The organism is Pseudarthrobacter sulfonivorans (assembly GCF_014712225.1).
GTDB lineage: Bacteria > Actinomycetota > Actinomycetes > Actinomycetales > Micrococcaceae > Arthrobacter > Arthrobacter sulfonivorans.
In genome coordinates this window covers 173,015-230,685 of sequence record NZ_JACXBW010000007.1, presented here as the reverse complement: position 1 = coordinate 230,685, position 57,671 = coordinate 173,015, and the positions used below count along the sequence as shown (strand labels likewise).

Genomic DNA, 57,671 nt, shown 5'->3' with positions numbered 1-57,671 from the left:
ACAACCACCTTCAAGCCGAGCTCGGTGGCGGCCTGTTCTGCGATTGTCAGGCCGAAAAAGCCAGACCCTACGATGACGAGGTCAGCGGTCACAAAATCTCCTGGTTCGAAAGCGGGCAGCGCAACGTTCGGCATTGCCTGCTGAACCAGCCTACCCGAGACCCCATCGTGACCTACTAATCCGGTGGGTCAGCTCCCTCACCCAGCGGGCACGCAACCACCGTCAATCCCCCACCTCGCGGAGCCCGCCGTCATTCTCCTCATAGCGGCTGCCCGTGTGCGGGCACACCCACGATCCGTTGTCTTCACGCAGTGGTAGTCCAGCTTTGCCCACCCAGCCGATGCGTTTGGCGGGGACGCCTGCCACCAGCGCGAAGTCGGGCACATCGCGTGTTACCACGGCGCCTGCGGCAATGGTTGCCCAGGAGCCGATGGTCACCGGAGCAATGCACACGGCGCGGGCGCCGATTGCGGCGCCCTCCTTGATGGTGACGCCCACCTTGTCCCAGTCGTCCTCCGTCTTGAGCGTCCCGTCAGCATTGATCGCGCGCGGAAACACGTCATTCGTCAACACCACTGCGGGGCCAATGAAAACTCCCTCGCCCAGGACCGCCGGCTCGTAGACCAGGGCATAGTTCTGCACTTTGCAGTTGTTGCCCAACTGCACGCCGGGACCGATGTACGCGCCGCGGCCAATAATGCAGTTCTCCCCCAGCACGGCTCCCTCCCGGACTTGCGCCAGGTGCCAGACTCTCGACCCCTGACCGACGTCCGAGTCTGTTGAAACATCGGCGCTTGCTTCCACTGAAATCATGGGGATCGCTCCTTCTGCTGGGGCGGCTCGGCTGAGGCGTGAGGCGTAGTGCCACTGATCCTAACGGAGACCTGCCGACTGTGGACAGACTCCGCCGATGAGGCGTTCGCCCCCTTATCCACATGCGACAACTCACGGCGCGACACCTGCCCCTCTGATGGCTAGTTTGGAAGCAAGCTGACTGTTAGGACTTTCCATCATGCCGCTTCACTGCACACTCGTTCGGAGCCCGTTCGCAGCCCTGCAGGAACCACCCGTGGAGCTGACCATCGATGGTCCGGACGGTGCCGCCGGCACCGACCTGCAGCAGGAGTTGGCGGCCAGGTTTGCCACCGGCAGATTGTCGGTCGACGGGCAGGACGTTAGTTCACTTACTCTCGGGCAGCCTCCCTTGGTCCACGGGGCCATCCTCGTCGATGCGGCGAACGCGACTGCCCGCCGCGCCAGGGAGCGCACGCCAGAACCGGCCGCCTCACTGGCACTTGCCGTGCACAGCGGCGCCGGGGCCGGCCTCGTGGTCCCCCTCCGGCGAGGTACCTACACCATTGGCCGCGGCAACGCCGATGTCAGCATCCCCGACCCCGGCCTTTCGCGGTCACACGCGCAACTGGTGGTAACGGAAACCGCCATCACGCTGGCTGACCTGGACAGCGCCAACGGAACTGAAGTGGACGGCGAGCGCCGGCGGAACGCCGTCGTCACGACCAACTCAACGATCCGGTGCGGCAACTCGACCATGTCATTGGTCTTCCTGGAGGAGCCCGACAACCAACTGGATCAAGCAGGCACTGATGTCCATGAGCCGCTGGTCGTCAGGCGGCGCGACGATACCTCGAACCGCGCGGCGCTTCTCCTGACCGCCGTTCTCCCGTTGGTCATCGGCGTGGGCCTTGCCGTCATCACTGGAATGTGGATGTTTCTGGCCTTCACCGCAGTGTCAGCGATCTCCATCCTTGTGCCCATCATCGGCGGGCGTCGGCAGCGGCGCGAACTGGCTGCGGGGGTGCGGGACGCCGTCGCCAGGGATAAGGAACGACGACGACGGGCCGCCCCGCCGCTGTCCACGCTTACGCTGAGCGGTACCTCAGAAAGGGAGACGACTGCGCGCGCCGACGGGAAGGGCATCTGGCTGCGGATGGGACAGGCAATCCGGCCGGCAAACCTCCAGTTCGAGCCGCCCGATCCGGGCCGGGCAGTGCCCTCAGCCGGCATGCTGCCGGTGACACTCGATCCCGCACGGCCTCTCACCACAGTTCGCGGGCCGTGTGACGCGATGGAGGGAATGGTGCGTTCTTTCCTGATGCAATTCGCCGGTTACCCGCGAGGCCGGGGAAGCGTTGTGGTGGTCCACGGAAAAGCAGACCGACTACCTCTCGCCGCCCGTTTTCTGGAAGACGTCACCCTGTCCAGCCGTCCGGGCGCGGTCCACCACCTGCTGAAGCGCGGCTTCCGGCCCTCACACGGACATGGCGTGCTGATCCTTTTGGCCGGCAACGAGAACACGCCGATCATCGAAAGGGCCCTGGAACATGATTGGCAGGTCATTCACTTCTCCAACGAAGGCGAAGCCCCGCACGCTGCGGACGTCGAACTCGATGAACGCAGCTCCGTGTTCTGTACAGGAACCGACAGCATCCGCTTCCTTCCGGATCTGGCGCCCGAATGCGTCTTCGACGGGTTTTGCCGCCGTCTGGCCAGGAATGCCTGCAAGCCAGATGCGGCCAACGGAAGCATGCCCCTGTCTTGCCGGCTCATGGATCTTCTCCCTGCCTCCACATCTGACATAGCCAGACGGTGGAAAGCAAGCAGCAGCCGGCCCGGATTGGCCGTTCCCGTGGGGTTAAGTGCGGACGGCACGCAGACGCTGGACCTCCAGGCCGACGGGCCGCATCTATTGGTTGCCGGGACTACGGGCTCGGGAAAGTCTGAACTCCTCCGCAGCCTGACCATTGCTTTGGCGTGCAGCTACCCGCCGGACCGCATCAACTTCCTTTTTGTGGATTTCAAAGGAGGCTCGGGTTTGGGTCCCCTGACGGGGGTTCCGCACTGTGTAGGGATGCTCACCGACCTGGGCAGCCACGAACTGGAGAGGTACCTGCAGTCCCTCCGCGCCGAAATCAGATTCCGCGAAGAAGCCCTGGCAGCCGTGCAGGCACCCGACCTGACGTCCTACCGGGCGACTCCGGCGGGCCTCGCGTCACCGCTCCCCCACCTCGTGATCGTCATCGACGAATTCCGCATGCTCGTGGAGGACGCCCCGGAAACGCTCCGTGAACTCATGAGGATCGCCGCCATCGGCCGTGCGCTCGGGATACACCTCATCATGGCCACGCAAAGGCCCCAGGGTGCTCTGACGGCGGACATCCGCGCAAACGTGACCACCAGCATCGCGCTGCGGGTCCAATCCGAAATGGAGTCAACGGACATCATCAATTCGAAAGCCGCCGCCGGGATCAGCATAGAGACGCCGGGCCGCGCCTACCTGGTGCGTGGCACTGAAGCTCCGGTGGAATTCCAAGCCGGTTCACTGACTGGCGGGGCTGTGACGTCCAAACCGACCAGGCTCTCCGTACACCTCGCGTCGGACTACATCGACGCCCCTCCGGCCACAGGTGAACCCACGTTGGGAGGCCCTGAACTGACGCCGGCACAAGCAACCACACCGTTGATCGCTTCCCTGTCCGAGTTGTGGGAGGCCATGGACTGCGTTCCCCTCCGGAGGCCGGTTGCTCCCCCGCTTCCTTGCGTCCTGCCCGAACCATCCGCCAGGCCGGCCCGCTGTCCCGACAAAACATCTGCTGGCATGAAGGATGACCCGAAGGGTGACCAGAAGGTGACGGTGAGCGACTGTGCGGTGCCGGACGGTGACAGTTGGTCCGTCAGGCTCGGGCTCATGGACCTGCCCTCGGAACAGAGGACGGCACCGCTCATCTGGGAACCTGCGGCGCACGGACACGTGGGGTTTGTGGGCGGACCGGAATCCGGCGCAGGTGACGGGATGCGGCTAGCAGTCCTGCGTCTCGCCTCCCACAGGCACGAATCGCACTTGTACATCCTGGATCCGGACAGCTCGTTGGTGGGGTTCTCCTCGCACGGGCGGGTGGGTGCCAGGGCCGGGCTGCACGAGCTTCGGCGGGCAGCCCGCATTCTGGAGCGGCTGGCACAGGAGCAAGCGCGCCGGCTGGCCGATCCCGTGGCCGGTGCCACGCCGCTCACGCTCGTGGTCGCCGGTTGGGGTTCCTGGGCGTCGGCCTTCCGTTCCGGGCCGCTCGCCTGGGCGGAGGACCTGGTCCACGACCTGATCCGCGATGGTGGCAGGGCCGGTATCACGGTGATCATCTCCGGCCAGCGGGAACTCGTCACTGCCAGGTTCTTCGCCGCCATTCCCAACCGTGTGTACTTCCCCAGGGGGTCCAGCGAGGAGAGCCGGATTGCCTGGCCGAAACTGCCTCCGACCGCATCGGTGGTCGGTCGGGGCGTGGCCATTGGCGCACTATCGGCCGGGAAAACAACGGTCTGCCAGTTCTATGCTGCCAGACCGGAAACAGATGGGAGGTTGTCCAGCCAGGCGCAGAGAACTGCCCCGGCCAAGCGGCCGTTCCGCGTTGAGCCGCTGCCTTCGATGATCATGGCGTCCGATATGCCCGATATGCCCGATAAGACGTATGCACCACGCCCACACAGCACGGCCGGCCGTGTACCGGACGGGGCAGCCGCCAAGGCTGGGCAAAGGCCCGGCCTCTTCCTGGTAGGCGTGGGCGGCGACGAACTCGACCCGGTCTCCGTCCGCGTACCAAGAGGTGCAGTGCTTGCTGTGTTGGGCGGCCCGTCGTCGGGGAAATCATCTTTTCTCCGGCTGCTGACGCGCCTCAAACCCGATGCTGGACCCTGGCTCAAGCCCGAACCGGAGACCGAGCCCCCGGCCTACTGGTCGGAAGTGCTCAACCGGGCATCAGCCGGCGGCCTCGTCGAGGGATCCGTGGCCCTGGTGGACGATGCAGACCTCCTGCCGTACGAAGTAAACCGCCAACTCGTCGAGCTCAATGCTCTCGGGACCACCGTTGTCATGACTGCCGGCTTCAGTCCGGCGCTCTCCCAGCGGGTTCCGCTCGCGCTCCACGCGCGCAATCTGGGAACCGGGGTACTGATCGCGCCCCGGACGTTCTTGGACGGCGATCTTTTCGGGGTGCGGTTTGAGGCCGAACAGAGTCCTCCGCCGGGGCGGAGTGTCGTCATCCGGAACGGCCGCGCCATGGCCGTCCAGCTGGGCTGGGTACCACCGGACGATTCACTGAAAGGGCTGGCCGCCTAGCTGGTCCCCCATCACGCGGGCAAGGCACACAGCCCAAGACTGGCCACCGTGAAATGGGCGTCCAACTTTAGAGGGCCGGGGGCAGCCCGCCGGTCTGGGAGGCGTAGCTGATAACGCGCTTATCAAAGAGAAGCACTATCGCTGCCAAAGCTGGCAGCACCATAGCCAGACCCGCCGGCACCACACCCGCCGTGAGTGTGGGAAATCCGATGGTCAGGACGAACAGCTGGGCAACCAGCGCGGCAGCCCTGGTCCACCGGCGCCCCCGGAAGAGGAAGTGCCCTACTGAATAGAGCCAGGCAGAGAAGGCCAGCAACAGCCCCAAGGTGAAAACAGCGCCCCAGAACGAAAGCACAGGCGCGCCGGTCACCAGCTCGTAGCCGTACCAGCCTGCGGCAACCAAAAGGGCTGTGGCCTCTGCCGCGACAATGAGCGCGATGACCAGGATTCCGCGCGGTCGTTCCAGAGCTTCCGGAGCAGGTTCGGGCAGCGGATCCGAGGGGTTTTGGGGGGCTCTTGACACACTGGCACCATACCGGAGATAGTCGGACAGTGGTGGGGGTCGGCAACACGGATGTGATGTATCGCTCAGGAATCCGGGGATTTCAAGCTGTATTACCCCTTGTTTACACAGCGTTAACATGACAATCTTGATGAAGATGACCGATGGGGCCCCGCAGGGCCCTTTTCCTTTGTAGCCCCTAGTGAATAATTTCACAAACGGCTTTTCCCAGAATTGGAGCAACTGATCAGCATGGATTGGCGTAACCGCGCGGCGTGCCTCGACAAGGACCCGGAACTGTTTTTCCCTGTTGGAAATACAGGGCCAGCCCTCCTCCAGATCGAGGAAGCAAAAAGCGTTTGCCGCCGCTGCCCGGTTGTTGACACCTGCCTCCAGTGGGCCCTCGAGTCCGGCCAGGACGCCGGCGTCTGGGGCGGGATGAGCGAAGACGAACGCCGCGCCCTCAAGCGCCGCGCCGCCCGGGCCCGCCGCGCCTCCTAAGCACAAACCCCACCGGCGCCTTTACATCGGCGCCTGCACAAAAACCGCACCAAACGGCTTGCACAAAGCGATGGCCGCGGCCCCATCGGGGTCGCGGCCATCGCCTTTAAGCCACAGCTTTACCTCGCGGCCAGGCTCAGGCGGATCTGGACGGCCGTCCCGCCGCCCTCGCGGGGCTGCCACTGGATGCTACCGCCCAGCTCACTGGTGACAAGCGTCCGGACAATCTGCAGCCCAAGCCCCTCAACGTGCGGCGTATCCGGCAGCCCCACGCCGTCGTCGGCAATGGTCACAGTCAGCAGCTCCTCACCGTCTTCCTCCTCGGAACGGTCCGCGATGAGCCACACAGTTCCGGTGCGCCCCTCCAGACCATGCTCGACGGCGTTGGTCACCAGCTCGTTGATCACCAGTGCCAGCGGGGTGGCGAAGTCACTTGGCAGTTCGCCGAAGAGCCCGGAACGCTCGGTCCTGACCTGCTGCGAGGGTGACGCGACTTCAGCGGACAACCTGAACTGGCGGCCAATAAGTTCGTCAAAGTCCACGCTCTGCGCCAGACCCTGGGACAGGGTCTCATGAACCAGTGCGATGGTGGCCACCCGCCGCATCGCCTGCTCCAGCCCCTGTTTGGCCTCGTCACTGACCATCCGCCGGGACTGCATCCGCAGCAGGGCAGCGACGGTCTGCAGGTTGTTCTTCACCCGGTGGTGGATCTCGCGGATGGTGGCGTCCTTGGTCACGAGCTCCATCTCCCGGCGCCGCAGTTCCGAAACGTCCCGGCACAGCACCAGCGCACCAAAGCGCTGCTGCTCATCACGCAGCGGAATGGCGCGCAGGGACAAGCTAACGCCGCGGGATTCGATCTCACTTCGCCACGGCATCCGCCCGGTGACCACCAGGGGCAGCGTCTCGTCCACCATGCGCCGGTCCTTCAGCAGGCTGGCCGTCACTTCAGCCAGCGACCTTCCTTCCAGCGACTCGCCGTCGCCGAGGCGTCGGAAGGCCGATACGCCGTTGGGGCTCGCGTACTGCACAATCCCCTCGGCATCAAGCCTGATGAGTCCGTCCCCCACACGCGGAGCACCGCGGCGCGAGCCGGTGGGTGACGCAAAGTCCGGCCACAGCCCCAGCGTTCCCATACGGAGAAGATCGTAGGCGCACTGCCGGTACGTGAGCTCCAGCCGGGAGGGCATCCGGGAACTGGACAGGTCCATGTGCGTGGTCACCACAGCCAGGGTCCGGCCGTTGCGGACCATCGGCACAGCCTCCACCCGCAATGCCATGTCCGAGCTCCAGTTGGTCTCGCTGGACCGCTCGATGGCCCGGCTCGCCCAGGCCTTGTCCACCAGCGGCTGGAGGTCCGCCCGGATGGGCTCCCCGACAAAGTCACCGTGGAAGACCGTGTGCGTGGTTGAGGGCCGCACATGGGCCAGCGCAACATAGCCGTGGTCCGGGTGCGGGAACCACAATGCCAGGTCCGCGAACGCCAGGTCCGCAACCATCTGCCAGTCACCCACCAGGAGGTGCAGCCATTCGGCATCGCCCGGCCCGAAATCAGCATGTTCCCTGATAGGGTCCGTAAAGATTGCCACTGCACCTCCAGTTGCGACGCCAGGATCCCTAGCGTCGGACGATTGACCTCAAGAGCCTCAATGCTACCGACAGTGAGGCCATGTCGTCGGCCTCAAGCGCGTTGACCTCATCGAACATGCTCTTCGCCCTGCCCAGCTGCTCGGCATTCTGGCCTTCCCAATCCTTCAGCCGGTTCTCAGCGGAGTCCCCGGACCCTGTCGACTCAAGCACCGCCGTCGTCATGTCCGTAACGGTGGAATACAGGTCATCGCGCAGCGCGGCCCGCGCCAGCGCCTGCCAGCGGTCCTGGCGCGGCAGCTTGGTGATCCGTTCCAGGAGCGCATCGGCGTGGAACCGGTTGAACACGGTGTAATAAACCGACGCGATCTCCTCCACCGGTTCCTTGCGGGCGTGCACGATCTTGGCGATGTCCAGCAGGACGAAGCTCTCGAACAGCTCAGCCCACCGCAGCGCAAGGTCTTCCGGAAGTTCCCACCCGCGCGCCTTCTCCAGCCAGCCGGCCACCCGCTCGCGGTCATCCCCGCGCAGGTACTCCAGCAGCCGGCCCCGCATCGGATCCAGGAGCGGCTTGAACTCGGCGACGGTCTCCGCAATGGGACGCGAGCTGCCGCCTTGGGCCAGCAGCCACCGGACGGCCCGGTCCAGGATGCGGCGGATGTCCAGGTGGACGGCGCTCCAGTGTTCGGTGGGGAACGACGCCGGGAGGCTGTTCAGCTGGTCCACCATGAGGTTCAGTTCGAAAACTTCACGGAGGGCCACGAACGCCTTGGCCACGGCAACTTCCGTGGCCGAGGTTTCCTCCATGGTGCGGAACGCGAACGTGATGCCGCCCATGTTGATCATGTCGTTGGCCACCACCGTGGCGATGATCTCGCGCCGCAGCGGATGGGTGTCCAGCTCAGCGTCGAACCGTTCCCGCAGTTGCGCCGGGAAGTAGGCGCGCAGCGTGGCCCGGAACCACGGGTCATCCGCCAGGTTGCTGTCACGCAGCGCCGAAGCCAGCTCGATCTTCGCGTAGGCCGCCAGCACCGAAAGCTCCGGCGATGTCAGGCCCTGGCCCTGGCTGAGCCGCTCGCGCAGGGTTTCCGTAGTCGGCAGGGCTTCGAGGTCACGTTTCAGCTCCGCGGACTTCTCCAGCCAGTCCATCAGGCGCTCATAACTGGGGCTCCAGTCGGCCACCCGCTGCCGGTCGTTCAGGAGCAGGATGTTCTGGTCCACATTGTCCTCAAGGACCAGCCGGCCCACCTCATCGGTCATGGACGCGAGGAAGCCTGCGCGTTCCTCCGCGGACAGCTTGCCCGCCGCCACCATCCGGTCCACGAAGATCTTGATGTTGACCTCGTGGTCCGAGCAGTCCACGCCGGCCGAGTTGTCGATCGCATCTGTGTTCAGGATGACACCCTGCAGTGCCGCCTCGATGCGGCCGCGCTGCGTCATGCCCAGGTTGCCGCCCTCGCCCACCACCTTGACCCGCAGGTCCTTGCCGTCCACACGGATGGCGTCATTGGCTTTGTCGCCCACCGATGCGTTGGTCTCGGTGCTTGCCTTCACGTAGGTGCCGATCCCGCCGTTGTACAGCAGGTCCGCGGGTGCCAGCAGGATGGCGCGCAGGAGTTCCGGCGGGCTCATTTCGGTGGTCCCCTCGGGCAATCCGAGCGCCGCCCGTACCTGCGGCGAAACCGGAACGGATTTTACCTGCCGGGCGTACACGCCGCCGCCTTCGCTGATCAGGGACTTGTTGTAGTCGTCCCACGAGGACCGCGGCAGCTCAAAAAGCCGTTGCCGTTCCACAAAGGAGGCTTCAGCGTCCGGCGCCGGGTCCAGGAAAATGTGCCGGTGGTCGAACGCTGCGAGCAGCCGGATGTGCCGGGACAGCAGCATGCCGTTGCCGAACACGTCACCTGACATGTCGCCCACGCCCACCACCGTGAAATCCTGGGTCTGGGTGTCCACGTCCAGCTCGCTGAAGTGGCGCTTGACCGACTCCCACGCCCCGCGGGCCGTGATGCCCATGGCCTTGTGGTCGTAGCCCACCGAACCGCCGGAGGCGAACGCGTCGCCGAGCCAGAAGCCGTACTCCGCGGCCAGCCCGTTGGCGATGTCCGAGAACGTGGCCGTCCCCTTGTCCGCCGCCACCACAAGGTAGGAATCGTCGTCGTCGTGCCTGACGACGTCCGACGGCGGCACTACAATTTCCGCCCCGCCCTCGGCCACGAGGTTGTCCGTGAGATCCAGCAGGCCGCGGATGAACGTCTTGTAGCTTTCCATCCCCTCGGCCAGCCAGGCTGCCCGGTCCGCCGTGGGGTCCGGGAGCCGCTTGGCAAAGAAGCCGCCCTTGGCGCCCGTAGGGACAATCACCGCGTTCTTCACGGTCTGCGCCTTAACCAGGCCGAGGATTTCCGTGCGGAAGTCCTCACGGCGGTCGGACCAGCGCAGGCCGCCGCGGGCCACCTTGCCGAAGCGCAGGTGCACGCCTTCAACCCGCGGGGAGTAGACCCAGATTTCAAACATCGGCCGCGGGAACGGCAGCCCGTCAATCTTGGCGGGGTCAAGCTTGAAGCTCAGGTGCGGCTTGTACTGGTAATAATTCGTGCGGAGCGTGGCCTCGATCAGGTTGGCGAATGTGCGCAGGACACGGTCGGCGTCGAGCGTTGCCACCTCCTCGATGGCGGCCGAAAGTTCCGCACGGACCTTCCCCTGGGCGGCGGGCCGTTCAGCACTGGACAAAGCCGGATCGAACCGCGCTTCAAACAACGCCGTCAGGGCCCTGGTGACGTCAGGATTGGCGAGCAGGGTGTCCGCCACAAAGCCGGTCGAGTTGGTGTTCCCCATTTGCCGCAAGTACCGCGCGTAAGACCTCAGCACCGTGATCTGGCGCCACTGGATCCCCTCACGAAGCACCAGCCGGTCCAGACTGTCCGACTCGACCGCTCCGGAGACGGCAGCCCCGAACGAATCCGAGAGCAGTCCGCCGGTGGCGATCGGATCGACTCCTGCGGGGTACTTCAGTCCGAGGTCGTACAGGAAGAAGTCGCGACCGTCAGCTGTCTCGATTTCGAAAGGCCGCTCGTCAAGCACCTCGAGTCCCAGGTTATGGAAGTAGGGCAGGATCTGGCTCAGGCTCTTGGGCTCGAGCATGTACAGCTTGACGCGGGCGTCCTCCTCCAGGTCTTCCCCGGCCCCCTTGGGCAGGTAGACGTGGACGCCGGGGCGTTCCTGCCGGGCGCCGGCGACGCGCTCTGCTTCGGCGCCGTACTTTTCGAACCTGGCGATGTCCTCCAGCGCATCCTCTACCTCGTAGTCCACGCGGTAACCGGCGGGGAAGGCCTCGGACCAGATGCCGGCGAGCTCCTTTGACTGCTGGCCGGCCGCGCCGCTGCGCAGGACTTCGGCAACGCCTTCGCTCCAGGAGCGTGCCGCGCGGACCAGCCGCTTTTCAAGTTCCTCGGTGTTGACGTGGCTGAGTTCGGCATTCTTGGGCAGGCGGATCCGGAAGAAGAGCCGGGCGAGGGCGGATTCGGTCATCCTGGCCTCGAAGTCGATGGATTCAGCCTGGAAGGTGGACCGGAGTTCCTCCTCGATGCGGAGCCGGACGTTGGTGGTGTACCGGTCACGAGGCAGGTAGACCAACGCGGACATGAAGCGGCCGTATATATCCGGGCGGAGGAAAAGCCGCGTCCGCCGCCGCTCCTGCAGCCTCTGGATGCCTGTCGCCGTAGCCGCCAGGTCCTCGACTTCGATCTGGAACAGCTCATCGCGCGGGTATGTCTCCAGGATGCCGAGTAGATCTTTGCCGGAATGCGAATCCGGCGGGAACCCGGCGCTGCCCAGCACCGCGTCCACCTTCTCCCGCACGATGGGGATGTCCCGCACCGACCCCGCATAGGCGCTGGTGGCAAACAGGCCGATGAAGCGGCGCTCGCCGTTGACGTTGCCCGCGGCGTCAAAACTCTTGACGCCAATGTAGTCCAGGTACGCGGGACGGTGGACAGTGGACCTCGAGTTCGCCTTGGTGATGACCAGCGCGCGCTTTTCGCGCGCTTTCTTCCGGCCGGCATCGGTCAGGTGCTGCAGATGCGGGGCCCCTGCCTTTTCACGAAGCAGGCCCAGCCCGCTGTCCTCACGCAGCTCCAGTAGGTCCTCGCCGTCGACGTTGAGGAGGTCGTACTCGCGGTATCCCAGGAATGTGAAGTTGCCGTCGTCGAGCCAGCGCAGCAGGTCCTTCGCCTGCCGCAGCTCGGCGATCTGCGCCGGATTTGCTACCTGGTCCAGGCTCGCCGCAATCTGCATGGCCTTGTTCCGCATCTTTGGCCAGTCTTCGACGGCGGCGCGTACGTCTGCCAGGACGCGGTCCAGGCCCTCGAGCAACGAGGCGTGGGTTTCGTCCGAAACGCGGTTGATCTCAACTGCGATCCATGACTCCATGTGCGACGCATTTTCGCCTTGGGCGATGAGGTGGGACATCAGGGGCATGGCGGCGGTGTCACCGCTGGAGATCCCGATGTGGGAGGGCACCCGGTCCACCTTGACCAGCTCGCCCGTTTCCCTGTTCCGGGTGACAACAAAGAGGGGGTGCAGCACGAGGCGGATGGCTGCCCTCTGGCGGACGAGTTCGGCGTTGACCGAGTCCACGAGGAAGGGCATGTCGTCCGTGACAACGTAAACGACGCTGCTGTCTTCCTCATTGACGATGGCAACGTTCGCCTGGCCAGGCCGTCGGACGGCAGCTACGTTCCGATGGGTGTCCGCGCGGCTGGCCAGCACGTCCCGGGAGTAGCTCCGGGCATCCTCGTCAGCCAGATGTTGGTAGTAGTCCCCCAGGAATCCCTCCTGGTCTCCAATGGCTACGGACTGATCCTCCACGCTGGATCCAGACGACATTGACAAACGCCTCCATCACAAAGATTGACGCTGCACCGTTGCAGCTCCTACGGCGAGCCTAACCCTTTACCCGGCGCAGTGCGGTGGCAGATAATACAGAGGATCGGTTGGATCGCTGGACAGGTGCACAAACCAATTCCGCGATTGCCCGCCTGAGCTTGGACTCGGGGGCTGTTTCGAGCAATAACGACCCCGCCAGGAGCGCGGCGTCCGCCGCGGCGTTGTCCGCAGGCAGGAAGGCATTGAGTCCCGACGACGGCCCGTACCGCTGCCACGCATCCCGCAACTGACGCTCCGGCGACCTGCCCACGGCCGCGGCCCGCACCTTGTTCAGCACCACTACGGGCGAGAGCTGCGGCACTGCCAGTTCGAGCTCTGCCAATCCGCGGACCAGCCGGGGCACGCCCACAGGATCGGCGGCCCCGACGGCGAAAACAGTGTCCGCCAGTTCCAGGCTGCGGAGTGTGGCAGCGTTCCGGCGCGGGGCCATCGTGTCGAAGCTGAGTTCCTCGTCAGCCTCGAGGCAGAAGCCGGTGTCCACCACCACGACGTCGGCGATCTCCTTGGCGCGCTCCAGAACCAGGGACAGGGCTGCTGCCCGCAGTTCAGTCCACCTGTCGGCCCTGGTGATCCCGGTCAGGACGCGGAAGGTTCCGAGCTTGGTAGTGACCGGTGTGGCCACCTTCAGCAGTGCCTCGGCGTCCAGCAGCCCTTGGTCCGCCAGCCGGCAGGCCTGCGCGAGGCCGGCGGCTTCATCCAGCAGGCCCAGGACCGCTGCAATGCTGGCGCCGTAGCTGTCCGCGTCAACCAGCAGCACGGACTTCCCTTCCGCGGAAAGCTCCCCTGCGATGTTGGCGGCAACGAAAGTACGCCCGGGTGAGCCCGCCGGTCCCCAGACGGCGATGATCCGTCCGGTCCCGGAGGCGGGCGGTACGTCAGCCACGTCGGCGGGCAGCTGGCGCAGCGCGGCACTCGTGTCCCCCAGGGCGCTTCCTGACGTGGCACCCTGCGGAGTTCCGGTCAGCTGGGCAACAGCTTCCGCGATCCTGCCTGCCAGAGCGGCCGATTCAACACCGGTCAGTGCGGACGCCACACCGATTCCCCGCAGCCTTGCTGCTTCCTCGGCGTTGTCCGTCAGGGCGATGATCGCCACGCCCACTGCCCCGAGCCGGTCAACCAAGGATGCGGTGATGCCCTCGGAGCCGTCGGCCACCACGGCCGCCCTTGCCAGCCCGCTTTGGCAGGCAGCCAATAATTCAGTGAGTTCGGCGCAGCGGCGGACCACGGTGACGGGTCCGTGGAGCCGCTCCAGACCGCCCACCACATCCTCCCGGGCCTGCCCAACGGTCACCACGGGGATGCTCACGACCGGCCACCGCCCGGGTTCCAGACGACCGAGATCTTGGCCTGATTGGCCTGCGCTCCGAGCAGGGCAGGCATCTGGCTGTCAGCGACCAGCACCATCAGCACCGTGCTGCGGGACGAGCCGAGGGTGGTGGACGCCGCAGTCACTTGCGCAATTTCCGCGCCGGGCAACAGCAGCTTTGGCTCGCTGAAGCCGTTCCGGGCATCGGGCAAGGCCACCCAGACGTCCACCCGGGTACCGGCCACCGCCTGCGGAGGCAGGGGTTCGCCAATGGTTACCGCCACGGGCTTGCGGTCCAGGGAATCCACGGTTGCCAGGCTTTCCTTGGGCACCAACTGGCTCTTGCCGATTCTTTGCACGGCAACCAGCCCCTCGGGGAGTCCCGCTTCCACGGTGACGTAGTGCGCTTCGGTATCCCCGAGGCGGACCTTGGCCCGGACCACGTTGTCCGTTGTCAGTTTTTCTCCTACGGCGATGGAGTCCTTGGCCGCATAGACCTCGATGGTTTGGTCCGCACCGCCCACGAGCGAGATGACGCCCACGACGGATGCCAGGACCAGCAGCACTCCCACCAGCAGGCGCGGATCCTTCCACGACGGAGGCTTTAGCCTGCCAGCACCTGTGGTTCCTGCATCGTGGTTCATGCTTTCCCCCTAGCTCCGAGCCAGGCGGCGCCGCGCCCGGACACCTCATTGTTGCGGCCCGCGCCCCGGAACAAAAGGGTCATAAGACCAAACAGCGGCAAACTGTGGATAACCACACCAAGTGAGGCCTTAAGTGGCAAACTGGTTGCATGCCCAGATTCCTCACCCTCGCCGATGTTGCGGAGCAGCTCCAGATCAACTCACCGGCGGCCTATGCACTGGTTCGCAGCGGTGAACTCAAAGCCATCCAGGTGGGTGGAAGGGGCCAGTGGCGCGTTGAGGAGAAAATGCTGGAGCAGTACATCGAGGAGCGTTACGCCGAGGCCAGCCGCATGATCCGGGAAGCCAAGGCCAAGCAGGGCTAAGCCTGTTGATCCGGGCGGCGGTTGCCGCTACCACCGTCTGCTGAGTTCTTGTCCAGATAGTGACCTCAAGCGGGCCGGAAAACTGAGTTATCTGCACGAGGCTCTGACCCGCGCCTACAGCTCACCGGCATGCCACGAACGGACCGCACCCACCGATGCAAAGGGAATGGTGACAACCCGCCGGACCTCTGAGGCGCGCCGGGCCTCCCCGGGACCGACCAATGCCAGGTCCACGAAATCCGCGCCCACCCGGTCGATCACACCGGTCAGCCCGCTGCCATCGGCCGGGCCGTGCCGCAGGATAACCGCAAGGCCGGCCCGGTCCCGCGCCAGGCCGCGCAAGGCGTGCGCCAGTCCGATCCGCCGCCTGACCTGCGACGGCTCCTCCAGGGAAATGCGCCCCAGGCCGGCATAGTGCGCAACTGCACCATAGGGAATCAGGACCTGATGGCGCACCTCATCCAGGAGCAGGGCATCTGCCCCTGCATGACTGAGGACTCCCTCGAAGATCCGCCCGCCGAAAAGATGAACAGCCAGCCGGCTACCCAGGCCACCACGCAGCCTGTCCGCAAGGACAACGGAGGCGGCTTCCACCCTGGCACGTTCGGAGATCTCGGCTTCGACTGCCAGCTTCGCGCCCTCGGAAAACTGTGCCTCCATGTCACCGAACAGTGCATCCCATCGCATGGGCCCAAGCGTAGGGGCGGCTTTACCGGCGGTCAATTCACTCCATTCCCTAGACAAACCTTGCAGACTCAGGTCAAAATAAGCGTATCTATATCAAACAGCATCAAACGACATCAAACAGGCGGGAGCATCATGACCGTTCACCCAGCACGCATTCTTCGCGCAGACGCCGTGATGGCCGTGTCCATCCTTCTGCTGGGGTCCTTTTTATGTTTCACCGGCATGGGCCTGGTGAACCGTTGGCACCTGTCCGCAGCCCGGCGGCAAGCGCCCGGCGTCGATGACCTGCTGGGGGTGGTCGCGGTGGCCGCAGGGCTGGCAATCGTGGCGTGGTGGATTTTCGCCGTACTGGCGGCCTTGGCGGGTGCAGTTCTTGCCCGCTGCGGCAGACGGCGGGCCGCAGACCGGGCAGGCCGGTTTTGCCCGGCTTATATGCGGCGGCTCGCCGTGGCAGCGTTGTCCGCCCAGCTGCTCGCTGCTCCCATGGCCCAGGCGGCTGTACCGCCTGCCGGGCCGGCCTGGGCCCCGACCCAGGAAGCGGCGCTCCAGGCCCAATGGGCCCCCACCGGCAAGGCACAGCCGGCCCCGGAGAACCACGGCGTGCCATCAGAGCTGCTCTCCACCCCGGTGGCTCCGGACCCCCACTTTCCAGTGCCGGCAGCAGTCCGGCCCGACTGGCGGCCTAGCCCACCGGCCACCGACCCCGGTCTGCTGGCGGCCCAACCCATCCGCGCCGCGCAGGGCACACCTCCAGCCGGGCTTGAGGTCACGGTCCTGGCCGGGGACACGTTGTGGGACATTGCCTCGCAGCAGTTGGGACCGGCTGCCTCGGATGTCGACGTCGCCTTGCACTGGCCGCGCTGGTACGAGGCCAATAAGGCCCAGATCGGCGAAAACCCGCATGTCCTGCTGCCCGGGCAGATCCTGCGGGCACCCTCCGCGGGATAACCGATCTTCCGACATTCACCAGCACATAATCCCAGGGGAATCACATGAAGGCAGTTACGCCCATCCGATCCGCACGGGCCAACGGAGCCCCGGCGGCAGCAATCCACCAGGCCCACCTCCAGCCGGCCCACGCACCGGTCCAGCCATTGCGGGCAGCGGACAACGATGCCGAGGTCCTCGCCATTGCACGCAGTACGGTGCAGGCCGCCATGGAGGTCCTCGCCGGGATCCGGCCCATCCACCAGCTGGCCAGGCGCCTGGATCCGCGCTGCCTCGCCGTGCTCCAGCACCGCGCCACCCTGATCCGGCGGGAGCTGGCGCGCTCCGCGTCACCTACCCTGGCCCGGCTGCACAAGAATTCCGTGGTCCGGTCAGTCCGCGCGTGCGAGGTCGCACCAGGCATTTACGAGGCAAGTGCTGTGGTGGTTGACGACGTCCGCGCCCGTGCTGTGGCGGTCCGCCTGGAACGGGGGAAACAGGCATGGCGTGTGACGGAACTCGTGGTCGGCTGAGGCGTATGCGGGCAAAAGTGGAAGTGCCCGGAGCTAACGCTCCGGGCACTTCCTGTTTTTACGCCGCGGTCAGCGGCGCTTCTTCTTTGCCTGCCGCTTTGCAGCATCCTGCGATGCTGCCTTGGCGGGGTTGCCGGACCGTGACGACGCGCGGCCTTCAACGCGGGTCTGGGTGGCTCCGTCCTCGCCAGGGGCGGTGTACTGCAGCTGCGCCGGCTTCTCCGGCGCTTCCAGGCCAGCGGCGCGGATCTGGGGTTCGACATGCTCCGTATGGCCACCGGCGGCGTCGGCCACGACAACGTCCTGCGCCGGGGTAACATCAACCTCGAGGTTGTACAGGAAGCCGACGCTCTCTTCGCGGATGGCCTCCATCATGGCCTGGAACATGGTGAAGCCCTCGCGCTGGTACTCCACCAACGGGTCGCGCTGGGCCATGGCCCGCAGGCCGATGCCTTCCTTGAGGTAGTCCATCTCGTAGAGATGTTCCTGCCATTTGCGGCCGATTACAGAAAGCACCACCCGGCGTTCCAGCTCACGCATGCTCTCGGAGCCGATGGTCTCTTCCCGTGCCTGGTAGACCAGGCGGGCGTCGGAGAGCAGCTCCTCCTTGAGGAATTCAACGGTGAGCCGGGACTTGCCGCCGGCTTCCTCGAGGATCTCCTCCGGGGTGACGCTGACGGGGTACAGCGTCTTCAGGTTGGTCCACAGCTGGGTGAAGTCCCAATCGTCACCGTTGCCTTCGGCCGTTGCCGAGTCAATCAGGGCGGTGATGGTGTCCTCAATGAAGAACTGGACCTTCTCGTGCAGGTCGTCGCCTTCCAGGATCCGGCGCCGATCACCGTAGATGGCTTCGCGCTGGCGGTTCAGGACGTCGTCGTACTTCAGCACGTTCTTGCGCTGCTCTGCGTTGCGGCCCTCCACCTGGCCCTGCGCCGACGCGATGGCGCGGGAGACAAGTTTGGATTCCAACGCGACGTCGTCCGGGACGGAGCTGTTCATCAGGCGTTCGGCGGCACCTGAGTTGAAGAGCCGCATCAGGTCATCGGTCAGCGAAAGGTAGAAGCGTGACTCGCCGGGATCGCCCTGGCGGCCGGAGCGGCCGCGAAGCTGGTTGTCGATGCGCCGGGATTCGTGACGTTCCGTACCCAGGACGTAAAGGCCGCCGGTGTTCAGCACTTCTTCGTGTTCGTCCTTGACGGCCTGCTTGGCCGCTTCCAGGGCGGCAGGCCAGGCGGCCTCATACTCGTCGGAGTTTTCCTCTGGATCCAGCCCGCGCTTGGCCAGTTCGGCCACCGCCGTGAACTCGGCGTTGCCGCCCAGCATGATGTCAGTGCCGCGGCCTGCCATGTTGGTGGCCACCGTGACAGCACCCTTGCGCCCGGCCTGCGCCACGATGGCGGCTTCACGGGCGTGGTTCTTGGCGTTCAGGACCTCGTGCCGGATGCCTTCCTTGGCGAGCAACCGGGACAGGTATTCGCTCTTTTCAACGCTGGTGGTGCCCACCAGGACCGGCTGCCCCTGTTCATGGCGTTCGGCGATGTCCTGCACCACGGCGTCGAACTTGACGGTCTCGTTCTTGTAGACGAGGTCCGACTGGTCAATGCGCTGCATGTCCCGGTTGGTGGGGATGGCCACAACGCCCAGCTTGTAGGTGCTCATGAACTCGGCGGCCTCGGTCTCGGCCGTGCCGGTCATACCGGAGAGTTTGGAATACATGCGGAAATAGTTCTGGAGCGTCACCGTGGCGAGGGTCTGGTTTTCGGCCTTGATCTCCACGGCCTCCTTCGCCTCAATGGCCTGGTGCATGCCCTCGTTGTAGCGGCGGCCGGCGAGAATACGTCCGGTGTGCTCGTCAACAATGAGCACTTCGCCGTCGAGGATGACGTAGTCCTTGTCGCGCTTGAAAAGTTCCTTGGCCTTGATGGCGTTGTTCAGGAAGCCGATCAGCGGGGTGTTCGCGGACTCGTAGAGGTTCTGGATGCCCAGGTAGTCCTCCACCTTTTCGATGCCGCTCTCCAGGACGCCGACCGTGCGCTTCTTCTCATCGGCCTCGTAGTCTTCGCCCAATTTCAGGCGCTGGACCACCTTGGCGAATTCGCTGTACCAGCGGTTGGTATCGCCCTGGGCGGGGCCGGAAATAATCAGCGGCGTGCGCGCTTCGTCGATCAGGATGGAGTCAACCTCATCGACGATGGCGAAGTTGTGGCCGCGCTGCACCAGTTCTGACTTGTCCCACGCCATGTTGTCGCGCAGGTAGTCGAAGCCGAATTCGTTGTTGGTGCCATACGTGATGTCCGCGGCGTACATCTGCCGCCGCACCGCGGGATCCTGGTTGGAGAGGATGCAGCCGCTGGTGAGGCCGAGGAATCGGTAGACCCTGCCCATCAGGTCCGACTGGTATTCGGCGAGGTAATCGTTCACGGTGATCACGTGGACGCCGTTGCCGGTGAGGGCGTTGAGGTAAGCCGGCGCGGTCGCCACGAGGGTCTTGCCTTCACCGGTCTTCATTTCGGCGATGTTGCCCAGGTGGAGGGCAGCGCCACCCATCAACTGGACGTCGAAGTGGCGCATGCCCAACGTGCGCGATGATGCCTCACGCACGGCAGCGAAGGCCTCCGGCAGCAGATCGTCCAGCTGCTCACCGTCCTGGTGGCGGGCGCGGAGGCGGTCGGTTTCCTCGCGGAGTTCCGCGTCCGTGAAGGTTTGGAACGATTCTTCGAGAGCATTGATGGAGTCGGCATAGTTCCGAAGTTGCCGCAGGGTTTTTTTGTCACCCGTACGGAGAAGTTTTTCGATAAGTGATGCCACGTGAAGATACTCCCAGTCTGATGCTGCCGAATTCTGGCGTTTTTAGTCTACGGGAGAGACGCTGGCCACGTTGCCGCTGTTCCCTGAGAGCGGATCGGCCCACCACGGCGGCGGAGGGCCGCCGTAAGTGGCCCGGCCAGGCCCCCCACCGGGCTGACCGCAATGTCCCCCAATCCGAGCCATTCGGCCATGAGCTCCAGCTCTTCGGAGAGTTCGACGGCGGTCCCCGGCGGCGCGTCCTGCTCCCCGTGCGCTGACCTGACCAGGAGCTTCCCGGCCGCACGGTCCGCCTTCAGGTCCACGCGCGCCACGATCCTGTCCCCGAGTAGGAACGGCAGAACGTAGTACCCGTAGCGCCGTAAATGCTCGGGTGTGTAAATTTCGATCCGGTAGTGAAAGCCAAACAACTCCTCAAGCCTGCGCCGCTCGAACACCAGCGAATCGAAAGGGCTCAACAACGCCCGTCCCTCAGCCCGCCGCGGCAGCCTGGCATCCGCGTGCAGGAAGACCTTCCGGTCCCACCCCGCCACGGTGACAGGTTCCAGCCTTCCGGTACTGACGAGATGGTCGACGGCGGCGGCCGCAGCCTTGACCGGAGTGCGGAAGTAGTCAGCGAAGCAGCGCACGGTGCCAATACCGTGCGCCTGCGCGGCTGCGTCGAGGAGGCGGCGCAGGGCGTCCACGGGGTCCCGCTGACTCTCCGCCAACGCCGAACGGTCGGGCAGGACCCGTTCGGTGAGTGCATATCTGCGCTCGAACTGCTCGCTCCTGGACGCCGCAGAGATCAGGCCGTCCTCGAAGAGGTGCTCGAGAACCCGTTTGACGGCATTCCAGTTCCATCCCCAGTTCTCGGTCCGACGGTCCTCGACATGCCCGATTTTCGCGGTCAGTTCCGCTGCCGTCAGGGGCTTTCCGGCGGCCAGGACATCAAGGATTTTCCCGGTCACCCCTTCGCGTAGCGCCGGGTCCAGCGCTGCGGCACCCACCCACGGGCGTTTCTGCCACAGGACGAGGTCCTGAAAGAGTTCCGGCCGGATGAAGCTGGCCTCGTGCGCCCAGTACTCCATCATGCGCCGGGGGTGCGTTCCGGACATCCGCTGCAGGATGGTGCGGTCGTAGTTTCCCAGTCTCGAAAAGAAGGGAAGGAAGTGACTTCGGGACAGCACATTGACGGAGTCGATCTGGACCAGTTGGAGCCGGGCAAAGGTACGGCCCACCGCCCGTGAGGTCACGGGGCCGGCGGGCCGTCCTTTCTCGAGTCCCTGTGCTGCCAGTGCGATCCGCCGGGCCTGGTCAAGGCTCAGCGTTGCTGGCACATCAGTCCCTTCATTGGCGGGTGGGAACCACCCTAGACTTTCGCAGCCTGATCGTCGGAACGGTAAGCAAGAATCTTCTCTTCGACAACGGTGTCCCCAGGTTCGCATTCGTGGTCGAGGGTGATGACCCCGTACGTCCAGCCGCGGCGGCGGTAGACCACGGAGGGTGTGTTGGTGGCTTTGTCGACAAACAGGTAGAAATCGTGGCCCACGAGCTCCATATTGTCTACGGCGTCGTCGAGGCTAAGGGAGGCAGCGGGGAAAACCTTGCGCCGGATCAGCACCGGGGAGTCCCCTGCAGGAATGTCGTTTTCGAGGTCATAAGGCGATGATTCGGCAGGCGCTGCCTGCGGTTCATTTCGATGGCTTGCCTCGACATAAAGCGGTTCACTGGTGCTGGCGGGCTCCAATGAAGCAGTTGCTTCGCGTACTGCCTTGGGGGTGTGGCGGCCGTGGTGGACCTTCTTGCGGTCCTTGGCCCGGCGGAGGCGCTCAAGCAGTTTGGTGTAGGCGAGATCAAATGCCGCGAATTTGTCTGCGGCGCTGGCTTCCGCGCGGATCACAGGTCCGCGGCCCAGAACAGTTACCTCAACGGTGAGTTGGTCGCCGGTCTGGCGTGCGTTCGTCTCTTTGGACACCTTCGCATCCACCCGCTGGACCTTGTCGCCCAGTGACTCGATCTTCGCGATCTTCTCACCGGCGTATTCGCGGAATCGGTCTGAGACCGTCAGATTGCGTCCGCTGATCATAAACTCCATGGTGCCCTCCAAATGACTTCGGTGACACGACGACGGCACTTCCCGGAGGCCGATCTGATTGACAGTCGAGCCCCTTTCCGAGCCGCCATCGAAAGGTACAACTTGTTCTTGGTACCCATCAACGACGTTAGTTCATCGCCATCGCTTATTCATCCTTTATTCGTTTATTTTTTTCTAAGACGGGCGGCTACCCGCCGTCCCCCGGGGCACCGGCTCCGCTCCCAGCTGAATCAGGCGGGCGTGTCGCCGCGAGTACCACGGCACCGGCAACAACGGCTCCGCTGAGGTGCAGAGCGTGGGCCGCTTCGGCAAGCGTGGCGCCTGTGGTGAGGACGTCGTCCACGATGATGCACCGGCGTCCCGAGACCTGCCTGCGCTTGTGTCCCGGGACCTTCATGGACCCCCTGACTCTAGCGGCCCTGGCTCCCCTTCCAAGGCCCTTCTGGCCGCCGGGAAGCTGCTGCAAAGCCGCTCGGCGCCGTGATTTCCTGAGTACGTCCACTATCTGCGCTCCGGTGCGGGTGCGGCCCTGGTGCTGGAGGTGCAGCCATGCGGACAGCAGCAGGTGGATAGGGCTGAAGCCCCGCTTGATGAACGCGCCGGCGCTGCTGGGCACCGGAACCAGGCAGACGTCGTCGAGCCCGGCCGCTGCTGCGGCAATGCCGTGGCCCAGGCCCTTGGCAAAGACTGCCCCGAGTTGGTGCTGGCCGTGGCGCTTGAACGACAGCAGGCCCTGGGCTAACTCCTCGCGATACACCCCGGCGGCGACTACCGGAAGGATGATGCCGCCGTCGACGTTCATCAGGGCCGGCGCCTGCTGCTCGGCCCTGAACGGGTGCCTGGTCAGGAGCCGCACCTGCCGCTCACAGGCCACGCACAGTGCCAGGTCCTCTGCACCGCAGCAGACACAGTCCACCGGGACCGCAAGCGCCAGGAGCCCGGCCGCGGCGCCGGCAACGTGGTCCGCGGCCCGCAACCACGTACGGGGCTGCCCGCCGCGGTGCTTGGCGGACGGCAGGGGCGGCAGGAGGTCCGGATCCGGGGCAGCCGCCGCTTTGGCGGGACTGCCCGCCGGATGCCGGATCGAGTGTTCATGTCGCACGCCTCCATGCTCACCCGGTCGCGGCAGCAAAGGTATCTGCCAAGCGCCTTATGTGGAGAACTGCTACCCCGGGAAGGATGGATCGATGGGACCCTTGAGCTGGGGCGACCAGCCGTTCCCCAGCCGCTGGAAGATTCCCTCGGCAGACTGTCCGTAGACTTCCTCGGGACCGTTGCCCGCGCTGAGCCACACCAGGCCGGGCCATGGAGCCAACTGCTGGGGTTGCCCGGAAGTGAGGGACAGCAGTTCCGGGGTGACGTTCGCGCTGGCGGACCCCTTCATCACGGCAACGGTTGTGTCGCTGACCCAGACCCCCTGCTCCGGGTTGCTTGCCGTCACGAGGGTGATGGGGGTGGTCAATTCCCGGGGCGTCCCGTCAGCATTGCGGATGATTCCCGTTACCTGGACCTTGGTCTGGCCGCTCTGTTCCGATATCACCAGGGCACGGACGCCCTCGCGGGAGATCCTGAAATCCTTGACGGTCCTGCCGGCCAGCCACGCCGGCGTCATCGTGACAGTGGGAACGGTCGCTCCCTCAGACACTCCGGCCGGCCTGTAAGCCACCACCTCAGTGCCGCCGGTCGCGCCGGGGCCCGCAGCCCACACCCAATCGTGAAGGCTGAATGAGGGATGCGTGAGGGTGCTTCGGGTTGTCAGGGCGCGTGCCGGCTGGCCGGGCACCATGCTGTAAAGCGTCGTCCGGCTTTCATTGAGGAAGGCGACCGTCTGGGACACCGGTGACTCGGCAGGGTAGCGGGGGCCCAGCGAGGACACGGGCTGCATGTCCGGGAGCGGGGAAACCCTGTTGTTCTCGTAACGCACCAGCTCGTTGCCGCTGATGGCAATCTCCCGTGCGGGCACGTTCTTGTCCCGCACAGGGGGCAGCACGGAGCCGTTGTCTTCCACCCGCACCAGGTCTTGGTTGGCACGCAGCTCAACATTGACGACGTCGGGCTGGCTGCGGAAGGTGAGCGCCAGCTGAGTCTGCATCCGGAGCCGGTCCTCCGTGGACGCCTCGGTGAGCTCCTTGGCGGAGAGGTCCACCTGGGCTGCCCCGGACACCACCGGGACGGACTCGCGCGCCAGCTTCATGCCGGACGGGAACGCGCTCACCACGGCTCCGCGCAGATACGGCGCGGGGCCGGCCAGCAGGGCGCTGGTCATGGCCTTGACGGTCTTGTTCTTGATGAACCAGCGGACGTCCGGAACTGCATACGTAAAGCTGGGGTCGTAGAAGTAGATGGGGTAGGCACCGTAGATGACCTTGAACGTCTCCTCCGGGATGGCCGTCCCGTTGGGGATGGCCGAAATCCGCCACTCACCGTCCACTTGGGTGAGCGTCACCGGAATGTTCTCGATGGTTCCTTCCGGAGACTGCGTGGCAATGCCGTCGACATCCACGGTGTAGGCCACGTCCAGCTGGTAGTTGTAGACGTTTTCGACGCCGGTCTCCACCACGGTCGCTGAGCGGTACACCAGGGCCCGCTGGTCGGGTTTCCACGATACGGATGCGGCCTGGGTCAAGTACTCACGGGCAACCGCATAGTCCCCCTCATACCCGGTGCCTGCACGGTAGAAATAATCGATGATGTTCTCCGGAGTTGCACCGGCCTGCGGAGCGGCCGGCAGGAACACCGGGGCATTCACATTGCCTGCACTGCCTTCCTCGCTCTTTCCCACAGGTCCCGAGGTGGGGATACGGGCACACGAGGCAAGGAGGAACATCACCACGAGGAGAATCAAGGCTCTGAGCAGCCCGCGCTTCGCGGGACCGGTCATGTCTGTTCGTGTCATGAATGGTCCTTCGTCGAGGTGGCCCCGGCCGCGGCGCCGGCGTTGGCGGCGCCTGGCGCTGTCCTGCCGCCTGGGCTGCTGGCTTCCGCGACACTCTCGTCCGTCCCGGAAGCGGGACCAGGACCAGGTCCGGGTCCGGGTCCAGATCCAGGTCCAAGAACCAAAATGTTCTTATCGTGCTGTCCGTCCGGCAGGACGATGTCCCCCGGTTCAAGCTGGACCGGCGAACGGTCGATCTCCTCGCCCTGGCGCAAGGGGACGGTCAGCCGGAAATTGGACCCGCTGCCCTTGTTGCCCCACGCCTGCAGCCAGCCGTTGTGGAGCTTGGTGTCCTCCATGGCGATGGACAAGCCCAGGCCGCTGCCTCCGGTGGTCCGGGCGCGGGCAGGATCCGCCCGCCAGAACCGGTCAAACACACGGGCAGCTTCGGCCGGCGTCATGCCGATCCCCTGGTCCCGGACAGCCACCCCCACGGCCGTCTGGTTGGCCGCGACAGTAACAATGACCGGCCTGCCCTCCCCGTGCTCCACCGCATTCAGGATGAGGTTCCGCAGGATCCTGTCAATCCGCCTGGCGTCCATCTCCGCCACGATGCCGCCGGCGGGTGCACGCAGGATGATTTCCGAGCCGTATTCCGCTGCCACAGGAGTTGCTCCCTCAATGACATGCGCGATGACCTGCACGATGTCCTCGGGCTCGGCGTCGAGCATGGCCACGCCGGCGTCGAAACGGGAAATCTCAAGGAGGTCCGCCAGCAGGGATTGGAACCGCTCCACCTGGTTGTAGAGAAGTTCCGCTGAGCGCTTGTTGATGGGGTCGAAGTCGTGGCGGGCGTCGTAAAGCACCTCGGCGGCCATCCGCACGGTGGTCAGCGGGGTCCGCAGTTCGTGAGAAACATCGGAGACAAACCGCTGCTGCATCTGGGACAGCGTGGCCAGCTGCGTGATCTGTTCCTGGAGGCTGGCGGCCATGTGGTTGAACGACGCACCGAGGCGGGCCACTTCGTCCTCACCTTTGACCACCATGCGCTCCTGTAGCTGCCCGGCCGCGAGCTTCTCGGACACCAGGGCCGCGTGGCTGACCGGGCTGACCACGTTGCGGGTGACGTACCAAGCAATGGCCCCGATCATCAGCACCAGCACGGCTCCGCCGGCCAGGAGGACGCCCTGGATTTCGTCAAGTGTCTGCTGCGCGGTGTTGAGGTCGTAAATCAGGTACAGCTCGTACACGGTCCCATTGAAGGTCACCAGGTTGCCCACGGCGATGCCTGGCCTGTCCTCGGTACCCACGGGAATCACGGTGGATGCCCAGTACTGGTCCTTGCCGGAATCCTGGACGGCCTTGCGCAGGTCGGGCGGGATGACGCTGACGGTCAGCTGGTCTGATGCCCGCGACTCCACCCATCGGTTCCTGGGTTTGGTCTGCTCAGGCTTGGCTTCGAAGACGTAGCGCCGCTGGATGACGGAGCCGCGGCCCTCCACGGCGTTCAGGGTGTCGTACACCAGCGTGATGACGCTGGACTGGTCGGTGACCTGGGCGCCGTCGAACGTCTCCTGCACCTGCTTGACGTTGTAGCGGGTCTCGGATTCAGCCTGGGTCAGCCGCTCCTGGAACAGGTTATTGGCGATCTGGTTGGAAAGGTAGGCACCCACGGCGCCGAAGGATGTCACGGCCAGCAGGAGGGTGGTGAGGACTGTCCGGAACTGCAGGGACCGGCGCCAGCGCTGATGCAGGGAACGTCCCAGATAGCGCAAAGCCGGGAAGAAACTGCTCAGCCCGACGCGGACGAGGCGCGCCACCCGGACTCCGACGATGATTCCACGGCGCCGCCAGATCCGCGCACGGAAAGGCAACGCCGCCAGCTCCGCGGCCAGCGCGTCAGTGTGTTCGGGCCCTTTGGCCGCGGCCTGGTCCGGGGCGTGGGCGCCTTCTGGTCCCGAGGACTCAGGAACCTGCTTTGTAGCCGACACCACGAACCGTCAATACAACTTCCGGGGCTTCCGGGTCCCGCTCAATCTTGGACCGGAGCCGCTGTACGTGGACGTTGACCAGCCGGGTGTCTGCAGCGTGGCGGTAGCCCCAGACCTGTTCCAGCAGCAACTCGCGGGTGAACACCTGCCACGGCTTCCGCGCCAGCGCCACCAGGAGGTCGAATTCCAGGGGCGTCAGCGAAATGCGTTCGTCGGCGCGCTTCACCGTGTGGCCGGCAACATCGATGGTGATGTCAGCGATCCGCAGCGTTTCGGGCGCCTTCTGGTCACCGGGACGCAGGCGGGCCCGGACACGGGCAACCAACTCAGCGGGCTTAAACGGTTTGGGCACATAATCGTCGGCCCCGGACTCGAGCCCGCGGACGACGTCGGACGTGTCGGATTTGGCGGTAAGCATCACGATGGGCACGTCCGACTCAGAACGGATCTGCCGGCAGACCTCTATGCCGTCCACTCCGGGAAGCATGAGGTCAAGCAGCACGAGGTCCGGCTTCGATGAACGGAAAACGTCAAGGGCCTGGCCGCCGTCAGCGCAGAAGACGGGATCAAAGCCGTCATTGCGCAGAACAATTCCAATCATTTCGGCCAGCGCTTCGTCATCATCAACTACCAGAATGCGTGCCTTCATAGTTATATATTCCCCTATTGAACTAGGTTTGTCCTGTTCAACGCCCTCCCGGCATGGCGCAGCCAGCAGGAGTGCGCTGCGTCCGGGCCGGTAGATTGGGAATCAACCGCGGCGCCGCCGGCGGCACCGTCCAGGAGGTCATTGATGAACGTCCCCATCTACCAGCAGGCCTTAGGCAAGGAGTTCACCCGGCTGCAACCGGAGCTGCAGGAGTACTTTTCGCTCCTGCCGGGCTCCGGACACTATGGCGTTGGCGAAGGCGTTTTCGACGTCGCCGGCTGCCGCCAGGCGTGGTTGCGGCCGCTGCTGAAGCTTACGTCCGGGGAAGAAGCGTTCTTCCCGGAATTCGGGGCAGGCATCCCGTTCCGGATCGAAAACCACGCGCACCTTGATCCGTTCGGACGCCCCAGCCTCACCGCGCGGCGCGAGATCCGTTTCCCGGGCCGCAGCAGGATTTTCCAGGACACCACCAGCCTCGTGGAATCGGACGGCGGCCCGCGGCTGGTGGACTACCTGGGCAGGTTCCGGCGCATGGTTACCGACCTGAAACTCAGCGTCACAGAGGAGGGCAGGCTGCGCGGGGTGTCCGAGGACTCACGGCTGTTCCTTGGCCATCTCCGGCTGCCGCTGCCGGCAGCCTTGGATGCCAAGGCGTACGCCGAGCAGTGGTGGGAGGAAGACGCCAACGGCATCGGACGGCACCGGATCCAGGTCAAGGTCCTCCAGCCGCAGATTGGCGAAGTGCTGGTCTACGCCGGCCACATGCAGTACCGGCTGCGCCCGTACGTTGGCGGCAGCACTGCGCAGAACTTCCTGCCCCGCTACGCCCAGCCGGACCGTTGGGAAGACCGCAGGTAACCTCAAAGCCCAACGCAACGCAGGGTCGCTTCCGGTCCGATAATCGCTGATATTGGGCGAAAAGTGACCCTCCCCACCCGCACCCTAGCCTCGCAAGCCCGGCCAGGGAACCCTGTGGGCGTGGGCCCCCGTTGCCGTTACCCGTGCGCCCGCTGGTTCAACCCGTCGGCCATTTGGGTCAGCCTGCCCAGCACGGCAGTTGCGGCCGACGGCGTGAGGCCTGCCAGTCCCGCGGCGGGCGTGACCCGGACACTGCCCAGAGACGACGCCGGCAGTCCCATCTGGTGCCACGGCCGCCAGACGGACTCGACGGCGTCTGCCACTTTCGGCAAAGTGCGTCCGTTCGGGTCCAATGCACCGGCCCAGACCCGCTTGCCCGCCTCCACGGCGGCGGCCAACTGCTCCCACTGCCTGGCTGTCAGAGCCTTCAACGGAACGGCCACGCCATCCGCGCCCGCCCTCACGATCCGTTCGATCGGGGCCTCCACCTCGGGCACTGCGACAACGATTTCGACGGCGCCGGCGGCCCTGAGCGCCTCAATGACCTGCTGCCAGGACTCGGTGACCTCCTGCCCGCCCACTGCGCGCAACGTGCGGTAACCGCTCGACGTCGGAATGGTGCCGCCCAGTACGGCGGCAATGTCAGGTTCGTCGAGCTGGACCACCAGCTTCGCGTCCGGCACGGCGCTGGCGACCCGTGACAGGTAGCTGCCGACGCCGGCCGCCAGGGAGGCGGCAATGTCCCGGCGGGCGCCGTAGTCGATCAGGGCGCGTTCGCCGTTGTGCAGATGCAGCCCGGCGGCCAGGCTGAGCGGACCCAGGAGCTGGACTTTGAGTTCGCCGGCGGGAGTGTCCTCCCCGCCTGCCACGTCCGCCAGGACGTTGATGTCCGTGGACAGCGCCGAAGCGGCCCGGCGGAAATCCTTGCCGGGCCGGTCCACGAGCCGCCAACCATACGGCTGTACATCCACAGCCAGCTCCACCAGCACTGAAGCCGTGCGGCCCAGGGCATCCGAACCGACACCGCGGTCCGGAAGTTCAGCCAGGAACGGCAGGTGCGGGCTGCCAAGTTCGCCGCGGATGATCCGCGCGGCCTCAACCGGGTCTTCCCCCGGCCAGGGCCCCAGCGCGGTGGCTGTTACTTCCACTCTGCAGCAGCCTGGTGGTCCTCGGCGATGGCTTCGTGATGGCGGATGACCTCACCGATGATGAAATTCAGGAACTTCTCGGCAAAGGCCGGGTCGAGGTGGGCATCCTCAGCCAGCCGCCGCAACCGGGCGATCTGGGCGCTTTCGCGGCCCGGATCCCCTGCCGGGAGCCGGTGCGCGGCTTTGAGGAAGCCCACCTTCTGCGTCGCTTTGAACCGTTCAGCCAGGAGATAGACCAGGGTGGCATCGATGTTGTCGATGCTGGACCGGATTGACAGCAGTTCCGCCATCACCGAGTTGTCTACCTGGCCGCCCAGCGAACTTGCGGCGGCGTCGTAGGTTTCGGCATCGGGAACATCATGGTTTTGCTGCGTCATGGTCCAAGTCTATGTGGCCAGCAACGCCCGGTGTGCCGCCCGGCGCCGTGCCTGCTCGTCCGGATCCGGGACGGGCAGGGACGCGATCAGCCGCTTGGTGTAGTCGTGCTGCGGAGCCCCCATCACCTGGCTGCCGATCCCCTGTTCCACCAGCTTGCCCTTGTACAGCACGCCCACCCACTGCGAGAGGATGTCCACCACGGCAAGGTCATGACTGATGAACAGCGCCGCAAACCCGAACTCCGCCTGGATTTCCTTGAAGAGTTCAAGCACCTTCGCCTGCACCGAAACGTCCAGCGCCGACGTCGGCTCGTCGGCGATCAGCAGCCTGGGGTTCAGGATGAGCGCACGCGCCAGCGAAGCTCGTTGGCGCTGGCCGCCGGAGAGCTCGTGCGGGTACCGGTCAGCGTACGACGCCGGCAGCTGCACTGATTCGAGCAGCTCACCGACGCGTTTGCGCGCCTGAGCCGGGCTGGGATTGGTGTGGATGAGCATGGGCTCCGCCACGCAGTCCCCGATGGTCAGCTGCGGGTTGAAGGACGCGGCCGGATCCTGGAAGACAAAGCCAATGTCCTTCCGGAGCGGTTTGAACGTGCGTTCCTTGAAGTTCAGCATTTCGTAGCCGAGCACCTTCAGGCTGCCGCCAGTGGTCCGGTTCAGACCCGCGATGGCGCGGCCGATGGTGGTTTTCCCTGAGCCGGATTCCCCCACCAGCCCAAACACCTCCCCTTCGGAGACGGTGAAGCTGACTCCGTCCACGGCTTTGAAGGCCGGCGTCCCCAGCCGGCCGGGGTACTCGATGGTCAGGTTGGTGGCGTCCACCAGCACGGGCGAGTTTTTGTGGGCGCGTTCCTTCAGGCCTTCCGACGCCGAATTCCGGCCCAGGTGCGGCACCGCTGCCAGCAGCTTCCTGGTGTAGTCCTGCTTCGGTTCCGCGAACAGCACCCGCGCAGGCGCCTCCTCCACAACGTCACCCTGGTACATCACCACCACCCGGTCCGCGAGGTCCGCCACAACTCCCATGTTGTGGGTGATCAGCACGATCGAGGTGCCGTATTTGTCCCGCAGGTCGCGCAGGAGCTCCAGGATCTCCGCCTGGACGGTGACGTCCAGGGCGGTGGTGGGCTCATCCGCCACGATGAGGCCCGGGTTGAGCGCCAGGGCCGCCGCGATCACCACGCGCTGCTTCTGGCCGCCGGAGAACTGATGCGGATAGTAGTTGACGCGATGCTCCGGGTCGGGGATCCCCACTTTGCGTAGCGCTTCGATGGCCCGGGCTTTGGCTTCCTTGGCCGTGACGCGCTTGCCGCCGGCGGCGTGGGCACGGATGCCCTCGGCGATCTGCCAGCCGACGGTGAAAACCGGGTTCAGCGCGGTGGACGGTTCCTGGAACACCATGGCCACATCGCGGCCGCGGATCTGCCTCAGCTTCGAGGCGCTCACGGTGATCACATTGTTCCCATTGATCAGGACCGCGCCGCCGATGGTGGCGGTCTCGGGCAGGAGCCCGAGGATGGTTTTCGCGGTCACTGTCTTGCCCGAGCCGGATTCGCCCACGATGGCCAGGACTTCGCCGGGACGGACGTCCAGGCTCACATCCTTGACCGCGTAAACGTCGCCCCCGTCGGTGGCGAATGTGACTTTGAGGTGGTCGATGTCCAGGACATGTCCCGTGGGCTGCCCGGCGCTGGTTTCGATAATCTCCGGACCGCTCATGCGGACACCTCCGTCTGGTTCTTCACTTCTGTGCCTTTGCGCTTGGAACCTGCCCGTCTGCGTCCACGCAGGCGCGGATCGTTCAGGTCATTCATGCTCTCCCCCACCAGGGTCAGTCCCAGGACTGTGAGGACGATCGCCGCACCCGGAAACACGCCCGTCCACCAGATACCTGACGACGCATCGGACATCGCCTTGTTCAGGTCGAAGCCCCATTCGGCAGCGGAGCTCGGTTCGATACCGAACCCGAGGAAGCCCAGCCCGGCCAGCGTGAGGATAGCCTCCGAGGCGTTCAGCGTGAAGATCAGGGGAAGCGTGCGGGTGGCGTTGGCGAAAATGTGCCTGCCGATGATCCGTGCGCTTGAGGCACCCACCACCTGGGCGGATTCCACAAACGGTTCGGCTTTGAGCCGGATGGTCTCAGCCCTGATCACCCGGAAATACTGCGGTACAAACACGGCGGTGATGGCAAAACCACACGCGAGGATTCCGCCCCAGAAGCCGGACTGTCCCTTGTTAATCGCGATTGAGACCACGATGGCCAGGAGGAGGGTCGGGAACGCGTAGATCGCGTCAGCGACCACAACCAGGATCCGGTCCAGCCAGCCGCCAAAGTAGCCGCTGACCAGGCCCAGGAAGACCCCGATGAAGATGGCCATGAGGACGGCAACCACGATCACCGTGGCCGCTGTCTGCGATCCCCAGATCACGCGGGACAAGACGTCGTAGCCACCCACAGTGGTGCCCCAGGGATGCTTGCCACCCGGTGCAGCCTGCGCAGGAAACGTTCCGGCGTCGTCGGAAATCTGGGAGTAGCCGTACGGTGCGAGCAGCGGCGCAAAAATGGCCGCCACCAGGAACACAGCGCACAATACGACGCCGATCAGCAGCATGGTGCGCTGCAGGCCAACGCTGCGCCGGATATGTGACGAGACGGGCAGCCTGTCCAGCAGGGACTTTTTGGCTGGCGTAAATGCTTCGGTGCTCATCAGTACCTCACCCGCGGATCGATAAGGGCGGCCAGGATATCCACCACAAAGTTAGTGACCGCCACAATGACGGCCAGCAGCATCACGATGCCCTGGACGGCCACAAAGTCGCGGGCCGTCAGGTACTGCGCCAGCTGGTAGCCGAGGCCCTTCCACTCGAAAGTGGTCTCCGTCAGCACAGCACCGCCAAGCAGCAGCGCGATCTGGAGGCCCATGACGGTGATGATGGGGATCAATGCAGGCTTATAGGCGTGCTTGGTCACCAGCCGGTATTCGCTCACTCCGCGGGACCGGCCGGCCTCGACGTAGTCTTTGCCGAGGGTACCAATCACGTTCGTGCGAACAAGGCGAAGGAAGACACCGGCTGTCAAAAGCCCCAGCGCGATGGCCGGCAGGACCGCGTGGTGGACGATGTCGCCGAAGGCTGCCAGATCGTTGCTCCGCAGGGCGTCCAGCCAGTAGATGCCCGTGGGCGCCGATAACCGGCTCATGGCCAGTTCGGTTGTGGTGGAAGCGCGGCCGGCAACTGGAAACCAGCCCAGGCCGACGGAAAAGGTGAGCTTCAGGAGCAGGCCCGCAAAGAAGACGGGCGTGGCGTAGCAGAGGATGGCGAAGAAGCGCAGCAAGGCGTCGGGAACCTTGTCCCGCTTGTGTGCGGCGAACATGCCGAGCGGAATGCCCACCAGCAGCGCCACAACAAGTGAGTTAATGGCCAGTTCAAGGGTGGCGGCACCAAATTTGGCGAGCATCTCAATCACGGGCCTGCCGTCAGAAATGGTGCGGCCGAAGTTTCCGGTGGCGATCTGGCCAAGATACTCGAGGTACTGAATGAAGAGCGGCCTGTCGTAGCCGGCCTGGTGAACCAACGCGTCAATTTGCTCTTGCGGAAGGCGGCCGCCCTGGGCTGCTGTAATGGGATCGCCCGTGATCCGCATGAGGAAGAACACCAGGGTGACGAGGATAAAGATCGTGGGGAAGATCAGCAGGAAGCGGACCAGGATGTACTTCCCGAGGCCACCTCCGGCGGATTTGGACTTGGGGGCCGCAACTGTTGGTGGCGGCGTATCAATCAAGGTAGTCATGCTGTCCCTGCTTGGTTTGAAACTGAATATGTGGACCCAAAACGCAGGAGGCGGGGCCGCGGGGGCCCCACCTCCTGACGCGGGTTACTTTGGGGCGTTACCGGAGCCGGCCGTTTACTTGGAAACCTGGCCGAGCCGGAACTTGAACGACGCGTCCAGAGTGGAATCCACGCCCTTCACGCCCTTCCCTGAAACAGCTACCTGGGCCCCCTGCAGCAACGGCAAGGTGGAGATGTCCTTGGCCAGCTGATTCTGGACTTCCTGGATGGTCTTCTCGCGCTCCGACTTGTCCGCCGTGACCAACTGCTTGGCGATGAGCGATTCGACCTCCGTGTTGGAGTAGTGGTTGTTGATGTAGCCGCCCTTGGGGAAGAACGGCGTCAGGTAGTTGTCCGGGTCACTGAAGTCGGGGAACCAGCCCAGCTGATAGACCGGGTAGCCGTCCTTCTTCGAGGCCGAGTTGTAGGTGACCCACTCAGTGGACTGCAGATCCACCGTGAACAGCCCGCTCTTCTCCAGCTGGTCCTTGACCATGCCGTATTCGTCGCCGGAGGACTTGCCGTAGTGGTCGGGGTTGTACTGCAGCTTGATGGTCACCGGGCCGGTGATGCCGGCATCCGACAAGACCTTCTTGGCCTTGTCAAGGCTGGGTTTGCCGGAGCCGTCGCCGTAGGCCTGCTTGAAGGACTCATTGGCGCCCAGGAAACCCGACGGGACGTTGGACCACATTGGCAGGTACGTGCCCTTGTACACCTGGTCGGAAATAGCCTGACGGTCTACGAGGTTGGCCACCGCCTGGCGGACCGCCAGGGCCTTCTGAGGATCCGCTTCCGCGGTCTTCGCTCCGAAAGGCATGGTGTCGAAGTTGAAAACGACGTAGCGCATCTCGCCGCCGGGGCCGATATTGACAGTGACGCTGGAGTCTTTCTTGAGGTCGTCGATGTCCGTCGCGCTCAGGCTGCGGTTGGCAACATCGATCTGCCCGCCCTTGACCTCCAGCTTCATGTTCGTCTGGTCGGTGTAGTACTTGATGGTCGCCCCTGCGTTGGCGGGCTTGCCCAGGACGCCTTTGTAATCCGGCCATGCCTTCAGGCTGACCAGCGTGTTCTTGCTGTAGGAGTCGATGACGTACTGACCGTAGAAAGCGTTCGCCTTAACGATCTCGTCGTCGCTGAGGAGCTTGTCTGCCGGGAAGACTTCGTCGTCAACGATCGGAGCGGCGGGGCTTTGCAGGATCTGGGCGAACGTCTGGTCGTTGGCTTGCTTAAGCGTGAACACCACGGTGGTGGCGTCGGGCGTCGCAATTGACTCGATGTTGGTCAGCAATGATGCCGGCCCATTGGGGTCATTAATCTTTGTCTGGCGGTCAAAGGAGAACTTGACGTCCTTGGAATCCAAGTCGTGCCCGTTGGCCCATTTGAGTCCGCTCTTGAGCTTGACGGTGAATTCGGTGGGCTTCGTGAACGACGACGATTCCGCCAGGTCCGGCACCGGCTCAGCGCCGCCGGGCTTCGAATTCAACAGGAAGGAGTAAACCTGGTTCATCACCATGAACGAGCCGTTGTCGTAGGAACCTGCCGGGTCCAGGGCGGTGACCTTATCGGTTGTGCCGTACGTAATGGTGCTTCCCGAGGAATCCCCTGGTGTGGCGCTGTTTCCGCCGCCGCCGGAGGGGCCCGTGCAGGCAGTCAAGGCGAAGGCGGAAACGCCTGCGAGCGCGATTGCGCTGCGCAAGGCTTTAGTGCTCTTGGTCATCTGTGAACCTTCTGTTCGATGAGTACGCGCTTGCCGCCCGCCTAGGGGTGTTTACTCGGGCGGGCAGCGCGCTGTCCTGATGCCTAGATTCAATCAGACACCGGACTCATCAACCGGCATTTTTGTGAGTTGAGACACAAAATTTACCTGAGCGGGGGCGAAGATTCTGCTCAGGCCGACCAGAGCTACCTAAAGTTCGGCGCGCTGCAACGAACGGGCGGCATCGATAGTGGCCTGGCCAAGCACGCGGGTGCCCTGGTACAGGACCACCGTCTGGCCGGGAGCCACTCCCCGCAGCGGTTCGGTCAGGGTCACCAGCAACTGTGGGGCCTCCTCGCCGGGGACGGGCACCATGCGCGCGGTTGCCGGCACGGGGTCGCCGTGCGCGCGGACCTGCGCATGGCACTCAAACTCGGCACCCGTTTCGATTTCCGCAATCGGCAGGCCCGCCCAGGAGACCTTTATGCCGCGGATCTCGTCGATGGCCAGCAGCGCCTGGGGCCCCACCACCACCTTGTTTTCCTTGGGCCGGATTTCCAGCACAAACCTTGGCTTGCCGTCCGCTGCGGGCGTGCCCAGCTTCAGGCCACGGCGCTGGCCCACAGTGAAGGCGTTTGCACCCGGATGCTCGCCCACCTTGGATCCGGTCTCATCCACGATGTCGCCGGTGGTCATCTCGATTTTTTCGGCCAGCCAGCCGGCGGTGTCACCGTCCGGGATGAAGCAGATGTCGTGGCTGTCCGGCTTGTTTGCCACGGAGAGCCCGCGGCGCTCGGCCTCTGCCCGGACTTCAGCCTTGGACGGCGTCTCGGCCAGCGGAAACATGGAATGCTTGAGCTGCTCGTGGGTCAGCACGCCCAGGACGTAGCTTTGGTCCTTGGCCCAGTCCGCTGCGCGGTGGAGCTCCGGGTTCCCGCCGGCGTCGGTGATGACCTTCGCGTAATGGCCGGTGCAGACGGCGTCGAATCCCAGGGCAATCGCTTTCTCCAGCAGGGCGGCAAACTTGATCCGCTCGTTGCAGCGCATGCAGGGATTGGGGGTACGGCCGGCAGCGTATTCGTCGATAAAATCCTGGACGACGTCTTCCTTGAAGCGCTCCGAGAAGTCCCAGACGTAATAAGGAATGCCCAGCACGTCGCAGGCGCGCCAGGCGTCGCGCGAGTCTTCGATGGTGCAGCAGCCGCGACTGCCCGTCCGCAGCGTGCCGGGCATCCTCGACAGCGCAAGGTGAACGCCGACGACGTCGTGGCCGGCTTCAACGGCACGTGCTGCGGCTACGGCGGAGTCGACTCCGCCGCTCATGGCTGCTAAGACTCGCATACTGGCTTTCTTTTGGGTTCAGGGGGGCTGCCGGCACCAGTGGCGGCCTGCGGTTCATATGGCGGCCGCACAGATAACACAATGCCTGCCGCACTATTGTATCGGCACGCCGAATCCTACCCAAAAGACCTTGACTGACACACCCCGCGATTCTAAAGTCAAGGTAAGCAGTTTTAGAATCGACGGAGCAAGGGAAGCGGGCGGACATGGCTGTTCAGGACATCGTCGTAGCAGGCGGCGGGCTGGCAGGCGCCACCGCCGCCAAGACCCTGCGGGCTGAAGGTTTCACCGGACGGGTAACCGTTGTCGGCGCCGAACACCACCACCCCTACCTGCGTCCGCCGCTGTCCAAGGAGTATTTGCTGGGCAAGGCCGCGGAGGATACCGTCCCGGTGGTGCCGCACGGCTGGTACGCAGAGAACGACGTCGGCCTCCGCCTCGGCGTCCGGGTCACCGCCATCCGGGCGGCGGAGCGGACAGTGCAGCTGGACGACGGATCGTCCCTGGCCTACGGCTCCCTGCTCCTGGCCACCGGGGCATTGCCCCGGACGCTGCGGCTGCCCGGCAGTGACCTGGCCGGAGTCTCGACGTTCCGCACCCTGGATGACAGCAGGTTGCTCCGCGGCCGCCTCGCTGCAGGCGGGAAAAATGTGGTGATGGTCGGTTCGGGCTGGATCGGGATGGAATTGGCCGCAGCCGCGGCAACGTACGGCAACAACGTCACCCTGCTGGGACTGGAGGATATTCCGCTTGCGGGCGCCATCGGCCCGGACCTCGGGCGGTTCTTCCGGGGTTTGCACGAAGCAAACGGTGTCAGCTTCCGGCTTCCCGCCTCGGCGCAGGAGATCACCGGAGAGGGCGGAGCTGTTACGGGCGTCATCACGGACACGGGTGAACTGCTCCCTGCAGACATCGTGATCATTGCCGTGGGAGTGGTACCTGACACTGCGCTTGCCCAGACGGCCGGCCTGGCGCTGGACAACGGCATCCTCACCGACGCCTCACTGCAAACCAGCGAACCCGGCATCTATGCCGCCGGCGACGTCGCCAATGCCCTGCATCCCTTCACCGGCCAACACCACCGCAGCGAGCATTGGTCCAACGCCCTGAACGGGGGCAAGGTGGCGGCCCGGGCGATGCTGGGCCAGGACGCCACGCTGAACACCGTCCCGTACTTCTATACGGACCAGTTCGACGTCAGCATGGAATACTCGGGCTTCCCCACCCTGGCCGCGGGCGCCGAACCGGTGATTAGGGGGTCGCTGGAGGATAAGCAGTTCATCGCTTTCTGGGTGCAGGACTCCCGGGTGGTGGCCGGCATGAGCGTCAACTGGCCGCGGAAAGTGCAGCCGGGGGCCCAGAAGACCATCAAAGCCCTTATCTCGGCCCGGACGCCGGTAACGGCTGAGCGCCTGGCCGACCCCGCCGCCGGCCTCGGTCAGCTCCTGCCGGAACCGGCCTGACGCGCCACAGTGCCCGCCGTCTGGATGGACGATTCATGCCCGGCCATTCCCGCCTGGCGGGCCCGCTCATAGGCGCCGGGAAGGGCCGCCAGCAGGGCATCCACATCCGCATCGGTTGAGGCGTGGCCGAGTGTAAAGCGCTGGGCGCCCCTGGCGGTTTCCTCGTCCAGGCCCATGGCCAGCAGCACGTGGGACGGCCGCGGCACGCCGGCAGTGCAGGCTGAACCAGTGGATGACTCCACGCCGGCAAGGTCCAGCAGGAACAGCAGGGAATCCCCCTCGCAGCCCGGGAAGGTGAAGTGGGCGTTGCCGGGCAGGCGCCCCTCCCCCGGAGCTCCGCGCAGCACGGCCTCAGGTACGCGTTCGAGGACACCACTGATCAACCGGTCGCGGAGAGCCCCGATGCGGGCAGTCTCCGATTCAAGCTGGGCAGCGGCGGCTTCGGCAGCCGCAGCGAACGCGGCAATGGATGCTGTGTCCAACGTCCCGGAGCGCACATCGCGCTCCTGGCCGCCGCCATGCTGCACCGGAGTCAGCTTGACCGCACGCCCCAGCAGCAGGGCCCCCACACCCACCGGCCCGCCGATCTTGTGCCCGGAAACGGACATGGCGTCCAGTCCTGAAGCCTTGAAGTCCACGGGCAGGGATCCGAACGCCTGAACAGCATCCGAATGGACCGGGACCCCGGCCGCGTGCGCCAGCTCCACAATCCGGTGCACCGGCTGAATGGTCCCCACCTCGTTGTTGGCCCACATCACCGTCACCAGGGCGATGGAGCCGGGGTCGCGTGACAGCTCGGCCGCCAACGCCTCCACGTCCACCACCCCGTCGCTGTCCACGGGCAGCCAGGTGACCTCGGCACCTTCGTGCCGTTCCAGCCATTCCACCGTGTCCAGCACAGCGTGATGTTCGACGGCGGAGCACAGGATGCGCCGCCGGGAGGGGTCTTCGCCGGAGCGGGACCAGAACAGGCCCTTGACCGCCAGGTTGTCCGACTCAGTGCCGCCGGAGGTAAAGATGACCTCCGAGGGATGGGCGCCGGCCGCCGTCGCGATGGCCTCCCTGGCGTCCTCCACAGAGCGGCGGGCGCGGCGGCCTGAGCCGTGCAGGGACGACGGGTTCCCGGTACGGGAGAGTTCCCGGGTCAGGGCTGCCAGCGCCTCCGCAGAAAGTGGTGTGGTGGCTGCATGATCGAGGTAGACGGGCACGGAACAATTCTAGCCGCGTCGGCGGTCATGGATTCAGGCCGCACTGATCCCTGCGGTGATCCTGGCGCAGCACTGGCCGTGCACACTGTTCGGCGCGATGCGGTCCTCCGGCTCCCCGCACGCCGCAGCGGCGCCCCGGAGGAAGGAACCGTTCATGGCACAGACCACGTCCGGATGCCCGTCAGAAAGGCGGTGGAACGGGCAGTTGGCCAGCACCAGGCCGCCGTCCCCGTCGGGCCGGGGCTCGTAGCCCTCCCCTGCCATGAACTCCGTTAGGCCCTCCGCTCCGGCGGCGAGTTCCTGGCCCTTGCGGTACGAGGTGAGGCGCAGCGAGTCGCCCACCGCGTCGCCGGTTGCCGTGGAGTGCTCGATGGCAGAGGCGAGGAGTTCTCCGGCCAGGTCGTAGTTCCGGTCGGGCACCGAGGCGCTCACCTCATTCGCTGCTGGCCGATACATCTTGGCGGGGCGGCCGGAGCCGGGTCCGGCTTTGCCGGCGGCCTTGTGGAATTCCACTGCCAGCAGGCCATCCTGGACCAGCTTGTCGAGGTGGAAGGAGGCCGTACTTCGCGGCAACCCGAGGGCATCGGCGGCGTCGTCGCGCCCGACGGCGCCGTCCGAGGAGGCAACCAGCTGGAAAAGCTGCCGGCGTTTTTCGTCACCGAGCGAGGCAACGGCCGCCACGCGGCGGCCCCACGGAAGTCTGCGCACTAGGAACCCTTCATTCTAAAAACAACATCCATTGCTTAATCTGTCCGTTCTTTCTAAAATTATGATACCTACTTTTAGAAAGGAGCGCACCATGAAAACCACCACAGAAAACATCCCGACCGGCCGCCTCCAAACAATGGCACCGGACCGCCAGGCGTTCTTCCTGCTCCGGACCGTCTTCACCGTGGCACCCATCCTTTTTGGGCTGGACAAATTCACCAACATCCTCACCGACTGGACCAGCTACCTGGCACCCGTTGCCACATCAGTTGTCCCCGTCACGCCGCAGACCTTTATGTACATCGTCGGCGTTGTGGAGATTATTGCCGGCATCATGGTGGCGGTCCGTCCGCGGTTCGGTTCGGTGCTGGTGGCCGTCTGGCTGCTGGGAATCATCATCAACCTGCTGGTCCTGGGCGCATACTACGACGTGGCCCTGCGGGACTTCGGCCTGCTGGTCGCCGCGCTCGCACTGAACCGGCTCTCGCCCGCCGGGTCCTGGCGCCGCCACCGCTAGTTCAGTCCGCACCGCTAGTTCGACGGCGGAACCACCACGAGGCGCGCTGCCACCTCGGCCCGGGCTGCAGCCAGGGTGGCAGCATCGGGGCAGGAAACCGAGACATACACCGACGATGCGGCCGTACCGAAGACCCTTGCCATGACCGCCGTTGATCTGGCGCCTGCCTGACCGGGTTCCTCCAGGACCAGAACCTCGACCTGCGGACCCGGCTTGTCAGGTTCACCACCCCACCGCAGCGTTGCCGTCTTCAAATAGGCGGGCAGGATGGTGGGGTCAAGGTAGGTGAACAGGCCAACAGTTGATTCCCTGTCATCCGCCAGGACAAGGGGGGACTGGTTGGCGCGCACCTTGGCCGCCACCAGGCACCCGTCGGATTTCACGTACTGGTTCTCGCCGGCCACGTTTTCCTTGACCGGCGTCCAGCCTGGCGCACTCTTGAGGCCGTCGGAGATCCCCACCGAAACGCCCTCGGCCAATGAGGCGCCGGCCGAGAACGGCATGTCCTTGGCTGCCACCGCCGCGGCATCATGGCCAGGCGTGATGGTGGGGGTTGCAAGCGCGGTGGCCGGCTGCGGGATCTTCGGGGCTTCGGGGTCCGGGACGCCAACACTGCATCCTGCGAGCGCCATCATGCCCAGGAGTGCCCCTGCCACGAGTCCAGCTGCTGCCTGTGCCTTCACATCCACCCCACTATGCTCGCCGAAAAGCCAACCTGCCGTCACCATCCAAGAGTCTAGACGGCGGGCCGGTTCCGTTTCGTAAGCCGGTGCCGGGAACCACTGCCACCCACAAAGGCGTTGTGTGGACAGGCGGCTAAACTGGGCCAGCCGGGCTGCCTGCCGTGGACTGGCCGGACGAACAAAAGGATGGGTGCGTGACCGAGAGCAGCAGCTCCTACTACGAGGTGCTCCGCGTCGCGGTGACAGCCACCGACAAGGAAATCAAGGTGGCCTACCGCCGGGCGGCGCGGACGGCCCACCCGGACCACGGCGGGGACGCCGCCGCGTTCCGGCGCGTCACGGCAGCCTACGAAACCCTGATGGACCCCACACGGCGGAAGGCCTACGACCGCTCCTATGCCGCGGGAACGGCCGGTGCCACAACGGGTGCGGCTGCCTCGGAAGCGCACTTTGATGCGCCGGCTGCGGGGAGTCATGCCTCGGCCACCGTGCACAGGCCCAGCACGCCCCGCAACACCGCCGGCGACCCCGCGCTCTACCTGCCGCCCTACGATGCCGCAGCGTTCCAGGCGGCCGGGACGGTTCCCCTCATCCCCTTCAGCCAGGCCAGTCAGCAGGTTCATGGGATGCCGCGCAAACGCGGAATTTTTGGGGCGGAGGCCCGGATCCAGCGTGAGATGCGGACGGTGCAGCTCATTAGCCGCCAGGTGCTGCCGGCGATTCCGGCCGCCCGGCTGGTCAACGGGCTGCAGTCCCCGGCGGACAACAGCCACATAGACCATGCACTGCTGTCCGGTTACAGGCTGGCGCTTATCGGTTCCATGCTCCTGCCCAAGGGGGCTTACGCCTGGGACGGACAGGCCCTCAGGCACGGCGGCCGCTCCATTGCCCCGCCGCAGCTGGCCCACGTGGTGCGCGCCATGCAGGACGTTTTCCCTGAACTGAACGTCACCGGCTGGACCGTCGTCCACAGTCCCGATGGCAACCTCCACGAGCCCGTCATCGACCGCCACCGGCGCACGGCCGGCGCCGGCGAATCGGTGCAAGTGGTCAACGGGGCAGGCCTGGTCCGTGGCCTCAAACACTTCCTCTCCGCCGGACCAGCGCCGAACACGGTCAACGTGCCCATCCTGGCCCGGCTGCTGCGCGGCATGCACACTGGCTAGGATTGGACCGTGTTCCGAATCCTCTTCCATTCCCCCGAAATCCCAGGCAATACCGGCAACGCCATCAGGCTGGCCGCGATCACCGGTGCCGAACTGCACCTGGTGGAACCCCTGGGCTTTGATTTTTCTGACGCGAAGCTCAGGCGGGCCGGCCTCGACTACCACGACCTCGCCGTCGTCACTGTCCACAAAACCATCGAAGACGCCTGGCGGGAGCTGCAGCCGGAACGCGTCTACGCTTTTACCTCCGACGGCACGGCCAGCTACGCGGACATTGCCTATAAGCCCGGCGATGTGCTGATGTTCGGCCAGGAATCCGTGGGCCTGCCCGAAGACGTCAAGCGCGACCCGCACGTCACCGCCACGGTGCGGCTTCCCATGCTGCCCTCCCTCCGTTCGCTGAACCTCGCCAATGCCGCCTCCATTGCGGTGTACGAGGCCTGGCGCCAGCAAGGATTCGCCGGCGCCCAAATCTGACCGCCGCAGCGGAGCCCATTCAGGCCCATCCGTGACGCTGCCTGCACCGAATCACTCCTGACAGCAATTCCGGGATGATGAAGGAGCGGCGGGTGAGACTGTTACAGGCCCGGCCGGGTGAGCTGCCTGCCACGTCCGCTGCCTTGCGCAGCCCCGGCGTCGATGCCCCTGATCCGCCGCCCGGAGACCTATGCTTGTTAGTGATGGAAACTCCCAACGCGCCAAACTTCGAGTCCCCGGCCGCAGTCACAGACTCTCCGGCGGCTCTCAGCCAGCGCCTGGGCCGTCTGCTCGCCCGGGTTGCGGGCGGAGACCAGGCAGCGTTTGCCGAGTTCTATCAGTTGACCTCGCGCAGGGTTTTTGGGATGGCCCGCCGGGTCCTCATCGATCCTGAGCTCAGCGAAGACACCACGCAGGAAGTTTTCCTCCAGGTTTGGCAGAATGCCGGGAAATTCAACCCCGAAGCGGGCAGTCCGCTGTCCTGGCTGATGACCATTTCCCATCGCCGGGCAGTGGACAAGGTGCGTTCCTCGCAGTCGGCCACCGACCGTGAAGCAAAATACGGCGCCAGCAGCCAGGAGGTGGACCACGACTCCGTATCGGCCGAGGTGGACAGCAAACTGGAGGCAGAGGCTGTGGTCCGGTGCCTGGCAACGCTGACCGATACACAGCAGGAATCCGTGCGGCTCGCCTATTACGGCGGCCTCACGTACCGGGAAGTCGCGGAGAAGCTCAATGCGGCGGTTCCCACCATCAAGTCCCGCATCCGCGACGGACTGATCCGTTTGAAGACATGTCTGGGGGTGAGTTGAGATGACAGAAATGAATAGTCAGGGTGGCGCCCGCCGGCCGGGGTCGTTCGGCCTGGAGATCGCTGCCGACCTGGATTCCGGGCGGGCGGTGGACCTGGCCGAGCTCTATGCCCTGGACGCGGTCACTGATGGCGAACGCGCCGCCATCGACCGTTACATCTCAGCCGCCCCGGCGGACGAGCGCAATTCCTTCCTGGAGCGTGTCCGCCAGGCGCGGGAAACCCTGGCCGTGTCGTTCACCGCACAGGAAGAACCTCCGGCAGATCTGTTTGACCGCATCGTGGCGCAGCTGCCCACGCTCGCGCAATTGCCGGCTGCCGGACCTGCTGCACCTGCTGCCGTTTCGCCTGCCGAACAACCGGAGCCGGAACCCGCCGATGAGCTTTCCGCGGCCAGGGCACGGCGGGAATCACGACGCCGGCCGGGCAGCGCCCGCCGCTGGCTCGCCGCCGCGGCAGCCGCCGCAGTCATCGCCCTCGGCGGCGTGGCCGTAGGATCCTACGTCGCCGATCAGAACGATCCGCTGAACCAGGTGGTCCGGGCCCAGGACGTCCGCGAGGCGTCAGTCCCCGTGGCTGCAGGCGGAACCGCAACGGTCCTGATCTCGTCCTCGAAGGATGCCCTGGTGGTCAAGATGAAGGACGTGCCCGCGCCGCCGGCCGGCAAGGTCTACCAGATGTGGCTGATCCCCAAGGACGGCTCGGCGCCTGTGTCGCAGGGCCTGATGGATGAAGCGGCACTGTCCAAACCTGCCATCGTGAAGGGTATCGCCAAGGCGGCATCCCTCGGCATCACTGTGGAACCCGCGGGCGGCTCCGCAGCCCCGACCTCCCCCACCGTGGCGGCCGCACCGCTGGGGGCCTGAGGGCTGGAGTCCTGATGGCTGGAGGCTGACGGCGCTTTGAGGCTGACCGCCTAGAAGCCGGCGATGGTCCCCGGGCCGTTTACGGCCACCACATGGAACGCTTCGGCGCTGCGGCCATCCGGTAGGCCGCCTCGCCGTGCGTTTGCGAGCAGTCCGTTCCGGACCACCAATTCCATGGCGGCAGCGTCGGGATGCTGGCTGACATGCACATGGATGGCCTCGAGCTTGGTTGCCACGTGGTCCGTGACGTCAACAAAATGGTTCTCGCGCTCGTCCGGCCCGGCGTAAAGCCACAGCCACGGGAGTTTGTACGCCGCCAGTCCGGCCTCCGCCAGCTCGGGGTAGGCGAAGGGATTCTCCACCGCGGGATAGACAGCCCTGGTCACGGCCTCCCCCACCGCGAGGTGGTCCGGGTGGCTCTTCTGGAGGCGGTTCCAGTTCCGTTCCGGATGCATGGCAAGCACGACGTCGGGACGGACTTCCCGGATCAGCTTCACCACACCTTTGATCACCTCGTGCGTCGGTTCCAGGTAGCCGTCGCGCTCGTGCAGGTAAAAAATCTCGGTGACGCCCACAAGTCCGGCCGCCCGGCTTTGCTCGGCGGCCCTGAGTGCAACGATCTCTGCCCGGTGCGCCGGATCAAACCCGCCGGCGTCGCCGTCGGTCATGATGCAGTAACTGACGTGGACGCCGGCGGCTGTCCAGGCGGCAATGGTGCCCGCGGCAGCGAAGTCGATGTCGTCCGGGTGGGCGGCGAAACAGAGCACCCGCCCCACCCGGTGTGTGGCCGGGTCGAACGGGCTCTGTGCCGGGGCAGCGGGTTCAGCCACAATCAGCCTTTACGCTTCTTGATTTCTTCCGTGGCCTGGGGCAGGACGTCGAAAAGGTCCCCGATGATGCCGAAGTCGGCGATCTCGAAAACCGGCGACTCGGCGTCCTTGTTGATGGCCACGATGACCTTGGCCGTCTGCATCCCGGCTTTCTGCTGGATGGCACCGGAGATGCCGGCCGAGATGTAGAGCTGCGGGGACACGGTTTTCCCGGTCTGGCCTACCTGCGCGTCGTGGCTGATCCAGCCGGCATCGGTGGCTGCGCGGGAGGCACCCACTGCAGCACCCAGCGCATCCGCAAGTTCCTCCACGGGGCCGAAGTCGCCGTCGAGGCCGCGCCCGCCGGCAACAACAATCCGCGCGTCGGTGAGGTCCGGACGGCCGCTGGCCACTTTTTGCTCGCGGGAGGTGATGCGGGCAGCCGTTGCAGTGCCGTCGTCGGGTACCTCCACGATGGAAGACTCCGGTGCAGTGGCAGCCGAGGCTGGCTCCGGGGTGATGCTGTTTGCCTTCAGCGTCAGCACGGAGACCGGCGTCGTGGCTTTGGCAGCAGTGGTGTAGGACCCGGCCAGGACCGACTTGTGCGCTGTGCCATCGGCGTCAACCCCAACAACATCGGTGATCACACCGGCGTTGAGCCTGATGCCAAGCCGGGCCGCGATTTCCTTGCCTTCGGGCGAATTGTCGAGGAGCACCGTGCTGGCGCCGGCTGCTGCGGCGGCGGCGGCGAGGTAGGCCGCCTTGGGCGCCACGAGGTAGTCATCCAGGTCGGCGGCGGAGGGCTGGAAGACAGCAGTGACGCCGTACTCGGCGAACGCGGCCGAGACTGCGGGGTGCACGTCACCGTTGACGGCGACGGCGGTTTCACCCAGGGCACGGCCCGCGGTCAGCAGTTCCAGGCTGCTCTTCTTCAGAGCATCTCCGGGGTTGTCAATGAATACAAGTACGTTAGCCATGTCTGTGATCCCTCTTAGAGCAGCTTCTGGGCGGCCAGGAAGTCGACGAGCTTGATGCCGGCGTCGCCCTCGTCGGTGATGATGGTGCCTGCGGTGCGTGGCGGACGTTCCGCGGCGGTGGTCACCGTGGTCCAGGATCCGGAGCGGCCCACCTGTGCCGGATCGACGCCGATATCGGCCAGCGAGAGGGTGGTGATGCTCTTGCGCTTGGCGGCGATGATGCCCTTGAAGTTGGGGTACCGCGGCTCGTTGATCTGGTCCGTCACGGAGACGACTGCAGGCAGCGGGGCCTCGACGGTCTCGGAGTAGGTGTCGGCGTCGCGGCGGGCGGTGAGGCGGCCGCCGTCGACCGTCAGCGAGGACGCGAAGGTGACCTGCGGAAGGCCCAGGCGTTCGGCCAGCTGGGCCGGCACCAGGGATGTTTCGCCGTCGGTGGAGGCCATGCCGGTGAGGACGAGGTCCACCCCGCCGACGTGGCGGATGGCGGCCGCCAGCGCGAGCGAGGTCGCGGCGGCGTCGGAACCCGCCAGGGCGCTGTCCGTCAGGTGCACGCCCTCGGTGGCACCCATCTGGAGCGACTTCTTGACGGCGTTGACCGCGCCGGCGGGACCCATGCTCAGTGCAATGACCTGGTTCCCTGCCTTGGCGCCGCCGCGGGCCTCGGCCAGCTGCAGGGCAGCCTCGAGCGCATATTCGTCCAGCTCCGAAAGGATGCTTTCGTCGCGGTCCGTGGTGTAGCCCTCCCCGTTGAGGTGACGGTCGAACTGGGCGTCCGGTACATGCTTGACCAGGACGATGATCTTCAATGTCTCTTCCACTGTGTTTACAGCAGCCTTCCATGCTTGTGGACAGCCAGCCGGGTGGGGTCATGGCCTCGGAACGCCCGGGGTACGGGTAGATCCTAGCTAACCATATAGTCGTGTTCCGTTGCCGTCCCGTTAACGCCTGTGTCAGAGCCCGGCGGGGCGTTTATCGGAGACAAACGACGGCGGCGATCACCGTGGTGACCGCCGCCGTCGTTTGCTTCCTGCCGTACTTCCTACTGGTCCGCTGCGGTGCCCAGCGTCACGTCAAATGTCTGCTCCTGGCCGTTGCGCAGGACGGTGATCTTGACCGTGGACCCGCCGGCCTGTTCGCGGACGGCTGCCGTCAGCTGGTTGGGCTCGCTGACCGTCAGGTCGTTGAACTTGGTGATCACATCGCCCACCTTGATGCCGGCCTTGGCGGCTGCTGAATTCGCTTCAACAGTGGCCACGTCGGCTCCCACCGAGAAGCTCGACGAACTGCCTGAGGACTTGTCCCGGACGCTGACGCCCAGCTGGCCATGGGATGCCTTGCCGGTGTCGATGAGCTCCTGCGCCACCCGCTTTGCGTGGTTGATGGGGATGCTGAAGCCGACGCCGATGTTTCCGCTGGAGGACGAAGAAGAGGAATCAGAGCCGGCGGAGGCGATGGCCACGTTGACGCCGATGATCTCACCCTTGGTGTTCACCAACGCACCACCGGAGTTGCCGGGGTTGATGGCGGCATCAGTTTGGATCACATTAATGGCAATGGAACCCTGTGCCGCTGTGCTCTGGCCCTGCCCCCCGCCCGGAGGCGCGAACTGGAAGCCCTGATCGCCGCCCTGCGAGCTGTCGCCGTTCTTGGGTGCGGCCGAGGAGGCCACGCTGATGGTCCGGTTCAGGGTGGACACGATGCCGTCCGTGACCGTGCCGGTGAGGCCCAGCGGGGAGCCGATCGCAATTGCGGTGTCGCCGACGTTGAGCTTGCCGGAGTCCCCGAGGGTGGCGGGGGTGAGCCCTGAGGTGTCGTCCACTTTGATCACTGCAAGGTCAGACAGCGGGTCCGTGCCCACCAGGGTGGCCTTGAGGACCTTGCCCGTGCTGGTGCGTACCTCCAGGGTGGCATTGGCTGTCTGGCCGTCAAGGGTTACCACGTGGGTGTTGGTGAGGATGTGCCCGTCGCCGTCCAGGACGATGCCCGAGCCGGTGCCGCCGGCATTGCCGCTGGAGGCGCTGATGGTCACCACGCTGGGGGTCGCCTTCAGTGCGGCCGCCGTGATGGCGTTGACGTCGTCCTTGTTGTTGACGATGACCGTCCCGGGCTGGCTGCCGGTGCTGCTGCTGACGGCCGAGGGTGAACCGTTGCCGAGGGCACCCGAACCGACAGTGGCCACGCCGCCGCCCACGAGGCCGGCCGCCAGGATGCTCGCCACCAGGGTCCCGACGCCGAATGAGGCCTTCCGGCGGGGAGCGTCAGCGGGGTTGGGGGTCGAGTTGTACTGACCAGGGTTGTACTGGCCCGTGTAGCCGCCGGGCAGCGCTGAATTCGCTCCATGCTGGGCCTGCTGATGCGGGACCTGCTGGTTGTGAGGCTGCTGGTGCTGGGTCTGCTGGTTGTGGGCCGGCTGGCCGTAGAACGGCTCGCGGGGAGGATAGACCGGACGGGGTGCACCGGGCAGCTGCTGCGTGGGGTTCTCAGGCGCCCCGGAGCGGTCCAGCTGCTCGGTCGGATTGGAGTGACCGCCAGCGTCGCTGCGGGCCTCCGAAGGGGTCTGGGCCGGATTCCGGCTCCAGTCCGGTTGCCGGTCATCAGGCGCTGCACCCGGGGTTGGGTTCTCAGTCATTGGACTTCCTTTCATCCTCTTCTGCATTAACTATGTACCGTCTGACTGGAACTGCGGCGAACGTTGGCTGGGAGGTTCCTGAAAGCGTGCAAGCCGCCGCCCATGAGTGCTCTCAGGGGTTTTCGCTGGTGGCATATTCCCCTCGGTGGACGCACCCAAAGGTGCACCATAGAATCAAAAGGAATTGCCACAGCGACCTGCGGCTTTACACCACGCCTGGGGGCGCTGCTGCATTCTGAGACGTTGATTCGTCCCGAATCGGTGTCAGGCGTGCTGAAGGGTTGCACATGCGGTCAAAGTTCAAACGTATCCTCGCCGTGATCGGCCTGACAGGGCTGCTCGCGGTTCCCGCCGGCGCGGCTTGGGCTGAACCACCGGTGAGCATCCCGTCGGGCACGAACATTGTGGATAACGCCAATGTCCTGGGCGGCCGCAAGGGTGAGGTGCAGAACGCCATCCAAACGCTGCTGAAGGACCACAAATACAACCTCTACGTGGTCACGGTGAACTCCTTCGACAACCCCTCGAAGCCCGAGGACTGGGGCAAAGCTGTTGCCACGCAAAAATCAATGGGCAAGGCTGATGTCCTGCTCGCCATTTCGACGGCAGGCCAGTTCTACTTCGCGACCGACGCTTCGAGTGCCATCCGGTCAAAGCAGTCCAATATCAGCCAGAACGCCGTAACAGCGAATCTGGCTGGTGGTAAGAAGGACTACGCCCAGGCTGCCATAGACACAGCGGCTGCCATTGGCGATGCAGCAGGTGGTGGCAGCGGCAACGTCCCGTCCGGCAACGGCGCCGGCGCAAGTGTCCTTGTAGGAACTGGTGTAGTTGTCGCCGGCGGTGCCGGCGCGTACCTCTACTTCCGCAACAAGCGGAAGAAGGCCGCCCAGGCATCCAGCGCCAGCTACGGACCCCAGGGCGCCGAACTCGATCCCCTGGCTTCGCTTAGCATCGAGGAACTGCGGCTCAAGAGCGGCCCCCTGATCATCGAAGCCGACGACGCGATCAAGTCCAGCGAGCAGGAGCTCGGGTTCGCCCAGGCCCAGTACGGCGATGCCGCGGTAGGCAACTTCACGAAAGCCCTGGCCGAAGCCAAGGCTCACATGTCCGAGTCCTTCAAGCTCCAGCAGCAATTGGATGACCACATCCCGGACACCGAAGAACAGCAGCGCAGCTGGTACGGCGAGATCATCCGCCGCTCAGAAGCAGCGCTCGCCTCGCTCCAGGAGCAAAAGGCCGACTTCGATTCGCTCCGCGAGCTCGAGAAGAACGCCCCGCAGGCACTGGCAGCCGTGAGCGCAGGTGCCCGGGAAGCAGACGCCAAGATCGCCACTGCGGAACAGTCACTGACAGCCTTGCGCGCCAAGTATGCGGACAGCGCCCTGGTGCAGGTCGCCGACAACATCACACAGGCCAAGGAACGCCTCGCCTTCGTGCAGAATGCCACCGCCACCGCCGAGGAGAAGCTCACAGCCGGTGAAGGCAGCCTCGCCGCCGTGGCTGTGCGGGCATCCGAAGAGAGCCTGCACCAGACCAACGTCCTGCTGGACGCCATCGCCAAGGTGTCGGCCAGCCTGGACGAGGCCCGCAACGGACTGGAGGCGGCCGTCGTCGAAACCTCCCAGGACCTTGCCCAGGCCAGGGCCATGATCCAGTCCGGTGAACACCCCGAACTGGCCGGCCCCGTAGCGGGCGTTGAAGCTGCCCTGGGCCAGGTGAAGGCGGAAATCCAGGGTGGAAAGATCGATCCCATCGCTACCCTGCAGCGCGTTGAAACCGCGCATCAGGCGCTGGACCAGTCCCTCACCGGCATCCGGAACCAGCAGGACCAGGCGCGCCGCGCCCAGGCCTCGCTGCAGCAGACCATCATGTCGGCGCAGGCGCAGATCAGCGCGACGTCCGATTACATCACCGCACGGCGCGGTGGCGTAGGCACAGAAGCTCGTACCCGGCTTGCCGAATCGCAGCGGAACCTTGACTACGCGCTCTCCATCTCGCGCAACGACCCCGTCACTGCGCTCACGTACGCCCAGCAGGCACACGCCCTCGCAGCCCAGGCAGCGCAACTTGCCCAGTCCGACGTCGACAACTTCGGTGGCTATGCCAACCAAGGGTTCGGCGGTGGCATGTTCGGCGGGCGGGGCGGTGGCGGCGGGCTCGGCGGCGCCATCCTGGGCGGCATCCTCATCAACTCCATCCTCAATGGCGGTGGAGGAGGCGGCTGGGGCGGAGGCCACAGCGACGGCGGAGGCTGGGGAGACGGCGGCGGTTTCGGCGGCGGCGACTTTGGCGGAGGAGATTTCGGCGGAGGCGACTCCGGAAGTTTCTAGTCCGAAAAGGCTAGGCGCCGTCGGGGTCACCCCCGGCGACGAACTTTAGCGGTACAACAACTGTTCACTGATTCCAGTGGCCACCATTGAGCAGGACGAAAGGTAACACCATGGTTAAGCAGTCCATTTTCGGCCGCATCGCGCAGCTTGCAAAGGCAAACATCAACTCTTTGCTGGACAACGCTGAGGATCCGCAGAAGATGCTGGACCAGATGGTCCGGGACTACACGAACAACATTGCCGAGGCTGAGTCCGCTGTTGCCCAGACCATCGGAAACCTCCGGATGCTCGAGGACGACTACCGCGAGGACGTCAAGAACGCCCAGGACTGGGGCAACAAGGCCCTGGCGGCCTCGCGCAAGGCAGACGAATACAGGTCCGGCGGCGACACCGTCGACGCCGAGAAGTTCGACAATCTTGCCAAGGTGGCCCTGCAGCGCCAGATGTCCGCCGAGAATGAGGCCAAGGGTGCAGAGCCCAGCATCGCCTCGCAGCGCGAAGTCGTGGACAAGCTCAAGACCGGCTTGGACCAGATGAAGGGCAAGCTCAACGAGCTGACCAGCAAGCGCAACGAGCTGGTGGCCCGCTCCAAGACGGCCGCAGCGCAGTCCCAGGTGCACGATGCCATCAAGAGCATCGACTTCATGGATCCCACCAGCGAGGTGGGGCGTTTCGAAGAGAAGATCCGCCGCGAAGAGGCCAAGGTCCGCGGCCAGCAGGAACTTGCAGCGTCGAGCCTGGACGCCCAGTTCAACCAGCTCGAGGACCTCGGCGAGCAGACCGAGATCGAGGCCCGCCTCGCCGCCCTGAAGTCCGGCGGAGCCAAGCCGGCTATCGGCGCCTCGGGCGCGTCGGTCCCCTCCGGGTCTACCGTCGACGAAGCTGATTTCGACAAGCTGTAGCCGGTAGCGGCCCGCCGTTCGGGCGGGTCCGGCAGGGGCCGGAGTTCATGACGAACTCCGGCCCCTGCTGTTTCACCCGCCCACGGCACCCTTAACGGCGGCCGCGCGGGGTGTGTAGCGTGGAGGCCATGGCCTCCCCCGTCGCATCCACCATTGTCTGGCTCCGTGATGACCTCCGGCTGGACGATAATCCCGCCCTTGCGTACGCCGTCGAAATCGGACTGCCACTGACAGTGGTGTACATTCTCGACGAGGAATCCGCTGGCGTCCGGCCCCTGGGCGGAGCAGCCAAATGGTGGCTGCATCACTCCCTGGCGTCCCTTCGGGCGGCCCTGACGGATGCCGGCTCCACGCTGATCCTGCGGCGGGGACCAGCGGGACCGGTGATCCGCGGGCTTGCGGCGGAAACCGGCGCCAAGCACCTGCTGTGGAATCGCCGCTACGGCGGCCCTGAGCGTGCCGTGGACGCAGAAATCAAGGCCTGGGCGGCGGAGAACGGCATCGAAGCCGCGAGCTTCCAGGCCAATCTGCTCTACGAGCCGTGGAGCATCACCACGGGCAGCGGAGGCCCGTACAAGGTCTTCACGCCGTTCTGGCGGGCCTGCACGGCGTCAGGCGAACCCCGCAAGCCTCTGGACGCACCGCCAAGACTCCCCTCCCCCGCCGGCCTGGCCACCACCGGCTCCGACACCGGCCCGCGGCAGGTGGGAAGTGACGTCCTGGCAGACTGGTCATTGCTGCCCGTGTCCCCGGACTGGAGCGGCGGCCTGGTGCGGACCTGGCAACCCGGTGAGGCCGGGGCCCACAGCCGCCTGGACGATTTCCTGGACGGACCGGTGGAGGAGTACGGCACCGGCCGGGACGTGCCCGGAGTGGAAGGCACCAGCAGGCTGTCCCCGCACCTGCGCTTTGGCGAAATCAGCCCGTTCCGGGTCTGGCACGAGATCCGCCTCCGCTTTCCCCGCGAAACAACGCCCGACGTCGGAATCTTCCGGTCCGAGCTTGGCTGGCGGGAGTTCTGCTGGCAGCTGCTCTACGTCAACCCGCAGCTGGCCACCCGCAACTACCGCCCCGAGTTTGACCACTTCGACTGGCAGGAACCCACCGCAGCGGAACTCCACGCGTGGCAGCAGGGCCGGACCGGGTATCCGCTGGTGGACGCCGGGATGCGGCAGCTGTGGCAGACAGGCTGGATGCACAACCGGGTGCGGATGGCCGCAGCGTCGTTCCTGGTCAAGAACCTCCTTGCGGACTGGCGGCTGGGCGAGGCGTGGTTCTGGGACACCCTGGTGGACGCCGATGCCGCCAGCAATCCGGCAAACTGGCAGTGGGTGGCAGGCTCAGGCGCCGACGCCTCACCCTATTTCCGGATCTTCAACCCGGTGACGCAGAGCAAGAAATTCGACGCCGAAGGCCGGTACCTTCGCGAGTTCATCCCCGAACTTGCCCCGCTGGACCGCAAGGCCATCCACGAACCGTGGAAGGAGCCCGGCCTCCAGGGCTACCCCGCCCCGGTGGTGGGACTCCCCGAGTCCCGCGAGCGTGCGCTGGCCACCTACCAGAAGCTCAAGGACAACCGGGGCTAGGGTCCACTCCGGCGGGCCGGCCTAGCGGCTGACTTTGCCCATGAGCGAGGCAAGGGGCCGGAGGAAGAGGGGACGCGCCAGGAACCAGGCTGCCACCATCACGGCAACCGACGCCACAAATACCCAGAAACCAAACCAGCTGACATCGTCACTGCCGCCGTACATGTGGTTCAGGTTGCGCAGCGCTCCGGTGGCCAGCACCAGGAAGACGTGCACCACGATGAAGGCGACAAAGTAAATCATCACCGGGAAGTGGATGGCGCGTGCCAGTTCCATGGGGTAAGCCTTGTTCAGGCCCGCCGCCTTCTTGGGCCAGGCTGATGATGTCCGGATACCGGAGATGAACGCAAGCGGCGCTGCAATGAACACAGTGGCGAAGTACGTCAGCAGCTGCAACGCGTTGTAGTTGACCCAGCCGTTGTCGGTGGGCCAATTCAACGAGGCGTACTGCAGGGCCGCCGAGAGCGCGTTTGGGAAGACATCCCAGCTGGTGGGCACAATTCGCATCCACTGGCCGGTGGCGAACAGCAGGATCACGAACACCAGGCCGTTGAGGATCCAGAGCGCGTCCAGGGTCAGGTGCAGCCACAGCTCCAAGGTGATCTTGGTGGGCGCGTTTTTGGTTTTGATCAGGCCCTTGTTGTTACGCGTCCAGTGCCCGCTGGGCCGGGTGGTGGTCCGCACCTGCCAGCCGGTCCTGATGATCAGCAGCAGGAAGAAACCGTTAAGGAAGTGCTGCCAAGCCAGCCATGCCGGGAAGCCCACAGGCGCACCGTCGGGAAGTTCCGAGTGACCCGGATAGTCAGCGAGGAATGAGGCCACCGCCGGCAGCCCTGTCATCCACTTAGCGAGCAGCACCACCAGCACCAGAGCCACAAGGACGGCTGGAACACCCCAGTAGAGCCTGGACAGCTTGCGCGTCGCAGAGGCGGGCTTCTTCGTGGGTGTGGACATCGAAAAACATTCCTCTCGAGAATGACTGACCTGTGCTCAAACGGCTCTGCCAACGAGAATACTAGGAACCACCAGTATCCGGGCAAAAAAAGACCCCGGCCGGCGTAACTCCCGGTCGGGGTCTTTCATATGGTTGCGGGGACAGGATTTGAACCTGTGACCTCTGGGTTATGAGCCCAGCGAGCTACCGAACTGCTCCACCCCGCGTCGCTTGATCAACACTACCCTAGTTTGGCGGAGGCAATTACCACTCGCCCGTGGTGGTCATCATTCAGCCGCCTCCCATTCACGGGATCCCGGCGGCAAGCGGAAAGGGCTGCTGCCCTATTACCCGCGGCATGTCCATCGCGGCCGTCGCCAAGGAACTGTCACTGCCCCGAGAAAGCATCCGCCGCCAGCCCCATCCACGCCAGTGTGGAGTTGCGGGAAAGGCGTTGTAAGGATAACCATTCGCAACTCGACCCTAGCGAGGATTGGGCTCCCCAGCCGGTCGGCGAGGCGCCCCCATCGCGCCGGAACCAATGCTGGAATGATCCTTGCTCCGGGAGCAGAATTGGTGCACGATGCCCATCCGTTGAGGACCAGCCATGGCTAAGAGCTCCGACTACGAAATGCAGACGACGTGGCGCGTCCCCGGGACCGCCGCGGACGTCAAAGAGATCCTGGGCGGCCCGAGGCTGGATTCCTGGTGGCCTGCTGTCTATCTGGATGTTCATGTCATCAGGGAAGCCGGACCGGATGGTGTCGGGCGTGCGGTTGCCCTCTACACGAAGGGCTGGCTGCCCTACACGCTGCGGTGGACCATGACCGTAAGCGAGCCGATCACGGAGAAGGGCTTCGCCCTCACTGCTGAAGGGGACCTGAACGGGACGGGGCGGTGGACATTCGAGCCGGACGGCCCCGAGGTGGTCATCACGTTCGACTGGCGGGTCAGCACCGCCAAGCCGCTGCTGCGCCGGCTCAACTGGCTGTTCAGACCCCTGTTCGCAGCCAACCACCGCTGGGCCATGGCCGCAGGAGAGGAAAGCCTGAAGCTGGAGCTGCGCCGCCGGAGGGCGGCCAGCAAGGCTGACCGGACAACGGTCCCGCCCCCGCCCGGCCCCACATTCCGCCGAAGCCGTGCGTGATCAAGAGCGCCAAACCGAACAGGGAGCCGATTGTGAAACATTCGTCAAACACGCCTGCAGAGACCAGCAGCATCTCGGCCCACGAGTCTGCCGCGGTCAACCAGTGGCAGCTGGTCCCCGCCTACTTCTACCCCGCGTGGAGTGCCCCCGTGAACTATTGGGCCCAGGTGAACACCATGAAAAGCGGGTCCATAGCCATCATGAATCCCGGCAGCGGCCCCGGAGCGTCAGCGAATCCGGACTACACCAGGGCCATCTCCCAATGCCACACCCGGCGTCACAGGGTCATAGGGTACGTCTCGACCAGTTACGGCTCCCGCCCCTTGGCCGCCGTCAAGGCGGACCTCGCTTCCTATCACCGCTGGTACCCGGCCCTGGATGGAATCTTCTTCGATGAAATGCCGAACGACCCGGCCTTGACCGGCGCCGGAGGCTTGCCGGCGCTGGCCTACTACAAGCAGCTCTACGCCGATGCCAAAGGGACCGCAGAGAACAGGATCGTGGCGGGCAATCCAGGGAACGCCGCCGCTACTGCCTGGCAGCTCGTCACACCGGTGGCTGATGTGCTGGTCACTTTCGAAGGCACTGCCACCACCTACGAAACCTGGGTCCAGCCGCCTTGGATTGCCAAGTACCCCGCGCATCGCTTCGGACACCTGATCTACGCCGCTGATGCCGCGAGCACTGCGCACGTGATCTCGCTGGCCAGGTCCCGTAAAGCGGGCTGGGTCTACGTCACCGACCAGAGCGACGGCGTGATGTGGACGCGGCTGCCGGTGCCCTGGCCGAACCCGGTCTGACGATCACACACGGAAGTAGCCCAGACGGCCCGTTTTCGTCGGTAAACCCTGCTCAGCCCGATCTGCTCAAATCAGGCAGCCATCCGTTCGAGGCAGTACGAGACGCCGCTGCCGAGGTCCGGCGCGATCTGCGGTTTGCTTCCAAATCGGAGAGTACCGGCGAAGCGGTCCAAAGTGGGAAAACAAAAGAGCCCGCCCTTTCGGGCGGACTCTCTCGCGTATTCACCAACGTGGGTCGATCACTAAGCGAATCCGAAGGGTTTTTCAACCCCAAGGTTTTAGTAACAGACTCTTGGTTGCGGGGACAGGATTTGAACCTGTGACCTCTGGGTTATGAGCCCAGCGAGCTACCGAACTGCTCCACCCCGCGTCGCAAGATCAACTCTACCGTCCGGTGAACGGGAGGCCAAATCCTGGTGGCGTGATGTGCGTCTCGCTGGGCCCGCCGTCAGTTGGTTGCTGAAGGCGAGGGCGTGGCTGACGGTGTGGCTTCCGGCGACGGCGTGGTCTCCGGGGCCGGCACCGGGATCTTCGCTTCAGCGTCGAGAGCCTTCTGCAGGGCGGCAGCCAGCTTCTTCTGCTCTTCCCCGTAGGCGGCGAAGTCCCCGGCGGCCAGGGCCGTCTGGCCTGCCTTGATGGCGGCGTTCGCTGCCTCCAGGGCGGCCTTGAGGTCAGCCTGGGCGCCTGCACTGGCCGGCGGGGTTTCGCCAGGTGTGGCAGGCGTCTGGCCGGTGTTGTCGGAGTCACCGGCAGCCGCACCGGAGTCACCGCCGAAGAGTTGCTTCAGCGCGCCGTCGAGCGTCGGCGCGAAGCCCACCTTGTCACCGAAGGCAACCAGCACCCGCTGCAGCGTCGGGTACGACGTCTCGCCGGTGGACTTGAGGTACACAGG

Annotated in this window: 48 protein-coding genes and 2 tRNA genes (2 of these 50 running past the window's edge); 17 read left to right on the top strand and 33 right to left on the bottom strand. The window is 65.2% G+C overall.

Going from position 1 to position 57,671, the window contains the following annotated elements:
* Positions 1-92 carry the 5' portion of a UDP-galactopyranose mutase gene (glf, locus tag IAQ70_RS11265; RefSeq protein WP_190989400.1) on the bottom strand. The gene continues 1,096 nt to the left of window position 1, outside the view, so only the first 92 of its 1,188 coding nucleotides appear in the window; the start codon lies at positions 90-92; its stop codon lies beyond the left edge, outside the window.
* Positions 93-222: 130 nt separating this feature from the next.
* On the bottom strand, positions 223-813 hold the full coding sequence (locus IAQ70_RS11260; protein WP_190989399.1) for an acyltransferase: 591 nt from the start codon (positions 811-813) through the stop codon (positions 223-225).
* 199 nt (positions 814-1,012) lie between these two features.
* Here IAQ70_RS11260 and IAQ70_RS11255 point away from each other — a divergent pair, with 199 nt between their 5' ends.
* On the top strand, positions 1,013-5,125 hold the full coding sequence (locus IAQ70_RS11255) for an FtsK/SpoIIIE domain-containing protein (RefSeq protein WP_190989398.1): 4,113 nt from the start codon (positions 1,013-1,015) through the stop codon (positions 5,123-5,125).
* A 67-nt stretch (positions 5,126-5,192) separates the two neighbouring features.
* Here the strand turns inward: IAQ70_RS11255 and IAQ70_RS11250 are convergent, their stop codons facing one another.
* Positions 5,193-5,648: a hypothetical protein gene (locus tag IAQ70_RS11250; protein WP_407682576.1), complete on the bottom strand. Its 456-nt coding sequence runs from the start codon at positions 5,646-5,648 to the stop codon at positions 5,193-5,195.
* Positions 5,649-5,879: 231 nt separating this feature from the next.
* Here IAQ70_RS11250 and IAQ70_RS11245 point away from each other — a divergent pair, with 231 nt between their 5' ends.
* Positions 5,880-6,128, top strand: a complete 249-nt coding sequence (locus tag IAQ70_RS11245) for a WhiB family transcriptional regulator (protein WP_003804966.1) — start codon at positions 5,880-5,882, stop codon at positions 6,126-6,128.
* 119 nt (positions 6,129-6,247) lie between these two features.
* Here the strand turns inward: IAQ70_RS11245 and IAQ70_RS11240 are convergent, their stop codons facing one another.
* The 4 genes from IAQ70_RS11240 to IAQ70_RS11225 are packed head-to-tail and all read right to left on the bottom strand — an operon-like array spanning position 6,248 to position 14,609.
* Positions 6,248-7,717, bottom strand: a complete 1,470-nt coding sequence (locus IAQ70_RS11240; protein ID WP_190989397.1) for a sensor histidine kinase — start codon at positions 7,715-7,717, stop codon at positions 6,248-6,250.
* 28 nt (positions 7,718-7,745) lie between these two features.
* The gene (locus IAQ70_RS11235) at positions 7,746-12,599 is read right to left on the bottom strand and encodes an NAD-glutamate dehydrogenase (protein ID WP_190989396.1); all 4,854 of its coding nucleotides are present in this window, start codon (positions 12,597-12,599) and stop codon (positions 7,746-7,748) included.
* Between the two features lie 58 nt (positions 12,600-12,657).
* Entirely contained in the window at positions 12,658-13,965 is a 1,308-nt protein-coding gene (locus IAQ70_RS11230; RefSeq protein WP_190989395.1) for an AAA family ATPase, read from the bottom strand.
* Entirely contained in the window at positions 13,962-14,609 is a 648-nt protein-coding gene (locus IAQ70_RS11225) for a hypothetical protein (protein ID WP_190989394.1), read from the bottom strand. The genes IAQ70_RS11230 and IAQ70_RS11225 overlap by 4 nt, the downstream gene beginning before the upstream one ends.
* A gap of 149 nt (positions 14,610-14,758) precedes the next feature.
* Between IAQ70_RS11225 and IAQ70_RS11220 the strand changes: the two genes are divergently transcribed.
* A complete protein-coding gene (locus IAQ70_RS11220) occupies positions 14,759-14,974 on the top strand; it encodes a helix-turn-helix domain-containing protein (RefSeq protein ID WP_190989393.1) in 216 nt (71 codons plus the stop codon).
* Positions 14,975-15,088: 114 nt separating this feature from the next.
* On the opposite strand, the gene IAQ70_RS11215 is transcribed toward IAQ70_RS11220, so the two are convergent.
* A complete protein-coding gene (locus tag IAQ70_RS11215) occupies positions 15,089-15,697 on the bottom strand; it encodes a hypothetical protein (RefSeq protein WP_317983634.1) in 609 nt (202 codons plus the stop codon).
* 96 nt (positions 15,698-15,793) lie between these two features.
* Here IAQ70_RS11215 and IAQ70_RS11210 point away from each other — a divergent pair, with 96 nt between their 5' ends.
* Positions 15,794-16,609: a LysM peptidoglycan-binding domain-containing protein gene (locus IAQ70_RS11210; protein WP_190989392.1), complete on the top strand. Its 816-nt coding sequence runs from the start codon at positions 15,794-15,796 to the stop codon at positions 16,607-16,609.
* A 44-nt stretch (positions 16,610-16,653) separates the two neighbouring features.
* Positions 16,654-17,121, top strand: coding sequence for an Rv3235 family protein (locus IAQ70_RS11205; RefSeq protein ID WP_190989391.1), 468 nt, complete (start codon positions 16,654-16,656; stop codon positions 17,119-17,121).
* A gap of 69 nt (positions 17,122-17,190) precedes the next feature.
* Here the strand turns inward: IAQ70_RS11205 and secA are convergent, their stop codons facing one another.
* The 7 genes from secA to mtrA form a co-directional block, all read right to left on the bottom strand.
* Positions 17,191-19,929, bottom strand: coding sequence for a preprotein translocase subunit SecA (gene secA, locus IAQ70_RS11200; protein WP_190989390.1), 2,739 nt, complete (start codon positions 19,927-19,929; stop codon positions 17,191-17,193).
* A 47-nt stretch (positions 19,930-19,976) separates the two neighbouring features.
* Positions 19,977-21,245, bottom strand: coding sequence for a winged helix-turn-helix domain-containing protein (locus IAQ70_RS11195; protein ID WP_190989389.1), 1,269 nt, complete (start codon positions 21,243-21,245; stop codon positions 19,977-19,979).
* A 32-nt stretch (positions 21,246-21,277) separates the two neighbouring features.
* On the bottom strand, positions 21,278-22,003 hold the full coding sequence (hpf, locus tag IAQ70_RS11190; protein WP_190989388.1) for a ribosome hibernation-promoting factor, HPF/YfiA family: 726 nt from the start codon (positions 22,001-22,003) through the stop codon (positions 21,278-21,280).
* A 187-nt stretch (positions 22,004-22,190) separates the two neighbouring features.
* Positions 22,191-23,105, bottom strand: a complete 915-nt coding sequence (locus IAQ70_RS11185) for a ComF family protein (protein WP_317983633.1) — start codon at positions 23,103-23,105, stop codon at positions 22,191-22,193.
* A 63-nt stretch (positions 23,106-23,168) separates the two neighbouring features.
* Positions 23,169-24,884, bottom strand: a complete 1,716-nt coding sequence (locus tag IAQ70_RS11180; RefSeq protein WP_190989431.1) for an LpqB family beta-propeller domain-containing protein — start codon at positions 24,882-24,884, stop codon at positions 23,169-23,171.
* 11 nt (positions 24,885-24,895) lie between these two features.
* A complete protein-coding gene (gene mtrB / locus IAQ70_RS11175; RefSeq protein ID WP_407682575.1) occupies positions 24,896-26,872 on the bottom strand; it encodes an MtrAB system histidine kinase MtrB in 1,977 nt (658 codons plus the stop codon).
* Positions 26,844-27,518, bottom strand: a complete 675-nt coding sequence (mtrA, locus tag IAQ70_RS11170) for an MtrAB system response regulator MtrA (protein ID WP_190989387.1) — start codon at positions 27,516-27,518, stop codon at positions 26,844-26,846. Before mtrA ends, mtrB begins: the two co-directional genes overlap by 29 nt.
* A gap of 144 nt (positions 27,519-27,662) precedes the next feature.
* On the opposite strand from mtrA, the gene IAQ70_RS11165 reads away from it, so the two are divergent.
* Positions 27,663-28,376, top strand: coding sequence for a DUF4166 domain-containing protein (locus IAQ70_RS11165; RefSeq protein ID WP_190989386.1), 714 nt, complete (start codon positions 27,663-27,665; stop codon positions 28,374-28,376).
* Between the two features lie 137 nt (positions 28,377-28,513).
* On the opposite strand, the gene IAQ70_RS11160 is transcribed toward IAQ70_RS11165, so the two are convergent.
* The 7 genes from IAQ70_RS11160 to mnmA form a co-directional block, all read right to left on the bottom strand.
* Positions 28,514-29,524 (bottom strand): uroporphyrinogen decarboxylase/cobalamine-independent methonine synthase family protein, encoded by a 1,011-nt coding sequence (locus IAQ70_RS11160; RefSeq protein WP_190989385.1) that lies wholly within the window; start codon positions 29,522-29,524, stop codon positions 28,514-28,516.
* Positions 29,515-29,901: a chorismate mutase gene (locus IAQ70_RS11155; protein WP_190989384.1), complete on the bottom strand. Its 387-nt coding sequence runs from the start codon at positions 29,899-29,901 to the stop codon at positions 29,515-29,517. The genes IAQ70_RS11160 and IAQ70_RS11155 overlap by 10 nt, the downstream gene beginning before the upstream one ends.
* 9 nt (positions 29,902-29,910) lie before the next feature.
* Positions 29,911-31,617 carry an ABC transporter ATP-binding protein gene (locus IAQ70_RS11150; protein ID WP_190989383.1) on the bottom strand — a complete coding sequence of 569 codons (1,707 nt, stop codon included), beginning with the start codon at positions 31,615-31,617 and terminating at the stop codon, positions 29,911-29,913.
* A complete protein-coding gene (locus IAQ70_RS11145) occupies positions 31,614-32,606 on the bottom strand; it encodes an ABC transporter permease (protein ID WP_190989382.1) in 993 nt (330 codons plus the stop codon). The genes IAQ70_RS11150 and IAQ70_RS11145 overlap by 4 nt, the downstream gene beginning before the upstream one ends.
* Entirely contained in the window at positions 32,606-33,688 is a 1,083-nt protein-coding gene (locus tag IAQ70_RS11140) for an ABC transporter permease (protein ID WP_190989381.1), read from the bottom strand. Before IAQ70_RS11140 ends, IAQ70_RS11145 begins: the two co-directional genes overlap by 1 nt.
* A 114-nt stretch (positions 33,689-33,802) precedes the next feature.
* Complete coding sequence (locus tag IAQ70_RS11135) at positions 33,803-35,443, bottom strand: ABC transporter substrate-binding protein (RefSeq protein WP_190989380.1); 1,641 nt, start codon at positions 35,441-35,443, stop codon at positions 33,803-33,805.
* Positions 35,444-35,632: 189 nt separating this feature from the next.
* Positions 35,633-36,763 (bottom strand): tRNA 2-thiouridine(34) synthase MnmA, encoded by a 1,131-nt coding sequence (gene mnmA, locus IAQ70_RS11130; RefSeq protein WP_190989379.1) that lies wholly within the window; start codon positions 36,761-36,763, stop codon positions 35,633-35,635.
* 206 nt (positions 36,764-36,969) lie between these two features.
* Here mnmA and IAQ70_RS11125 point away from each other — a divergent pair, with 206 nt between their 5' ends.
* Positions 36,970-38,226, top strand: a complete 1,257-nt coding sequence (locus tag IAQ70_RS11125) for an NAD(P)/FAD-dependent oxidoreductase (protein WP_190989378.1) — start codon at positions 36,970-36,972, stop codon at positions 38,224-38,226.
* Here the strand turns inward: IAQ70_RS11125 and IAQ70_RS11120 are convergent.
* A complete protein-coding gene (locus IAQ70_RS11120) occupies positions 38,202-39,434 on the bottom strand; it encodes a cysteine desulfurase family protein (RefSeq protein ID WP_190989377.1) in 1,233 nt (410 codons plus the stop codon). The genes IAQ70_RS11125 and IAQ70_RS11120 overlap by 25 nt on opposite strands.
* A 33-nt stretch (positions 39,435-39,467) precedes the next feature.
* Positions 39,468-40,142, bottom strand: a complete 675-nt coding sequence (locus IAQ70_RS11115; RefSeq protein ID WP_190989376.1) for a helix-turn-helix transcriptional regulator — start codon at positions 40,140-40,142, stop codon at positions 39,468-39,470.
* 91 nt (positions 40,143-40,233) lie between these two features.
* Between IAQ70_RS11115 and IAQ70_RS11110 the strand changes: the two genes are divergently transcribed.
* Complete coding sequence (locus IAQ70_RS11110) at positions 40,234-40,659, top strand: DoxX family membrane protein (protein ID WP_190989375.1); 426 nt, start codon at positions 40,234-40,236, stop codon at positions 40,657-40,659.
* Between the two features lie 14 nt (positions 40,660-40,673).
* Here the strand turns inward: IAQ70_RS11110 and IAQ70_RS11105 are convergent, their stop codons facing one another.
* Complete coding sequence (locus tag IAQ70_RS11105; protein ID WP_223859868.1) at positions 40,674-41,387, bottom strand: hypothetical protein; 714 nt, start codon at positions 41,385-41,387, stop codon at positions 40,674-40,676.
* Positions 41,388-41,536: 149 nt separating this feature from the next.
* On the opposite strand from IAQ70_RS11105, the gene IAQ70_RS11100 reads away from it, so the two are divergent.
* The 4 genes from IAQ70_RS11100 to IAQ70_RS11085 all read left to right on the top strand — a co-directional run bounded on the left by IAQ70_RS11100 (position 41,537) and on the right by IAQ70_RS11085 (position 44,662).
* Positions 41,537-42,508 (top strand): J domain-containing protein, encoded by a 972-nt coding sequence (locus IAQ70_RS11100; protein WP_190989374.1) that lies wholly within the window; start codon positions 41,537-41,539, stop codon positions 42,506-42,508.
* A 9-nt stretch (positions 42,509-42,517) separates the two neighbouring features.
* Positions 42,518-42,985: a tRNA (cytidine(34)-2'-O)-methyltransferase gene (locus IAQ70_RS11095; RefSeq protein ID WP_190989373.1), complete on the top strand. Its 468-nt coding sequence runs from the start codon at positions 42,518-42,520 to the stop codon at positions 42,983-42,985.
* Positions 42,986-43,188: 203 nt separating this feature from the next.
* Complete coding sequence (gene sigK, locus IAQ70_RS11090; RefSeq protein WP_190989428.1) at positions 43,189-43,797, top strand: ECF RNA polymerase sigma factor SigK; 609 nt, start codon at positions 43,189-43,191, stop codon at positions 43,795-43,797.
* A 1-nt stretch (position 43,798) separates the two neighbouring features.
* Positions 43,799-44,662, top strand: a complete 864-nt coding sequence (locus IAQ70_RS11085; protein ID WP_190989372.1) for an anti-sigma factor — start codon at positions 43,799-43,801, stop codon at positions 44,660-44,662.
* 50 nt (positions 44,663-44,712) lie between these two features.
* Here IAQ70_RS11085 and IAQ70_RS11080 read toward each other — a convergent pair whose 3' ends face one another.
* The 4 genes from IAQ70_RS11080 to IAQ70_RS11065 all read right to left on the bottom strand — a co-directional run bounded on the left by IAQ70_RS11080 (position 44,713) and on the right by IAQ70_RS11065 (position 49,077).
* On the bottom strand, positions 44,713-45,492 hold the full coding sequence (locus IAQ70_RS11080) for a PIG-L deacetylase family protein (protein WP_190989371.1): 780 nt from the start codon (positions 45,490-45,492) through the stop codon (positions 44,713-44,715).
* Between the two features lie 2 nt (positions 45,493-45,494).
* On the bottom strand, positions 45,495-46,448 hold the full coding sequence (locus IAQ70_RS11075; protein WP_190989370.1) for an electron transfer flavoprotein subunit alpha/FixB family protein: 954 nt from the start codon (positions 46,446-46,448) through the stop codon (positions 45,495-45,497).
* Positions 46,449-46,462: 14 nt separating this feature from the next.
* Complete coding sequence (locus tag IAQ70_RS11070) at positions 46,463-47,254, bottom strand: electron transfer flavoprotein subunit beta/FixA family protein (protein ID WP_190989427.1); 792 nt, start codon at positions 47,252-47,254, stop codon at positions 46,463-46,465.
* 233 nt (positions 47,255-47,487) lie between these two features.
* Positions 47,488-49,077 carry a S1C family serine protease gene (locus IAQ70_RS11065; RefSeq protein WP_190989369.1) on the bottom strand — a complete coding sequence of 530 codons (1,590 nt, stop codon included), beginning with the start codon at positions 49,075-49,077 and terminating at the stop codon, positions 47,488-47,490.
* Between the two features lie 287 nt (positions 49,078-49,364).
* Here IAQ70_RS11065 and IAQ70_RS11060 point away from each other — a divergent pair, with 287 nt between their 5' ends.
* The 3 genes from IAQ70_RS11060 to IAQ70_RS11050 all read left to right on the top strand — a co-directional run bounded on the left by IAQ70_RS11060 (position 49,365) and on the right by IAQ70_RS11050 (position 53,898).
* Complete coding sequence (locus tag IAQ70_RS11060) at positions 49,365-51,410, top strand: TPM domain-containing protein (protein WP_190989368.1); 2,046 nt, start codon at positions 49,365-49,367, stop codon at positions 51,408-51,410.
* A 110-nt stretch (positions 51,411-51,520) separates the two neighbouring features.
* Entirely contained in the window at positions 51,521-52,312 is a 792-nt protein-coding gene (locus IAQ70_RS11055; RefSeq protein WP_190989367.1) for a PspA/IM30 family protein, read from the top strand.
* A 128-nt stretch (positions 52,313-52,440) separates the two neighbouring features.
* Positions 52,441-53,898 (top strand): cryptochrome/photolyase family protein, encoded by a 1,458-nt coding sequence (locus IAQ70_RS11050; protein WP_190989366.1) that lies wholly within the window; start codon positions 52,441-52,443, stop codon positions 53,896-53,898.
* 21 nt (positions 53,899-53,919) lie between these two features.
* On the opposite strand, the gene IAQ70_RS11045 is transcribed toward IAQ70_RS11050, so the two are convergent.
* Both IAQ70_RS11045 and IAQ70_RS11040 read right to left on the bottom strand, forming a co-directional pair.
* A complete protein-coding gene (locus tag IAQ70_RS11045) occupies positions 53,920-54,852 on the bottom strand; it encodes a cytochrome b/b6 domain-containing protein (protein WP_190989365.1) in 933 nt (310 codons plus the stop codon).
* A gap of 130 nt (positions 54,853-54,982) precedes the next feature.
* Positions 54,983-55,059 (bottom strand) — tRNA-Met (locus tag IAQ70_RS11040).
* Positions 55,060-55,439: 380 nt separating this feature from the next.
* Between IAQ70_RS11040 and IAQ70_RS11035 the strand changes: the two genes are divergently transcribed.
* Both IAQ70_RS11035 and IAQ70_RS11030 read left to right on the top strand, forming a co-directional pair.
* Positions 55,440-55,979 carry an SRPBCC family protein gene (locus tag IAQ70_RS11035; protein ID WP_190989364.1) on the top strand — a complete coding sequence of 180 codons (540 nt, stop codon included), beginning with the start codon at positions 55,440-55,442 and terminating at the stop codon, positions 55,977-55,979.
* Positions 55,980-56,011: 32 nt separating this feature from the next.
* A complete protein-coding gene (locus IAQ70_RS11030) occupies positions 56,012-56,779 on the top strand; it encodes a spherulation-specific family 4 protein (RefSeq protein WP_190989363.1) in 768 nt (255 codons plus the stop codon).
* 293 nt (positions 56,780-57,072) lie between these two features.
* Here IAQ70_RS11030 and IAQ70_RS11025 read toward each other — a convergent pair.
* A tRNA-Met gene (locus tag IAQ70_RS11025) sits at positions 57,073-57,149 on the bottom strand.
* Between the two features lie 78 nt (positions 57,150-57,227).
* Positions 57,228-57,671: the 3' end of a UPF0182 family membrane protein gene (locus IAQ70_RS11020; protein ID WP_407682579.1), read on the bottom strand. It continues 2,490 nt past the right edge of the window; only the last 444 of its 2,934 coding nucleotides appear in the window; its start codon lies beyond the right edge, outside the window; its stop codon occupies positions 57,228-57,230.

Coding starts and splice junctions, on each gene's coding strand:
- IAQ70_RS11260 (WP_190989399.1), bottom strand. CDS start 813: ATGATTTCAGTGGAAGCAAGCGCCGATGTTTCAACAGACTCGGACGTC.
- IAQ70_RS11255 (WP_190989398.1), top strand. CDS start 1,013: ATGCCGCTTCACTGCACACTCGTTCGGAGCCCGTTCGCAGCCCTGCAG.
- IAQ70_RS11245 (WP_003804966.1), top strand. CDS start 5,880: ATGGATTGGCGTAACCGCGCGGCGTGCCTCGACAAGGACCCGGAACTG.
- IAQ70_RS11235 (WP_190989396.1), bottom strand. CDS start 12,599: ATGTCGTCTGGATCCAGCGTGGAGGATCAGTCCGTAGCCATTGGAGAC.
- IAQ70_RS11225 (WP_190989394.1), bottom strand. CDS start 14,609: ATGAACCACGATGCAGGAACCACAGGTGCTGGCAGGCTAAAGCCTCCG.
- IAQ70_RS11220 (WP_190989393.1), top strand. CDS start 14,759: ATGCCCAGATTCCTCACCCTCGCCGATGTTGCGGAGCAGCTCCAGATC.
- IAQ70_RS11210 (WP_190989392.1), top strand. CDS start 15,794: ATGACCGTTCACCCAGCACGCATTCTTCGCGCAGACGCCGTGATGGCC.
- IAQ70_RS11205 (WP_190989391.1), top strand. CDS start 16,654: ATGAAGGCAGTTACGCCCATCCGATCCGCACGGGCCAACGGAGCCCCG.
- hpf (WP_190989388.1), bottom strand. CDS start 22,003: ATGGAGTTTATGATCAGCGGACGCAATCTGACGGTCTCAGACCGATTC.
- IAQ70_RS11180 (WP_190989431.1), bottom strand. CDS start 24,884: ATGACCGGTCCCGCGAAGCGCGGGCTGCTCAGAGCCTTGATTCTCCTC.
- mtrA (WP_190989387.1), bottom strand. CDS start 27,518: ATGAAGGCACGCATTCTGGTAGTTGATGATGACGAAGCGCTGGCCGAA.
- IAQ70_RS11165 (WP_190989386.1), top strand. CDS start 27,663: ATGAACGTCCCCATCTACCAGCAGGCCTTAGGCAAGGAGTTCACCCGG.
- IAQ70_RS11155 (WP_190989384.1), bottom strand. CDS start 29,901: ATGACGCAGCAAAACCATGATGTTCCCGATGCCGAAACCTACGACGCC.
- IAQ70_RS11150 (WP_190989383.1), bottom strand. CDS start 31,617: ATGAGCGGTCCGGAGATTATCGAAACCAGCGCCGGGCAGCCCACGGGA.
- IAQ70_RS11145 (WP_190989382.1), bottom strand. CDS start 32,606: ATGAGCACCGAAGCATTTACGCCAGCCAAAAAGTCCCTGCTGGACAGG.
- IAQ70_RS11140 (WP_190989381.1), bottom strand. CDS start 33,688: ATGACTACCTTGATTGATACGCCGCCACCAACAGTTGCGGCCCCCAAG.
- IAQ70_RS11135 (WP_190989380.1), bottom strand. CDS start 35,443: ATGACCAAGAGCACTAAAGCCTTGCGCAGCGCAATCGCGCTCGCAGGC.
- mnmA (WP_190989379.1), bottom strand. CDS start 36,763: ATGCGAGTCTTAGCAGCCATGAGCGGCGGAGTCGACTCCGCCGTAGCC.
- IAQ70_RS11125 (WP_190989378.1), top strand. CDS start 36,970: ATGGCTGTTCAGGACATCGTCGTAGCAGGCGGCGGGCTGGCAGGCGCC.
- IAQ70_RS11110 (WP_190989375.1), top strand. CDS start 40,234: ATGAAAACCACCACAGAAAACATCCCGACCGGCCGCCTCCAAACAATG.
- IAQ70_RS11105 (WP_223859868.1), bottom strand. CDS start 41,387: ATGGTGACGGCAGGTTGGCTTTTCGGCGAGCATAGTGGGGTGGATGTG.
- sigK (WP_190989428.1), top strand. CDS start 43,189: ATGGAAACTCCCAACGCGCCAAACTTCGAGTCCCCGGCCGCAGTCACA.
- IAQ70_RS11085 (WP_190989372.1), top strand. CDS start 43,799: ATGACAGAAATGAATAGTCAGGGTGGCGCCCGCCGGCCGGGGTCGTTC.
- IAQ70_RS11075 (WP_190989370.1), bottom strand. CDS start 46,448: ATGGCTAACGTACTTGTATTCATTGACAACCCCGGAGATGCTCTGAAG.
- IAQ70_RS11065 (WP_190989369.1), bottom strand. CDS start 49,077: ATGACTGAGAACCCAACCCCGGGTGCAGCGCCTGATGACCGGCAACCG.
- IAQ70_RS11060 (WP_190989368.1), top strand. CDS start 49,365: ATGCGGTCAAAGTTCAAACGTATCCTCGCCGTGATCGGCCTGACAGGG.
- IAQ70_RS11055 (WP_190989367.1), top strand. CDS start 51,521: ATGGTTAAGCAGTCCATTTTCGGCCGCATCGCGCAGCTTGCAAAGGCA.
- IAQ70_RS11050 (WP_190989366.1), top strand. CDS start 52,441: ATGGCCTCCCCCGTCGCATCCACCATTGTCTGGCTCCGTGATGACCTC.
- IAQ70_RS11045 (WP_190989365.1), bottom strand. CDS start 54,852: ATGTCCACACCCACGAAGAAGCCCGCCTCTGCGACGCGCAAGCTGTCC.
- IAQ70_RS11035 (WP_190989364.1), top strand. CDS start 55,440: ATGGCTAAGAGCTCCGACTACGAAATGCAGACGACGTGGCGCGTCCCC.